39 protein-coding genes, 1 tRNA gene and 1 pseudogene are annotated in these 45,827 nt (G+C 71.0%); 28 read left to right on the top strand and 13 right to left on the bottom strand.

What is annotated here, in order from left to right; all coding sequences use genetic code 11:
* The 4 genes from CR470_RS08245 to CR470_RS08230 form a co-directional block, all read left to right on the top strand.
* Nucleotides 1–224, top strand: a 224-nt coding sequence (locus CR470_RS08245) for a CGNR zinc finger domain-containing protein (protein WP_143663790.1), incomplete at its 5' end; no start/stop codon positions are given.
* A gap of 158 nt (nucleotides 225–382) precedes the next feature.
* Nucleotides 383–2,764, top strand: coding sequence for a HelD family protein (locus tag CR470_RS08240; RefSeq protein ID WP_097866901.1), 2,382 nt, complete (start codon nucleotides 383–385; stop codon nucleotides 2,762–2,764).
* A gap of 456 nt (nucleotides 2,765–3,220) precedes the next feature.
* Nucleotides 3,221–4,657 (top strand): NAD-dependent malic enzyme, encoded by a 1,437-nt coding sequence (locus CR470_RS08235; protein ID WP_097866900.1) that lies wholly within the window; start codon nucleotides 3,221–3,223, stop codon nucleotides 4,655–4,657.
* A gap of 376 nt (nucleotides 4,658–5,033) precedes the next feature.
* Nucleotides 5,034–5,315 carry an HU family DNA-binding protein gene (locus CR470_RS08230; protein ID WP_003968811.1) on the top strand — a complete coding sequence of 94 codons (282 nt, stop codon included), beginning with the start codon at nucleotides 5,034–5,036 and terminating at the stop codon, nucleotides 5,313–5,315.
* A 137-nt stretch (nucleotides 5,316–5,452) separates the two neighbouring features.
* Here CR470_RS08230 and CR470_RS08225 read toward each other — a convergent pair whose 3' ends face one another.
* On the bottom strand, nucleotides 5,453–5,926 hold the full coding sequence (locus CR470_RS08225; RefSeq protein ID WP_097866899.1) for a DUF2000 domain-containing protein: 474 nt from the start codon (nucleotides 5,924–5,926) through the stop codon (nucleotides 5,453–5,455).
* A 49-nt stretch (nucleotides 5,927–5,975) separates the two neighbouring features.
* Here CR470_RS08225 and CR470_RS08220 point away from each other — a divergent pair.
* Nucleotides 5,976–6,806 (top strand): annotated as a pseudogene (locus CR470_RS08220) (AraC family transcriptional regulator).
* A 129-nt stretch (nucleotides 6,807–6,935) separates the two neighbouring features.
* On the opposite strand, the gene murA reads toward CR470_RS08220, so the two are convergent.
* Nucleotides 6,936–8,276: a UDP-N-acetylglucosamine 1-carboxyvinyltransferase gene (gene murA / locus CR470_RS08215; RefSeq protein WP_097866898.1), complete on the bottom strand. Its 1,341-nt coding sequence runs from the start codon at nucleotides 8,274–8,276 to the stop codon at nucleotides 6,936–6,938.
* A 287-nt stretch (nucleotides 8,277–8,563) separates the two neighbouring features.
* On the opposite strand from murA, the gene CR470_RS08210 reads away from it, so the two are divergent.
* From CR470_RS08210 to CR470_RS08130, 16 genes are all read left to right on the top strand, one after another.
* A complete protein-coding gene (locus CR470_RS08210; protein WP_097866897.1) occupies nucleotides 8,564–9,124 on the top strand; it encodes a YqgE/AlgH family protein in 561 nt (186 codons plus the stop codon).
* 121 nt (nucleotides 9,125–9,245) lie between these two features.
* The gene (locus CR470_RS08205) at nucleotides 9,246–9,542 is read left to right on the top strand and encodes a DUF3039 domain-containing protein (RefSeq protein WP_006124925.1); all 297 of its coding nucleotides are present in this window, start codon (nucleotides 9,246–9,248) and stop codon (nucleotides 9,540–9,542) included.
* Between the two features lie 239 nt (nucleotides 9,543–9,781).
* The gene (locus CR470_RS08200; RefSeq protein ID WP_097866896.1) at nucleotides 9,782–11,086 is read left to right on the top strand and encodes an extracellular solute-binding protein; all 1,305 of its coding nucleotides are present in this window, start codon (nucleotides 9,782–9,784) and stop codon (nucleotides 11,084–11,086) included.
* 2 nt (nucleotides 11,087–11,088) lie between these two features.
* Nucleotides 11,089–12,069 carry a carbohydrate ABC transporter permease gene (locus CR470_RS08195; RefSeq protein WP_097866895.1) on the top strand — a complete coding sequence of 327 codons (981 nt, stop codon included), beginning with the start codon at nucleotides 11,089–11,091 and terminating at the stop codon, nucleotides 12,067–12,069.
* A 131-nt stretch (nucleotides 12,070–12,200) separates the two neighbouring features.
* Nucleotides 12,201–13,034, top strand: coding sequence for a carbohydrate ABC transporter permease (locus CR470_RS08190; protein ID WP_097866907.1), 834 nt, complete (start codon nucleotides 12,201–12,203; stop codon nucleotides 13,032–13,034).
* A 4-nt stretch (nucleotides 13,035–13,038) separates the two neighbouring features.
* Nucleotides 13,039–14,700: a beta-N-acetylhexosaminidase gene (locus CR470_RS08185; RefSeq protein WP_097866894.1), complete on the top strand. Its 1,662-nt coding sequence runs from the start codon at nucleotides 13,039–13,041 to the stop codon at nucleotides 14,698–14,700.
* Nucleotides 14,701–15,034: 334 nt separating this feature from the next.
* Nucleotides 15,035–15,931 carry an FAD binding domain-containing protein gene (locus tag CR470_RS08180; protein WP_179892183.1) on the top strand — a complete coding sequence of 299 codons (897 nt, stop codon included), beginning with the start codon at nucleotides 15,035–15,037 and terminating at the stop codon, nucleotides 15,929–15,931.
* The gene (locus CR470_RS08175; RefSeq protein WP_097866893.1) at nucleotides 15,928–17,643 is read left to right on the top strand and encodes a 2Fe-2S iron-sulfur cluster-binding protein; all 1,716 of its coding nucleotides are present in this window, start codon (nucleotides 15,928–15,930) and stop codon (nucleotides 17,641–17,643) included. The genes CR470_RS08180 and CR470_RS08175 overlap by 4 nt, the downstream gene beginning before the upstream one ends.
* 58 nt (nucleotides 17,644–17,701) lie before the next feature.
* Complete coding sequence (locus tag CR470_RS08170; RefSeq protein WP_179892182.1) at nucleotides 17,702–20,053, top strand: xanthine dehydrogenase family protein molybdopterin-binding subunit; 2,352 nt, start codon at nucleotides 17,702–17,704, stop codon at nucleotides 20,051–20,053.
* Between the two features lie 363 nt (nucleotides 20,054–20,416).
* Entirely contained in the window at nucleotides 20,417–20,839 is a 423-nt protein-coding gene (locus CR470_RS08160) for a hypothetical protein (RefSeq protein ID WP_097866892.1), read from the top strand.
* 19 nt (nucleotides 20,840–20,858) lie between these two features.
* A complete protein-coding gene (locus CR470_RS08155; protein ID WP_097866891.1) occupies nucleotides 20,859–23,210 on the top strand; it encodes a DUF6571 family protein in 2,352 nt (783 codons plus the stop codon).
* 32 nt (nucleotides 23,211–23,242) lie between these two features.
* A complete protein-coding gene (locus CR470_RS08150; RefSeq protein ID WP_143663789.1) occupies nucleotides 23,243–23,926 on the top strand; it encodes a hypothetical protein in 684 nt (227 codons plus the stop codon).
* 85 nt (nucleotides 23,927–24,011) lie between these two features.
* Nucleotides 24,012–24,305, top strand: coding sequence for a hypothetical protein (locus tag CR470_RS08145; protein ID WP_143663788.1), 294 nt, complete (start codon nucleotides 24,012–24,014; stop codon nucleotides 24,303–24,305).
* Nucleotides 24,302–24,970, top strand: a complete 669-nt coding sequence (locus tag CR470_RS08140) for a hypothetical protein (protein WP_179892181.1) — start codon at nucleotides 24,302–24,304, stop codon at nucleotides 24,968–24,970. Before CR470_RS08145 ends, CR470_RS08140 begins: the two co-directional genes overlap by 4 nt.
* 250 nt (nucleotides 24,971–25,220) lie before the next feature.
* Entirely contained in the window at nucleotides 25,221–26,501 is a 1,281-nt protein-coding gene (locus CR470_RS08135; RefSeq protein WP_257138506.1) for a hypothetical protein, read from the top strand.
* 220 nt (nucleotides 26,502–26,721) lie between these two features.
* Nucleotides 26,722–27,492 carry a hypothetical protein gene (locus CR470_RS08130; RefSeq protein ID WP_097866887.1) on the top strand — a complete coding sequence of 257 codons (771 nt, stop codon included), beginning with the start codon at nucleotides 26,722–26,724 and terminating at the stop codon, nucleotides 27,490–27,492.
* Nucleotides 27,493–27,579: 87 nt separating this feature from the next.
* Here the strand turns inward: CR470_RS08130 and CR470_RS08125 are convergent.
* Nucleotides 27,580–27,654, bottom strand: a tRNA-Cys gene (locus tag CR470_RS08125).
* Nucleotides 27,655–27,914: 260 nt separating this feature from the next.
* Between CR470_RS08125 and CR470_RS08120 the strand changes: the two genes are divergently transcribed.
* From CR470_RS08120 to CR470_RS38675, 4 genes are all read left to right on the top strand, one after another.
* The gene (locus CR470_RS08120) at nucleotides 27,915–29,429 is read left to right on the top strand and encodes an MFS transporter (protein ID WP_097866886.1); all 1,515 of its coding nucleotides are present in this window, start codon (nucleotides 27,915–27,917) and stop codon (nucleotides 29,427–29,429) included.
* A gap of 225 nt (nucleotides 29,430–29,654) precedes the next feature.
* Complete coding sequence (locus CR470_RS08115) at nucleotides 29,655–31,439, top strand: DEAD/DEAH box helicase (protein WP_097866885.1); 1,785 nt, start codon at nucleotides 29,655–29,657, stop codon at nucleotides 31,437–31,439.
* A gap of 496 nt (nucleotides 31,440–31,935) precedes the next feature.
* On the top strand, nucleotides 31,936–32,580 hold the full coding sequence (locus CR470_RS08110; protein WP_018958460.1) for an IclR family transcriptional regulator: 645 nt from the start codon (nucleotides 31,936–31,938) through the stop codon (nucleotides 32,578–32,580).
* 160 nt (nucleotides 32,581–32,740) lie between these two features.
* The gene (locus CR470_RS38675) at nucleotides 32,741–33,529 is read left to right on the top strand and encodes a S16 family serine protease (RefSeq protein WP_107489453.1); all 789 of its coding nucleotides are present in this window, start codon (nucleotides 32,741–32,743) and stop codon (nucleotides 33,527–33,529) included.
* Here CR470_RS38675 and CR470_RS08105 read toward each other — a convergent pair.
* The 8 genes from CR470_RS08105 to CR470_RS08070 form a co-directional block, all read right to left on the bottom strand.
* Nucleotides 33,489–34,811 carry an MFS transporter gene (locus CR470_RS08105; RefSeq protein WP_107489452.1) on the bottom strand — a complete coding sequence of 441 codons (1,323 nt, stop codon included), beginning with the start codon at nucleotides 34,809–34,811 and terminating at the stop codon, nucleotides 33,489–33,491. The genes CR470_RS38675 and CR470_RS08105 overlap by 41 nt on opposite strands.
* A 25-nt stretch (nucleotides 34,812–34,836) precedes the next feature.
* Nucleotides 34,837–35,031 (bottom strand): hypothetical protein, encoded by a 195-nt coding sequence (locus CR470_RS08100; protein WP_097866884.1) that lies wholly within the window; start codon nucleotides 35,029–35,031, stop codon nucleotides 34,837–34,839.
* A 46-nt stretch (nucleotides 35,032–35,077) separates the two neighbouring features.
* Entirely contained in the window at nucleotides 35,078–35,704 is a 627-nt protein-coding gene (locus CR470_RS08095; protein WP_097866883.1) for a winged helix-turn-helix domain-containing protein, read from the bottom strand.
* A 77-nt stretch (nucleotides 35,705–35,781) separates the two neighbouring features.
* Nucleotides 35,782–36,774 carry a glycine betaine ABC transporter substrate-binding protein gene (locus tag CR470_RS08090; RefSeq protein WP_373561393.1) on the bottom strand — a complete coding sequence of 331 codons (993 nt, stop codon included), beginning with the start codon at nucleotides 36,772–36,774 and terminating at the stop codon, nucleotides 35,782–35,784.
* The gene (locus CR470_RS08085) at nucleotides 36,771–37,637 is read right to left on the bottom strand and encodes an ABC transporter permease (protein ID WP_097866882.1); all 867 of its coding nucleotides are present in this window, start codon (nucleotides 37,635–37,637) and stop codon (nucleotides 36,771–36,773) included. Before CR470_RS08085 ends, CR470_RS08090 begins: the two co-directional genes overlap by 4 nt.
* A complete protein-coding gene (locus CR470_RS08080) occupies nucleotides 37,634–38,905 on the bottom strand; it encodes an ABC transporter ATP-binding protein (protein ID WP_097866881.1) in 1,272 nt (423 codons plus the stop codon). The genes CR470_RS08085 and CR470_RS08080 overlap by 4 nt, the downstream gene beginning before the upstream one ends.
* Nucleotides 38,898–39,545 (bottom strand): ABC transporter permease, encoded by a 648-nt coding sequence (locus CR470_RS08075; protein ID WP_097866880.1) that lies wholly within the window; start codon nucleotides 39,543–39,545, stop codon nucleotides 38,898–38,900. Before CR470_RS08075 ends, CR470_RS08080 begins: the two co-directional genes overlap by 8 nt.
* 16 nt (nucleotides 39,546–39,561) lie before the next feature.
* The gene (locus CR470_RS08070) at nucleotides 39,562–40,059 is read right to left on the bottom strand and encodes an Lrp/AsnC family transcriptional regulator (RefSeq protein ID WP_097866902.1); all 498 of its coding nucleotides are present in this window, start codon (nucleotides 40,057–40,059) and stop codon (nucleotides 39,562–39,564) included.
* Between the two features lie 122 nt (nucleotides 40,060–40,181).
* On the opposite strand from CR470_RS08070, the gene hppD reads away from it, so the two are divergent.
* Nucleotides 40,182–41,327 (top strand): 4-hydroxyphenylpyruvate dioxygenase, encoded by a 1,146-nt coding sequence (gene hppD, locus CR470_RS08065; protein WP_097866879.1) that lies wholly within the window; start codon nucleotides 40,182–40,184, stop codon nucleotides 41,325–41,327.
* Between the two features lie 143 nt (nucleotides 41,328–41,470).
* Here the strand turns inward: hppD and CR470_RS08060 are convergent, their stop codons facing one another.
* The gene (locus CR470_RS08060) at nucleotides 41,471–43,135 is read right to left on the bottom strand and encodes a tetratricopeptide repeat protein (RefSeq protein WP_097866878.1); all 1,665 of its coding nucleotides are present in this window, start codon (nucleotides 43,133–43,135) and stop codon (nucleotides 41,471–41,473) included.
* Nucleotides 43,136–43,232: 97 nt separating this feature from the next.
* Between CR470_RS08060 and CR470_RS08055 the strand changes: the two genes are divergently transcribed.
* Entirely contained in the window at nucleotides 43,233–44,600 is a 1,368-nt protein-coding gene (locus tag CR470_RS08055; RefSeq protein ID WP_097866877.1) for an FAD-binding oxidoreductase, read from the top strand.
* Nucleotides 44,601–44,625: 25 nt separating this feature from the next.
* Here the strand turns inward: CR470_RS08055 and CR470_RS08050 are convergent, their stop codons facing one another.
* A complete protein-coding gene (locus tag CR470_RS08050; RefSeq protein ID WP_097866876.1) occupies nucleotides 44,626–45,108 on the bottom strand; it encodes an SsgA family sporulation/cell division regulator in 483 nt (160 codons plus the stop codon).
* A 247-nt stretch (nucleotides 45,109–45,355) separates the two neighbouring features.
* Between CR470_RS08050 and CR470_RS08045 the strand changes: the two genes are divergently transcribed.
* On the top strand, nucleotides 45,356–45,827 hold a 472-nt coding region (locus CR470_RS08045), incomplete at its 3' end, for a DUF2510 domain-containing protein (protein ID WP_143663787.1).

Below are 45,827 nucleotides of genomic sequence, written 5' to 3'. Positions count from 1 at the left end.
CGGTGGACCTGCTCACCGACCCGGTCGCGCGGGCGGCCCTGCGCCGCTGCCAGGGCGAGGCCTGCCACCGGCTCTACCTGGACACCTCGCGCGGCGGGCGGCGGCGCTGGTGCTCCGGCGAGGTCTGCGGCAACCGCGAACGGGTCGCCCGGCACCGGCGCCGGACCATGGGGGCGGCCGACGGACGGGGTCCGGCGAAGGAGACTCCGCCCGGCGGGGAGTGAACCGGGCCCCGCACCCGCCCCGCCCCGGCACGCCCCGTCACGTCCCGTCACACCCCGTTCGGCACGACGCGCGATCGCCCCCCGGTCGGCAGGTGCGCTCGGGCCCCCCTTCGCTATAGGGTTGACGGCTGCCCAGTGCACGTCAGAAGGGGGCCTCGGTGGCCGCGCAGGATGCCGCTGTCGAATCGCTGCGGGACCGGGAAATCGGTGTCGAGCAGGAGCATCTCGACCGTGTTTATCACCGCCTCGAAGAGAAGATCCACGAGGCGGAATTTCTTATGGACGACGCCGTCAAGCGCGGCCAGGTCGGTACCCCCGGCGCGCTCGCGGAGCGGGACGCCCAGGTGTTCCGGGCGGGGATCCACCTCAACCGGCTGAACAGCGAGTTCGAGGACTTCCTCTTCGGACGGATCGACCTGCTGCTCGGCAAGGACGGGGAGCGCGGCCCGGACGGCGCGTACACCTCCGTCGAGCCGGCCGACGACACCGTACGGGAGGACGCCACCGCCGATATCGCGGAGACGCTCCACATCGGCCGGATCGGGGTCCTGGACTCCGACTACGCGCCGCTGGTGATCGACTGGCGGGCCCCGGCCGCCGCCCCGTTCTACCGCTCCACCCCGAAGGAGCCGGGCCGCGTCGTACGCCGCCGGGTCATCCGCTCCAAGGGCCGCAAGGTCCTCGGGGTCGAGGACGACCTGATGCGTCCGGAGCTGACCGCGTACCTGGACGGCGAGAAGCTGCCGGTGATCGGGGACGGCGCGCTGATGGCGGCGCTCGGCCAGGCCCGCAGCCACACCATGCGGGACATCGTCGCCTCCATCCAGGCCGAACAGGACCTGGTCATCCGGGCCCCCGCCGCCTCCGTCACCGAGGTCACCGGCGGCCCCGGCACCGGCAAGACCGCGGTCGCCCTGCACCGGGCGGCGTACCTGCTCTACCAGGACCGACGGCGGTACGCGGGCGGCATCCTGGTCGTCTCGCCCACCCCGCTCCTGGTCGCGTACACCGAAGGGGTGCTGCCCTCGCTCGGCGAGGAGGGCCAGGTCGCGATCCGCGCGGTCGGCTCGCTCTCCGACGACGCGGCGGGCCTCCAGGGCGCGACGACCTACGACGAGCCGGCGGTGGCCCGGATCAAGGGCTCCTCCCGGATGCTCCACGTGCTGCGCAAGGCCGCCCGGGGCGCGCTGGAGCAGGGCCGGCCCGCGGCGCCACGTGAGGAGGCGGGCCAGCTCTCCTTCGGCGAGGAGCCCGAGCAGGGCGCGGCTGCGGCGACCCCGAACCGGCTGCGCGTCGTCGCCTTCGGGGCCCGGGTCGAGCTGGAGGCCGACGAGCTCCAGCGCATCCGCCACAACGCGCTGGGCGGCACGGCCCCGGTCAACCTGCTGCGCCCGCGCGCCCGCAAGCTGCTGCTGGACGCCCTGTGGAGCAAGTCCTCCGGACGCGGCCGGTACACCGACCCCCAGCTGGTGGCGGAACTGCGCTCGTCGTTCGACGAGGACGTCTCCACCGAGACCCCGTTCCTGGAGTTCCTCGACGCCTGGTGGCCCGAACTGACGCCGCGCCGGGTGCTGGCCGCGATGGCCGACGAACGGCGCCTGGGGCGCTGGTCCCGGCGCATCCTCAACCAGGGCGAGGTGCGTCGCCTGGCCCGGTCGCTGAAGCGGCTCGACGCGGACGGCAACGGGCCGCTCTCGGTCCACGACGTGGCGCTCCTGGACGAGCTCCAGGCGCTGCTGGGCACCCCGAACAAGCCCCGGCGCAAGCGCGAGGCGGACCCGCTGGACCAGCTCACCGGTCTGGAGGAGCTGATGCCGCAGCGCGAGGAGACCCAGTGGGAGCGGGCCGAGCGGCTCGCGGCGGAGCGCACCGAGTACGCCCACGTCATCGTCGACGAGGCGCAGGACCTCACACCGATGCAGTGGCGCATGGTCGGCCGCCGGGGCCGGCACGCCACCTGGACGATCGTCGGCGACCCGGCCCAGTCCTCCTGGTCCGACCCGGACGAGGCGGGCGCGGCCCGGGACGAGGCGCTCGGCTCCCGGCCCCGCCGCCGCTTCACCCTCACCGTCAACTACCGCAACCCCGCGGAGATCGCGGAGCTGGCCGCGAAGGTGCTGGCGCTGGCGATGCCCGGGATGGAGTCCCCGGCCGCGGTCCGCTCGACCGGGGTGGTGCCCCGCTTCGAGCCGGTGCGCGAAGGGGACCTGGCCGCCACGGTCCGCGAGGAGGCCGCCCGGCTGCTCGCGGAGGTGGACGGCACGGTCGGCGTGGTCGTCGCGATGAACCGGCGCGCCCAGGCCCGCGAGTGGCTCGCGGAACTGGGGGAGCGGGTGGTGGCGCTGGGCAGCCTGGAGGCCAAGGGGCTGGAGTACGACGCCACGGTGGTCGTCTCGCCCGCGGAGATCGCGGACGAGTCCCCGGCCGGCCTGCGGGTGCTGTACGTGGCGCTGACCCGGGCGACGCAGCAGCTCACGGTGGTCTCGGGAGAGCGGGACATGCCGGACGAGGACGGGGTGCCGGACCTGCTGAGGGACTGACGCCGAAAGGGCTCGGCGAGTCAACCCGGCGCGCGGGAATCACTTCTCGGGGGTCTTTGTTACCTTGGTACTGGCACCGGCTCGATCCAAGCCCCCGGGCCCAACCTTCGTCGCTTCGAGCGACCACTTGCCGCGAGGCGAGCATGGCGGGTCGGTGCCACCTGGACGAAGAAGACAGACCCGCGTCACCTGCTGGTGGCGCGGGTCTGTTCTTGTTTTCACGGGCTCTGCTCCCGTTTCACGGGCTCTGTTCCGTGCTTCATGGGCCGCCCGGCCGGTTCGCGCCACGTTGGGGGTTCCGCCGAACGGGTAGTTTCTCGTATGGTGGAAACTACTTTCCGAAAGGCGGCAGTCATTACCGGCTACCAGCCAGTAGGTGCGACGATCGGGAAGCGTCTCCGGGGCGAGGGTTCCGGACATGCGGCAATGAAGCTAAGGAAAGCGAAGGACTCGGCCATGGCAACGGCGCCCAGCGTCTCGTACTCGATGACGGTCCGGCTGGAGGTGCCCGCGAGCGGCACCGCGGTCTCTCAGCTCACCACGGCCGTGGAGTCCTCCGGTGGCTCGGTCACCGGCCTCGACGTCACCGCCTCGGGCCACGAGATGCTGCGGATCGACGTCACCATCGCCGCCACCTCCACCTCGCACGCGGACGAGATCGTCGAAGGTCTGCGCGGCATCGAGGGTGTCACGCTGGGCAAGGTCTCCGACCGTACGTTCCTCATGCACCTCGGCGGCAAGATCGAGATGGCGTCCAAGCACCCCATCCGCAACCGTGACGACCTGTCGATGATCTACACCCCCGGCGTCGCCCGGGTCTGCATGGCGATCGCCGAGAACCCCGAGGACGCGCGCCGCCTCACCATCAAGCGCAACTCCGTCGCAGTTGTGACGGACGGCTCCGCGGTGCTCGGCCTCGGCAACATCGGCCCGATGGCCTCACTGCCCGTCATGGAGGGCAAGGCGGCCCTCTTCAAGCGCTTCGCGGGCATCGACGCCTGGCCGATCTGCCTGGACACCCAGGACACCGACGAGATCGTCGCGATCGTCAAGGCCATCGCCCCCGGCTTCGCGGGCATCAACCTGGAGGACATCTCCGCGCCGCGCTGCTTCGAGATCGAGGCCCGGCTGCGCGAGGCCCTCGACATCCCCGTCTTCCACGACGACCAGCACGGCACCGCGATCGTCGTGCTGGCCGCCCTCACCAACGCCCTGCGCGTGGTGGGCAAGAACATCGGGGACGTACGGGTCGTCATGTCCGGTGCCGGAGCGGCCGGTACGGCCATCCTGAAGCTGCTCATCGCCGCCGGCGTCAAGCACGCCGTCGTCGCCGACATCCATGGTGTGGTGCACGCCGGACGCGAGGACCTGGTCGCGGCCGACCCCGACTCCCCGCTGCGCTGGATCGCCGACAACACCAACCCGGAGGGCGTCACCGGCACCCTCAAGGAGGCCGTCGTCGGCGCCGACGTCTTCATCGGCGTCTCCGCCCCGAACGTGCTGAACGGCGAGGACGTCGCCGCGATGGCGGACGGTGCGATCGTGTTCGCGCTCGCGAACCCGGACCCCGAGGTCGATCCCGCGATCGCCCGTCGGACGGCGGCGGTCGTCGCCACCGGCCGCTCGGACTTCCCCAACCAGATCAACAACGTGCTGGTCTTCCCGGGTGTTTTCCGCGGCCTGCTGGACGCTCAGTCCCGCACCGTCAACACGGAGATGATGCTCGCCGCGGCCGGCGCGCTCGCCGACGTGGTCGCCGAGGACGAGGTCAACGCGAACTACATCATCCCCTCGGTCTTCAACGACAAGGTGGCGGGCGCGGTCGCCGGAGCCGTCCGGGCCGCCGCGAAGGCCGCCGCGGGCACCGGAGCAGCCCCCTCCACATCGGTCTGACCCCACCGTTTCGGGGGTCCCTCACGGGGCAGCCGCAGGACACCCCGGGCCGCACCCGCCCGTGCCGTACGGCGCGTCGCGGGTCGCGGCGCCCCAAACGCCCCTTTAGGGTGGGCGGGCAGTGGGCCCTGCGGGGCCCGGCATCCGCTGCGGACCGCTCGGCCAAGTCGACGGAGCGTCACCACGAGCAAACCGTGGCGCTTCTCATTGACCCCGAAGGGTTCCGGATTGGCTTTCCCGCCGCTGGTGGGGGCAGGATGCGTAATCGGGCGAGAGGGTCTGACATCAGACCCGGGTCCGGGGACTGTCAGAGGGCCCTGGCAGCATCGGCTTCGATCTCACGCCTCACAGGCAAGAAGAACACGGGAGTAACAACATGAACCGCAGTGAGCTGGTGGCCGCCCTGGCCGACCGCGCCGAGGTGACTCGCAAGGACGCCGACGCCGTGCTGGCCGCGCTCGCCGAGACCGTCGGTGAGATTGTCGCCAAGGGCGACGAGAAGGTCACCATCCCCGGCTTCCTGACCTTCGAGCGCACCCACCGTGCCGCTCGCACCGCTCGCAACCCGCAGACCGGCGACCCGATCAACATCCCCGCCGGCTACAGCGTGAAGGTCTCCGCGGGCTCGAAGCTCAAGGAAGCCGCCAAGGGCAAGTAACCCTCAACGGCGTAACAGAGGGCGGCCGCTCCCGACCGGGAGCGGCCGCCCTCGCGCATGCCGGAGGCACATGCGCCCCGCAGGAGCCCCCGTACCGTGCCCGGGGCATCGCGGGGGCTCCCGGGGGCGCGGAGGGCTCAGGGATGCATCCGCGCGCCCTTGAGGACCTTGACCACGGCGTTGCGCGGCCCGTACACGGCGAGACCCACCAGATCGAGCGCGTCACGCCCCACCGCCCGTACGGCCCCCCGGTTGTCCCGGTCGTTCCCCGTGCCGAACAGGTCAGCGGTGAACACGGCCGTCGCCAGCGACCGGGACAGCGCCCTGGCGTGCGCGGCGGTCAGGGTCTCCTTCGCCCCCTCGAAGACCAGTACGGGCTGCCGGAGCATCGGCAGGTACGCGGTGGAGTCGGCGTCCTCGTAGGGCTCGCCGATCACTTCGGGCACCGCCGTCCCCAGGCCGCTGACCAGAAAGGCGGTCACGTTCAGGCGCTGCCAGGACTCCAGGTCGTCACGGAGCAGTACCGCGACCTTCGTGTCGAAGCGGACAGGGGCCCCGCCGGCCGCCGGGGCCGCCGCGGTCGTGAGGGATGGCGTCGTCGTGGTTCTCATGGATCGAGACTGACCGGTGGGCCCGGGCGGGGTCTTGTACGTTCTTAGCGTGGTGCCACGGCAGGGGATTCATGACGTCGCGGCCTGGCGTCCGGCCGTCGCCGGTGTCGTGGAGGTCTTCCACGCCCGCTTCACCGGGCACGCCTACCCCATGCACGTCCACGACGCCTGGACGCTCCTGATCGTCGACGACGGCGCCGTCCGTTACGACCTGGACCGCCACGAGCGCGGCACTCCGGACGGCACGGTGAGTCTGCTGCCGCCGGGGGTCCCGCACAACGGCTCTCCCGCGACCGCCGACGGCTTCCGCAAGCGGGTGCTCTATCTGGACATGACACAGCTCGACGCGGGCCTCGTCGGGCCCGCCGTGGACACACCGGCCCTGGCCGACCCGCTGCTGCGCACCCGGGTCGGCCGGCTGCACACCGCCCTCGCCGACCCGGGCGACGCGTTCGAGGCGGAGAGCCGCCTGGCGTTCATCGGCGAGCGGCTGCGGGGGCACCTGCGCCCCGGGGACCTCCCGGCGGGCCGGGCGCCCGGCCGGGGCGTGGCACGGGATCTGCGCGAGCTCCTCGACGAACGGCTGTGCGAGGGCGTCACCCTGGCCGAGGCCGCCCGGCTGGTCCACGCGCACCCCGCCCATCTCGTACGGGCCTTCAGCGCGGCCTACGCCAACGCGCCGCACCAGTACGTGACGTCCCGCCGCGTCGACCGGGCCCGGCGGCTGCTGCTCGACGGGATGCCGCCCGGCGAGGCGTGAGCCGCCGTCGGCTTCCACGACCAGTCCCACCTCACCCGGCACTTCAGGCGGATCGTCGGCACCACCCCGGGTCGCTATGCCCGTCATGCCCGCCCACAAGGCCTTCAGGTGCCTTTCTGACGCCCGACAGCACGCCGCCCCGGCTCCGAGTCCGGAACCGGGGCGGCGGGCCGCTCACGCGGGAACCGCGCGGTGTGCGCAGTGCTGTGTGCGGCAGCACTGTGCGGCCTTCACGGCGCACGGGGACGGTCAGACGAGCGAACCGCCCGGCAGTTCGACCTTCGCGCCGAGCTTCTCCAGCTTCTCCATGAAGTTCTCATAACCGCGGTTGATCAGGTCGATGCCGTGCACCCGGGAGGTGCCCTGCGCCGCCAGCGCCGCGATCAGGTACGAGAAGCCGCCCCGGAGGTCCGGGATGACCAGGTCGGCGCCCTGGAGCTTCGTCGGTCCGGAGACGACCGCCGAGTGCAGGAAGTTGCGCTGTCCGAAGCGGCAGTCCGAACCGCCGAGGCACTCGCGGTACAGCTGGATGTGCGCGCCCATCTGGTTGAGCGCGGAGGTGAAGCCGAGCCGCGACTCGTACACCGTCTCGTGGACGATCGACAGACCCGCGGCCTGCGTCAGCGCGACGACCAGGGGCTGCTGCCAGTCCGTCTGGAAGCCGGGGTGCACGTCCGTCTCCAGCGCGATGGCGTTCAGCGCGCCGCCCGGGTGCCAGAACCGGATGCCCTCGTCGTCGATCTCGAAGGCCCCGCCGACCCGGCGGAAGGTGTTCAGGAAGGTCATCATCGAGCGCTGCTGGGCGCCGCGCACATAGATGTTGCCTTCGGTCGCCAGCGCCGCCGACGCCCAGGAAGCCGCCTCCAGGCGGTCCGGGATCGCCCGGTGGGTGTATCCGTCGAGCTTGTCGACACCGGTGATCCGGATGGTCCGGTCGGTGTCCACGGAGATGATCGCGCCCATCTTCTGCAGTACGCAGATGAGGTCCTCGATCTCCGGCTCGACGGCCGCGTTGGACAGCTCGGTGACGCCCTCGGCGAGGACGGCGGTGAGCAGCACCTGCTCGGTGGAGCCCACCGACGGGTACGGCAGCCGGATCTTGGTGCCGCGCAGCCGCTGCGGGGCCTCCAGGTACTGGCCGTCAGCCCGCTTCTCGATGGTCGCGCCGAACTGGCGCAGCACCTCGAAGTGGAAGTCGATCGGCCGGCCGCCGATGTCGCAGCCGCCCAGGCCCGGGATGAAGGCGTGGCCGAGGCGGTGCAGCAACGGGCCGCAGAACAGGATCGGGATGCGCGACGAGCCCGCGTGGGCATCGATGTCGGCGACGTTCGCCGACTCGACGTGCGAGGGGTCGAGGATCAGTTCGCCCGGCTCGTCGCCGGGCCGGACGGTCACGCCGTGGAGCTGGAGGAGCCCCCGGACCACCCGTACGTCACGGATGTCGGGAACATTGCGGAGGCGGCTGGGCCCGCTGCCGAGCAGCGCGGCGACCATGGCCTTCGGCACCAGGTTCTTGGCGCCTCGGACGCGGATCTCGCCCTCCAGCGGGGTTCCGCCGTGGACAAGCAGGACATCGTCTGTGCCGGTCATGTATCTCGCGTTCCGGAGTGGTCGGGCAGGGGGCCAACGAAAAGGGTAATGGCCTCCTACCCCCCTTCCGTAAGGCGAAGGGGGGTGTACGAACGTCATGAATCCGCCACAGCACCCTCCGCGCATCCGATCTTGCGGAGGGTTACCGTCCGGATGGCCCACCGCGCGCCCGCCCGACGGTGCGCTCCCCATGCCTCCGTGCGCCCTGAGCTGCGCTCGCTCTCCTGAGGGCGGCATCACGGCCACTCGGCCCCCGTGAAGGGTGAAGATGCGGGATCATTCCTGCCATGACGGAGGTGTCCTCGCTCACAGGGCGGCTGCTCGTGGCCGCACCCGCCCTCACGGACCCGAATTTCGACCGGGCGGTGGTGCTGCTCCTCGACCACGACGAGGAGGGCTCCCTCGGCGTGGTCCTCAACCGCCCGACCCCGGTCGGCGTCGGCGACATCCTCGCGTCCTGGGCCGGTCTGACCGGCGAGCCGGACGTCGTCTTCCAGGGCGGCCCGGTCTCGCTCGACTCCGCGCTCGGCGTGGCGGTGATCCCCGGCGACGAGGGACCGCTCGGCTGGCGGCGGGTGCACGGGGCGATCGGCCTGGTCGACCTGGAGACCCCGCCCGAGCTGCTGGGCCCCGCCCTCGGTTCGCTGCGGATCTTCGCCGGATACGCGGGCTGGGGCCCCGGTCAGCTGGAGGGCGAGCTGAACGAGGGCAGGTGGTACGTGGTCGAGTCGGAGCCCGGCGACGTCTCCTCCCCGCGCCCGGAACGGCTCTGGCGCGCGGTGCTCCGCCGCCAGCGCAGCGAGCTGGCGATGATCGCCACGTATCCGGACGACCCTTCGCTCAACTGAGCGACGAACCGTCGCTCGGCCGAGGGGCGCCCCGTCGTTCACCTGGGGGACGAACCTTCGCCCGACCGAGGGTGGCCCTTCCCTCAACCGGAGGCCGTCTCTTTCAGTACCCTTGGCGGTTATGAGCACTCTTGAGCCCGATCGCGGGGCAGGTACGGGGACCCTCGTCGAGCCGACGCCGCAGGTGTCGAGGGGCGACGGCGACCACGAGCGCTACGCCCATTACGTCCAGAAGGACAAGATCATGGCGAGTGCCCTGGAGGGCACTCCCGTGGTCGCGCTGTGCGGGAAGGTCTGGGTGCCGGGGCGCGACCCCAAGAAGTACCCGGTCTGCCCCATGTGCAAGGAGATCTACGAGTCCATGGGCGCCGGCGGCGACAAGGACAAGGGCAAGGGCGGCGGCAAGGACAAGAAGTAGGTCCGGACCTCGCTTGCTGTCAGGCCCCCGGGGCGTGCGACACCGCGCGCCCCGGGGGCCTTCCGCATGCCCGGTCACCCCGGGTGACCGGGTGGTCGCGTTGCACGGGCTGCATCCGCTGGTCACAGAGTGGTCGAGACCACTTGTCGTCGCCGGAACGCGGATCTACTCTCCTGCCAGTTGTGCAGAACGAAACGCACGTTGCACATGATGCAACGCATGACCGGTAGGGGTTCCGGATGAAGCTTTCTGCCCGAATTGCCGCCCCGGCTGCGGCGCTTGTGCTGGCCGGCCTCACCGCCACCGCCTGCGCGCCGCAGACCTCCGACACCAGTGCGAAGGGTGACGAGAAGAGCGGCACGCTCCGTGTCTGGCTCTTCCAGGAGGTCGGCAACAAGCCCAAGGAGAAGGTCGTCGACACGGCCGTCGCCGAGTTCGAGAAGGCCCACGAGGGCGCGAAGGTCGAGGTCGAGTACATACCGGTCGACACCCGCGCGCAGCGGATCAAGGCCGCTTTCAACGACCCCAAGAGCGCCCCGGACCTCATCGAGTACGGCAACTCCGACACCGCCGGATACGTCAAGGACGGCGGACTCGCGGACATCACCGAGGAGTTCGGCGCCTGGGACGAGGCCAAGGACACCGACCCGATCGCCAAGCAGTCCGTCACCGTCGGCGGCAAGGTCTACGGCGCGCCCTTCTTCGTCGGCGTCCGGGCCCTCTACTACCGCACCGACGTCTTCGAGGACCTCGGCATCGAGGCTCCCAAGTCGCAGGCCGAACTGATCTCCACCGCGAAGAAGATCCGCAAGGCGAAGCCCGACCTCTACGGTCTCGCGGTCGGCGGCGCGTACACCTACGGCGCGATGCCCTTCATCTGGGCCAACGGCGGCGAACTCGCGGGCGAGAGCGGCGGGACGTACAAGTCGGGCATCAACAGCGAGAAGTCCCGCAAGGGCATCGAGGCCTACACCTCCCTCTTCGGCGACGACAACTGCCCGGCCGCCAAGTGCGCCTCCATGGGCGGCAATGCCACCGTGACCGCCTTCGCCTCCGGCAAGGCCGCCATGGCCATCGGCGGCGACTTCAGCCACGCGGCCGTCGAGGCCGGTGCGGTCAAGGGCAAGTACGCCGTCGTCCCGCTGCCCGGCGTCGCCGAGAACTCCATCGCCCCCGCCTTCGCGGGAGGCAACAACCTCGGCATCCTCAAGAGCAGTTCGCACCGCACCCTCGCCGTCGACCTGATGAAGTCGCTCAGCGGCAAGAAGACCCAGGCCGCGATGTTCGACGCGATGGGCTTCCTGCCCACCTACTCCGACGTCCTGGACAACGCCGCGAAGAAGGAGCCCTTCGTCGCCCCGTTCGTCCAGACCCTGGGCGCGGGGGCCAAGTTCGTCCCCGCCTCGCCCGCCTGGGGCCAGATCGACGCCTCGCTGATCCTGCCGACGATGTTCCAGGAGATCGTCTCCGGCCGTAAGGACGTGGCCCGGGCCTCGGACGACGCGGCGAAGAAGATGGACGCCGCCTTCACCGACGCGGGCTGACGATGACCACGCACACCACCTCGCTCAAGGCGCCGCCCGCGGCCGGGAAGGGCGGCGGCTCCCCGGCCGCCCGCCCGCCCCGGCGCGGCCGGTCCGTCTCGCCCGCGAACCGCTCCGGCTGGACCCCGTGGCTCTACCTCCTGCCGGCGCTCGTCCTGCTCGCCGGGCTGCTGGTCTACCCGATCTACCAGCTCGGCCTGATCTCGTTCCTGGAGTACACCCAGGCCCAGGTCAGCGGCGGCGAACCCACCACCTTCCAGGGCTTCGGCAACTACGCCACCCTCTTCAACGACAGCCAGTTCTGGCAGGTCCTCCTCGCCACCGTGGTCTTCGCCGCGGCCTGCGTGGTGTCCACCCTGTTCGTCGGCTGCGCCCTGGCCGTCATGCTCACCCGCATCCGCGCCCTGCCCCGGCTCGCGCTGATGATGGCCGCGCTCGGCGCCTGGGCCACCCCCGCGATCACCGGCTCCACCGTCTGGGTCTTCCTCTTCGACCCCGACTTCGGACCGGTCAACAAGGTGCTGGGCCTCGGCGACTTCTCCTGGACGTACGGGCGCTACAGCGCCTTCGCCCTGGTGCTCCTCGAAGTCCTGTGGTGCTCGTTCCCGTTCGTGATGGTCACCGTGTACGCGGGCATCCGGGCCATCCCGACCGAGGTGTTGGAGGCCGCCTCGCTGGACGGTGCGTCCCAGTGGCGGATCTGGCGCACCATCATGGCGCCGATGCTCAAGCCCATCCTGATCGTCGTCACCATCCAGTCGATCATCTGGGACTTCAAGGTCTTCACGCAGATCTACGTCATGACCAACGGCGGTGGCATCGCCGGCCAGAACCTGGTGCTCAACGTGTACGCGTACCAGAAGGCGTTCGCGTCCTCGCAGTACAGCCTCGGATCCGCGATCGGCGTCGTGATGCTGGTGATCCTGCTGGCCGTCACGCTGGTCTATCTGCGCCTGGTGAGGCGCCAGGGAGAAGAACTGTGAGCGCGACCACCGACCGTGCCGTCCCCGAACCTGCCGTCCCCGGACCTGCCGTACCCGGACCTGCCGTACCCGACCGCCCCGTACCCGACCGTCCCGTGCGCGGCGGCACGCGCGGCGGCGGCATCGCCCAGATGCTGCGCGTCAAACGGCCCGGCAGGCTGGCCGCGGAGGCCGCCGCCCTGCTGATCGCCGTCGCGGTCGCCTTCCCCCTCTACTGGATGGTGCTCTCCGCCTTCAAACCGGCCGGGGAGATCCAGTCCACCGACGCTCGCCCCTGGACGCTCGCCCCTTCGCTCGACTCGTTCCGCCGGGTCTTCGAACAGCAGGACTTCGGGCGCTACTTCCTGAACAGCCTGCTGGTGGCGGGCACGGTCGTCATCCTCTCCGCGCTGATCGCCTTCCTCGCCGCCACCGCGGTGACCCGCTTCCGCTTCAAGTTCCGCACCACGCTGCTGATCATGTTCCTGGTCGCGCAGATGGTGCCGGTCGAGGCGCTGACCATCCCGCTGTTCTTCCTGATGCGGGACTTCGGCCAGCTGAACACGCTCGGCTCGCTGATCCTGCCGCACCTCGCCTTCTCGCTGCCGTTCGCCATCTGGATGCTGCGCGGCTTCGTCAAGGCCGTCCCCGAAGCCCTGGAGGAGGCCGCCTACATCGACGGGGCCAGCCGCACCCGCTTCCTGTGGCAGATCCTCTTCCCGCTGGTCTTCCCGGGCCTCGTGGCGACCAGTGTCTTCTCCTCCATCACCACCTGGAACGACTTCCTGTTCGCGAAGTCGTTCATCATCAGCGACACCTCCCAGTCGACGCTGCCCATGGCGCTGCTGGTCTTCTTCAAACCGGACGAGAACGACTGGGGAGGGATCATGGCAGCCTCGACGGTGATGACCATTCCCGTACTGGTCTTCTTCGTACTCGTACAGCGACGCCTCGTCTCCGGACTGGGCGGAGCGGTAAAGGACTGATGTCATGACACCCGAGAACACGGACACCGTGGACACCGCGGCTCTCGGTCTGATCCCGGCTCCGCGCACCCTGACGACGGCCCCTTCCGGGCGGCCGTACCCGCTGGGCCCGGAGACCCCGCTGACCGCCGCACCGGGCACGGAGGACGTCGCCCGCTGGCTGCGCACCACGCTCGGCGCGGCCACCGGACTGTCGCTCGCGGAGGGCACGGGCGACCGCGGCATCGTGCTCGCCCTCGACGGGGAACTGGCCCCCGAGGCCTATCGCCTCGCCGTCGAGACCGATGCCGTACGCCTCACGGGCGGCAGTGCGGCGGGCGTCTTCCGAGGCGCGCAGACCCTCCGTCAGCTCCTCGGCCCGGACGCCTTCCGGAGGGCGCCCCTCGCCGCGGACCGCGCCTGGGAGGTCCCGGCGGTCGTCGTCGAGGACGAACCCCGCTTCGGCTGGCGCGGCATGATGCTCGACGTCTCGCGGCACTTCCTGCCCAAGGACGACGTCCTGCGCTACCTGGACCTGCTGGCCGCCCACAAGCTGAACGTCTTCCACTTCCACCTCACCGACGACCAGGGCTGGCGCATCGAGATCAAGCGCTACCCGCGCCTGACCGAGGTCGGCTCCTGGCGCTCGCGCACCAAATACGGCCACCGGGCCTCCGAACTGTGGGACGAGACCCCCTACGGCGGCTTCTACACCCAGGACGACATCCGCGAGATCGTCGCCTACGCCGCCGAGCGGCATATCCGGGTCGTCCCCGAGATCGACATCCCGGGCCACTCGCAGGCGGCCATCAGCGCCTACCCCGAGCTGGGCAACACCGACGTCATCGACACCACCGCCCTCTCCGTCTGGGACACCTGGGGCGTCAATCCGAACGTACTCGCCCCCACCGACGACACCCTGCGCTTCTTCGAGGGCGTCCTGGAGGAGGTCCTGGAACTCTTCCCCGCCGCGACCTCGCCCTTCGTCCACATGGGCGGCGACGAGTGCCCCAAGGACCAGTGGAAGCAGTCGCCGCTCGCCCAGGCCCGGATCGCCGAACTCGGCGTGCAGGACGAGGACGGGCTCCAGTCCTGGTTCATCCGGCACTTCGACGCCTGGCTCGCCGAGCGGGGCCGCCGCCTCATCGGCTGGGACGAGATCCTCGAAGGAGGCCTCGCCGAAGGGGCCGCGGTCTCCTCCTGGCGCGGTTACGGCGGCGGCATCGCGGCCGCCGAGGCCGGGCACGACGTCGTCATGTGCCCCGAGCAGCAGGTGTATCTGGACCACCGTCAGGACGGCGGCCCCGACGAGCCGATGCCCATCGGATACGTCCGGAGCCTGGAGGACGTCTACCGCTTCGATCCCGTCCCGCCGGGCCTGAGCGAGGAGGCGGCCCGTCACATCCTGGGCACCCAGGCCAACGTCTGGACCGAGGTCATGCAGAACCGGGCCCGCGTCGACTACCAGGTCTTCCCGCGCCTCGCCGCCTTCGCCGAGGTCGCCTGGTCCGCCCTGCCCGCCCCGGCCGACCGGGACTTCGCCGCCTTCGACGCCCGGATGACGGCCCACTACGCCCGGCTCGACGCCCTCGGCGTGGACTACCGCCCGCCGGGCGGCCCGTACCCCCGGCAGCAGCGCCCCGGCATCCTCGGCCGCCCGCTCGACGGAGTACCGCCCGTGGTGTGACCCCCGCACCGCACCGCCCCGCCCGGCCGCGGCCGTCCTCCGGGACCGCCGCGGCCGGCGCGCGTCCGGGGCCAACAGCACTGCCGGCACGCGCCGGAGCGAGGCCGCGAACCGCATAAGTCGTACAAGCCTCGCTGAAGAGTGGCAATTCACCCTCCCTGCCGAAGAAGGGCGAAACCGGAACATCCAGCAGGTCAGGGACGGATCCACCCTTCGTGGACCCTCGCGACGGTCCGATCGGAAGATGTGCCAGAGTTGCCACGTCCGGGCTGTGAACACGTACCGTACGGCGGAACAGGCGGGACAGCCGGGAGACCGGGAAGGGGCAGCTGGGTTGACCACGCACGCACCGCAGACGATGCAGTCGGTGACGCTGCCGGCCTCGTTGGACGAGGCCGTGGCGGCACTCGGCGCCATGCCCGCGGCCGTTCCGGTCGCGGGCGGCACGGACCTGATGGCCGCCGTCAACAAGGGGCTTCTGCGCCCCTCGGGCCTGGTCGGCCTCGGCCGGATCAGCGAGCTGCGCGGCTGGCACTACCAGGACGGCCACGCCCTCCTCGGCGCCGGACTCACCCACGCCCGCATGGGGCGCCCCGACTTCGCCGCCCTGATCCCGGCCCTCGCCGCCTCCGCCCGCGCCGCGGGACCGCCGCAGATCCGCAACGCCGGCACGCTCGGCGGCAACATCGTCACCTCCGCGCCCACCGGCGACGCCCTGCCGGTGCTGGCCGCGCTGGAGGCCGAGCTGGTCATCGCGGGCCCCGGTGGCGCCCGCCGCGAGATCCCCGTCTCCCACCTGCTGGCCGGCCGTGAACTGCTGGAGCCCGCGGAGCTGATCGGCTTCGTCCGCGTACCGCTGCTGCACGCTCCGCAGGTGTTCCTGAAGGCCACCGGCCGCACCGGCCCGGGCCGCGCCACCGCCTCGGTCGCCATCGTCCTGGACCCGGCCCGCCGCGGTGTGCGCTGCGCGGTCGGCGCCATCGCCCCGATGCCGCTGCGCCCGCTGGAGGCGGAACGCTGGATCGCCTCGCTGATCGACTGGGACGGCGAGCGGGGCCTGGCCCCCGACGCTCTGGCCGCCTTCGGCGAGTACGTCGCCGCGGCCTGCATCCCGGACCACGCACCACCGGACGACGGAACAGAGGCCCCGCCGCTGTCCCCGGCCGTACTGCACCTGCGGCGCACCGTCGCCGCGCTCGCCCGACGCGCGCTGGGGAGGGCACTGTCGTGAGCAATGAGGAATTCCCCGACCAGCAGGGGCGGCAGGGCCACTCCGAGGGCCCGGACCCCCGCTACGGCGGCTGGGAGCCGACGCCGCAGGGCGACGGGTACGACGCCGACGCCACCGCGTTCGTCCACCTCCCGCCGGAGGACCTGGCGAACATCCCGCTGGCCGCGCCCGGCCAGGGGTACGTCCCGCCGATGATCCTGCCGTTGACCCCGGCCGCGGGTCTGGACCCGGCGGCGACGGGCAGCTGGGTGCTCCAGACGCAGACCCAGCAGGCACAGGCCGAGCAGCGCGCCCAGGAGGCCGCCGCCCAGCAGCCCGGCGCGGTCCACTGGCCGGACCCGAACCAGCAGGGCGGGCAGGGCGGATACCAGGGCCCCTACCAGGACACGTCGCACTCCACGGCCCAGTGGAACTTCACCGAGGCCTTCGGGACGGCGGCGGTTCCGGAGGCGTCGACGGCTCCGGAGGCGACCGCGGGCCCGGGGGCGGGGACGCTTCCGGAGGCCGGGCACTTCGACCACCCGGACCGGGCAGGCCACGACGTTCCTGCCGACCACACCGGTCATACCGACCACACCAACCACGCCGACCACACCAACCACGCCGACCACACCAACCACGCCGGCCATACCGGCCAGTGGACGATCCCGGTGGCAGACGGGGATCTCCCGGACGAATCGGGCGAGTTCCTGGCCTCGGCGCACACGCCGCAGTGGTACGCGGACAGCACGCGCCCGGCGACGCTGCCCGGCGGTGCGCCCGCTCCCTGGGCCACCCCGGAACCGGAACCGGAACCGGAACCGGCGGCCGACCCCGTACCCGTGGCGGAGCAGACCCCGGAAACGGAACCGGAGACGGACGAACCGGCGACGGACGAACCGGCGACGGGCGAACCGGCAGAACAGACAGCTCAGCCGGCGGGCGGGGAGACCTCCGCCACCCCCGCCACCACCGCCGACATCGACGACCCCGCCGCCGAGGAAGCCGGGACGGCACCCGACGCGGCACCCGCTCCCGAGGCCGACGTGAACGTGGCACCGGGCGCGGCCCCGGAAACGGACCCGACTCCGGAAGCGGAAGCGGAAGGCGCCCCCGCCCCCGTCCTCCTCGACGCACCGAGTCAGCACCCGTCCGCGTCCTACCTGCTCCATGTGAACGGCGTGGACCGCCCGGTCGCCGACGCCTGGATCGGCGAGTCCCTGCTCTACGTGCTCCGCGAGCGCCTCGGTCTGGCCGGGGCCAAGGACGGCTGCTCGCAGGGTGAGTGCGGCGCCTGCAACGTCCAGGTCGACGGCCGGCTGGTCGCCTCCTGCCTGGTCCCCGCGGCCACGGCGGCGGGCAGCGAGGTGCGTACGGTCGAGGGCCTCGCCGTCGACGGCGAACCGTCCGACGTCCAGCGGGCCCTGTCCGCCTGCGGAGCCGTCCAGTGCGGCTTCTGCATCCCCGGCATGGCGATGACCGTCCACGACCTGCTGGAGGGCAACCACGCCCCCAGCGAGCTGGAGACCCGCCAGGCACTCTGTGGCAACCTCTGCCGCTGTTCCGGCTACCGGGGCGTGCTCGACGCGGTAGCTGACGTCGTCGCGGCCCGCGAGGCGAGCGCCGAGGCGGCCACGGTGGCCCAGGACGAGGCCCGCATCCCGCACCAGGCCGAGCCCGGCGCCGGCGGCGTGCAGCAGGGGCCCCACCCGCACGAGGGAGAGGCGCTGTGAGGCACGCCCGCGGCCCCGCCGTACGACAGCAGCACCACGCGAACGACAAGGAGGCGGCGTGAGCGGCGACGCGGCCAACGCGACCAGCACCAGCCTGCCCAGGATCGACGCCATGGGCGGCGGACCGGGCGCGGGTTCCGGCCCCGACGAGGCGCAGCCCCTGCTGGGCCTCGGCGCCTCGCTGCCGGCCGCCGACGCCCGTGCGAAGACCGAGGGCACCTTCCCGTACGCCGCGGACCTCTGGGCCGAGGGCCTGCTGTGGGCGGCGGTGCTGCGCTCCCCGCACCCGCACGCGCGGATCCTGTCCATCGACACCTCGGGGGCCGAGGAGATGCCCGGGGTGCGGGCGGTCGTCACGCACGAGGACGTGCCGGGGGACAGCAACTACGGCCGCCACGTCGTGGACCGCCCCGTCTTCGCCTCCGACCTGGTCCGCCACCACGGCGAGGCGATCGCCGCGGTCGCCGCCGACCACCCGGACACCGCGCGGCTGGCCGCCGCCGCCATCGCCGTACGGTACGAGGTGCTGGAGCCGGTCACGGACCCGGAGAAGGCGTTCGCGGCCGAGCCCCTGCACCCCGACGGCAACCTGATCCGGCACATCCCGCTGCGCTACGGCGACGCGGAGGCGACGGGCGACGTCGTCGTCGAGGGCCTGTACCGCATCGGCCGCCAGGACCCGGCCCCGATCGGAGCGGAGGCCGGCCTCGCCGTGCCCCGCCCGGACGGCGGCGTGGAGATCTACACCGCCTCCACCGACCCGCACACCGACCGCGACCTGATCGCCGCCTGCTTCGGCCTGGAACCGGACCGGGTCAAGGTCGTCGTGACCGGGGTGCCGGGCGCGACCGGCGACCGCGAGGACCCGGGGTTCCAGATCCCGCTGGGGCTGCTCGCGCTGCGCACCGGCTGCCCGGTGAAGCTGGCCGCGAGCCGCGAGGAGTCCTTCCTCGGCCACACCCACCGCCACCCCACGCTCCTGCGCTACCGCCACCACGCGGACGCGGAGGGCCGGCTGGTCAAGGTGGAGGCACAGATCCTCCTGGACGCGGGCGCGTATGCCGACGCCTCCTCGGAGTCGCTGGCCGCCGCCGTGGCCTTCGCCTGCGGCCCGTACGTCGTCCCGCACGCCTTCATCGAGGGCTGGGCGGTCCGGACGAACAACCCGCCCTCGGGCCATGTGCGCGGCGAGGGCGCGATGCAGGTCTGCGCGGCGTACGAGGGTCAGATGGACAAGCTGGCCGCCAAGCTGGGCATCGACCCGGCCGAGCTGCGCCTGCGCAACACCCTCTCCACGGGCGACATCCTGCCCACGGGCCAGACGGTGACCTGCCCGGCCCCCGTGGCCGAACTGCTCCAGGCCGTCCGCGACTACCCCCTCCCCGCTCTCCCCAAGGACGCCCCGGAGGACGACTGGCTGCTGCCGGGCGGTCCCGAGGGCGCGGGGGAGCCCGGGGCGGTGCGCCGGGGCGTGGGCTACGGCCTGGGCATGGTCCACATGCTCGGCGCCGAGGGCACGGACGAGGTCTCCACGGCCACGGTCCGGGTCCACGACGGTGTGGCCACGGTGATCTGCGCGGCGGTGGAGACGGGCCAGGGCTTCACCACGCTGGCCCGCCAGATCGTCCAGGAGACCCTGGGTATCGAAGAGGTCCATGTGGCCGCCGTCGACACCGACCAGCCCCCGGCGGGCCCGGCGACGCACGGCCGCCACACCTGGGTGTCGGGCGGGGCGGTGGAGCGCGCGGCGAAGATGGTCCGCACCCAGCTCCTCCAGCCGCTGGCCCACAAGTTCGGCATGTCCACGGAGCTGCTCCAGATCGCCGACGGCAAGATCACCTCGTACGACGGAGTGCTGTCCACGACGGTCACCGAGGAGCTGGACGGCAAGGAACTCTGGGCCACCGCCCAGTGCCGCCCCCACCCCACGGAACCGCTGGACGAGTCCGGCCAGGGCGACGCGTTCGTCGGCCTCGCGTTCTGCGCGGTACGGGCGGTGGTCGACGTCGACATCGAGCTCGGCTCCGTCCGCGTGGTGGAGATGGCGGTCGCCCAGGACGTCGGCCGCGTCCTGAACCCGGCCCAGCTGGCGATCCGCATCGAGGCGGGCATCACCCAGGGCATCGGCGCCGCCCTCACGGAGAACCTCCGCACCGCCCGCGGCCTGATCCGCCACCCCGACCTGACCGGCTACGCGCTCCCGACCTCGCTGGACGCCCCGGACATCCGCATCGTGAAACTGATCGAGGAACGTGACGTGGTGGCCCCCTTCGGCGCGAAGCCGGCCTCGGCCGTCCCGGTCGTCACCGCCCCGGCGGCGGTCGCCTCGGCGGTCCGCTCGGCGACGGGCCGCCCGGTGAACCGCCTGCCCATCCGGCCGCAGGCGGCGGTGGCGACGCCCAAGGGCTGACCCGCAGTCGGCAGCGGCGGCGGTCCCGGCTCAGCAGGGCCGTCGTCGACGGTGGCGGAGAGGTCGTACGCCCCCGAAGGGAAAGCCCCGGGCGGCCCTGAACGCGGCGAACCGCCCCACCGCGAGAGCGGCATCGGACGGCTGCGGCCGGGCCCGCCGGTACAAGCGGTAGGGGCCGATCAGGGCGACGACGAGAAACGCCGCGGCTATGACGAAGAAGAAGACGACGACGGACCTACGCGCACCCCACGGCTTTCGCTGAATTTGTGCCCGGGAAAGGCTCAGATCCCTCTCGTCCGCCCTGTGCCCGCGACCGTACGGTTGCAGCGAAGGCTGTCCGCACAGCAAGTCCCGGGGGAATACATGACGTTCGAGAAGGAATGGGCCGAACTGCGCGCGGCAGCGGCAGAGCGAAGCACCATGCAGCTCAACGGCGCTCCGGCCGAGAGTGGCGGCGGTGCACCCGACCTGGTGGTGAGCCGGGATGACCTCGGCGCTATAGGCAAGGACGCCTACGAGCTGAGGACGAAGCTGTCGAAGGACGGTGACCACGCCCGTCCGGCCACCTTCGACGCGGCGGTCGCGCTCACCAACGGCAACTTCGCGAGCGGTTCGGCGGTGCTCAAGGTGCACGACCGCTGGCAGACCCATCTCAAGACGCTGCTGGATTCCTGCGCGCACATCTCGAATCACCTCGATTACACCAAGGCGCAGCACGCGAAGGACGACGTGAAGATCGGCGGGGATCTGACGGCGGTTTCCAAGCTGTCGGAATACTTGAAGTAGGGCTCGGGGGAGAACGCACATGCTGAGTTACGAGGACATCATCGAAGCCCCGCTGGGGAAACTGAAGGCCGCGGCCGACGACTGGTCGGAGATGGCGGCAAATCTGGAAAAGCTCGCCGATCAGGCCTCCGACGGAATGAAGGCGAAGGCATACAAGGCGAACTGGGAGGGCCTCAACGCGGGGGTCACCAAGGCGTTCGTCGGCAAAACCGCCAAGGAGTTCACGGACGCCGCAACCGAAGCCAAGGGCGTGAAGGCACTGCTCGAAGAGGGGTATACGGCCTTCAAGAAGGCCAGGGACGACCTCATCCACATCCGGGAACACGAAGGGCCGGCGGCCGGAATCCGGGTGGACGGCAGGGGCAGGGTCGCGGCGCGTTCTCCGTTGTCCGAGAACAACGCGGCGCGGCACGAGCCCGACTTCACCCAGCTCCTCCAGCAGGAGAAGAAGAACGTCGAGTCATGGCAGAACAGGATCGACCTCATTGTCGACAACTGCAACGACACCGATGTGACCTTCAAGAACTCCCTTGAGGCCAACGTCACCGACCGCAAGGACTTCAGTGCCCCGAAGTACGCGAAGTTCGACCAGGAAGAGGCGGCCCGCGCGGTCGCCCTGGCAGCCAAGGGCCGGGACCTCACGCCCGCCGAACTCCGGGCGCTGAACGAACTGCTGCGCGAAAACGGCAGGTCGGCGGAGTTCGCGAAGGCCTTCTACGAAAGCCTCGGCCCTGAGAAGTCGCTGGCCTTCTTCGGTCAGCTCTCCACGGACACGCACGAGTACGGAAAGGTCGACAAGGAGCGACTGGCGGACGTCCAAGCGCTTCAGCGTAACCTCGGTCTGAATCTCGCCACAGCCTCGAACGACAAGGCGTTCTCGGCGGAGTGGGGGCCGGACTTGCGCAAGCTCGGAACCGAACGCATCCCGCTGGCCAGGAACGACTACGGCGGGGTGTACGGCTACCAGCTACTGGGTGGCATCATGCGGTACGGGAACTATGATGCCAAGTTCCTCAATCCTATTGCGGAGCATGTCGCTCAGCTGCATCAGAAGAACCCCAACACTTTCGCGGGTACCAACCAGACGAATGCTTACGCGGGGAACCCGTTCAATCCTTCGGGGAAGAGTGGGTCCGGATTCGATCCAGTCACGTCCATGCTTGAGGCTCTGGGGAACAGCCCGGATGCCGCGAAGAAGTTCTTTACCGACAGCCCGACCGCGTACAACGACGATGGCACGGTCGATAAGAAGGACTCGGAACCTCTTGGCAAGGGCGATGACGGGGAGGAGAATTCGTACCTTGACTTCTTCGGGGACGAGAAGTGGAAGTCGTTCCCGGACACCGGCGCTGACAGTCCGGGTGCGACGGACGCGACTCGCCAGCACATGCCGGACGCGTTGGGGCGTGCGCTGGAAGCGGCAACTCTGGGATACCCGGCGGGTGAACCGGACGCGAGCGTGAAGCGGGACGACGACAACGCGGCGGTCATGCAGAAGGTCATGGAGAAGTACGGGTCGGACGCAGGCTTGCTCAAACACCAGGAGGGCTTGGCGGACAGCTTGGGCATCATGGGTGCGGGATACATCGACGACATCAACTGGGCTTTGGATAAGGGGAATCAGGACAGCTCCTTCGCCCCGCCCGAGAATGAAAAGGGGGAGGTAGAGCCGGGGCACATCCCCTTCGGTGATATCAGGGAGGACGGTCGGTACATCGCTCGCGACTTCCTCAGCGCTCTCGGCCAGCATCCGGACGCCTACGCGACTGTCGCCACGGCGGAGCAGGCGTACATCAGAAGCGTTCTGGAGACGCACGTGGGTGCCGATGGAATCGACTCGGGTGCCGCACGTGCGACCGTTCGGGCCGGTGCCGAGGTGCAGGGCATGCTCGATCAGTCCAGGGCTGACCAGGTCCAGGCGGATCGAATGAAGACGCATGAGGACTACGAGAAGGCTGTGGCCAAGCGTGCGGGCTGGGTCGAGTTCGGTGCGACGGCGGGAGTCGCCGCCGGTGTCGCGTTTCTGCCGGTGACAGCTGCGGTGGGTGCTGCCGCCGTACTGATTCCCTTGGCGACCGATACGGCCAGCGGTGCTGCTGAGCAGGTCATCGGTCAGGTCGTCGGGGATTTCTCGGACGGCTCGGTCGAAAGGAGCAAGGAGAAGGCGGAGGAGGGGACCAGAGAGGAATGGGACAGGATCTATCGGTACGGTGAAGCCATGGCGGAGGCTCCGATGGAGGATTTCCTCGCACTCCATGCGACCGAAAGTGATTCCTCTCTTCGAGAGGACCTGAAGCAAGCGATGCTCCTGGGCTACGGGGTCGGAAACGACCGAGAGAATCAGCAGGGTGCAGATCCGGAGACGGGCTGAGGCTGCCCTGGGCAGCAGCGAAAGGTATGAGTGTGAACCGGAACGGAAAGACGCTGGTCGCTGGTCTCGTCGCGGCTCTCTGCGCTACCGCATGCGCATCGGATCCGGAGCCTCAGTCGCCGTACGTGAAAGCAGCGGAGGTGTGCGAGGGAGTTTTCGCGGGTGGCCTGGAGAAGACGGTGGAGGCCGTGGCGGGCGCGCCATCCTTCGAACGGCGAGCGGGCGGTGGCATGGACCGGCTGATCGAGAATATCGAGAAGGGGTACGCCTCCGGTCGTAATTGGGCGCCAGGGGGAGAGCTCTGCGAGTTGGACGCGAAGGGAAGCGGCAGTCGGGAAGACACAGCCTTGGCCTTCCACATATACGCTCCGCATGACGTTAATTACCCAGGGAGCACTGAAGGGGAGCGACGGTTCTCGTTGGGTAAGGAGGCGCTGGCCAACACCCGCTCGGCGGGCATCTATTTCGAATGTGTCAGTCCGCGGCTCGACGGCTCGAAGAACCGTCCGGCGCGAATCTACGGAGGGCTTAGCAACGCCCACGACCGAGGTGACGCCCTGGAGAACTTGATGAACAACCTCGCCGTTCTGCACTCCGCAGCGTTGGCGGTGGCCGAGAAGTTGGAATGTGAGAATGACGCGGGTCTCCCCGAAGAGCTGGACCAGGGTTTGCAAGAGCTCCCACCGCTCGGCCGCCGGGCAGAGTCCGACTCCTGATGACGATGCTGCGTAAGGCGCGCCGGTCGACGGGCATCGCGAGTCGTTGCTCGGTGCCAAGAACGTGGAGGCGGCCGTTCTCACCATGGAGATGCTGGACAGCCCGGAGAACAGCCGCACCTGGCGTAGGGCGAACGAATCGGTGTACGTGCAACCGGAACCCGGCCCGGCCCAAATGCGGTTGCTCGCGGCATGCGCCGTACCAGGCACCATCGCCTCCCAGCCGTCCGATCTGCCGCTTCAGTTCGATGTGATGGGGCAGAGTCTGGGAACGGAGCTCCGGTGGGATCTGCTCAGTGCATTCGCCCGGTCGGTCGTGGAGGAGATGGATTGCGTGAGGCCCCCTGTCATTCCCGCCGCACTGCCTGCGGCGGCGTGAACGGGCGGGGGAGGCCCAGCCGCGGCCTCGTCGGCGTGGTCATCGCGGTGTCCCTGGCGGCAGGCGCGATCAGTTGCTCGGGCGACTGGAAGGCCGGCGCGACGCAGGATCAGTCCACCGGGGCGATCGAACTGTGCGGCGGCGAAGCGGTCTCGGCCGAGGCGGGCAAGGCGCTGAAGGTGATCACGGGGTCCTCGCGGTTCGCGGCGCCGGCCGAGGGATCCACCGTCGCACGCGCCGCCAGGTCGTTGAGTGAGGCGTTCGCCTCCCCTGCCGCCGATGCCGGGGACATCTGCCAGGTGTTCGCGATCAACGCCGTCCAGAGCGATCGGCTGGAGGTCACCTGGGAGCTGGCCGGCGGCCCGCCGGAGGGTGAACCTGCTCCGAAGTTCACGGTGCTCCCGATGGGAGAGCGAACCCTGACGGCTTCGGACTCCGCTGTTGTCCAGTTCGCCTGCCGGTCCGCGATACTGCCCGGCTCCACGCCGGCTCAGGTCAGGATCGGCGTGGAGCGCTGGTCGCCCAAGGAACCCGAAGGCGACCCGGAGAAGCTGAAGGACGCCTACGCGACGGTCGCCCACTCCATCTCGCTGGCCATGGCGAAGGAGCTGGGCTGCGAGAACAACGGCGGGCTGGAGGCCCGGCCGTCACTGGACCCCGTGTGACCCGGTGACGCGCAGCTGCGTGCGGCCGCGTTCGGTCGGCGGTCGCCGCAGCTCTGTCCGCCCCTCGGTAACGGTCTGCGACCGGGGAGGAATAAGCCCTTCCCCGGCAATTCATGGCTAGTTCGGGCCTCACTCCGGCACCCCCTGTGGCCGCTACATTCACCTCTGTCCGGTCCGGACAGACACGACCAGGGGGAAACAGACAGTTATGCGTCCCATAGGAACCAGAAGCCATACCGGCAGATCATTCATGGCGGTGACCGCCCCCGCGGTCGCCGTAGCGCTCGCCGCCATGGGCCTCGCCGCCTCACCGGCCGCTGCCTCACCCGCCGCCGCGGTACCGACCGCCACGACGGCACCCCAGCTCGGCGGCGCCTGCACCGCGGCCGACCTCGGCACCCGCCACCCGTACGTCAAGAACACCGAAGTGTCCCCGACGATCACCCACTTCAAGGGCTGGTACGTCACCGAGGGCACCACCGGCAACCACACCGTCGTCACCAGCACCGAGACGGTCATCACGGTCTCCGTCGGTCTCACCGGCGGCGTCGAGGGCAGTTTCGCCGTCGCGACCCTCGAAGCGGCCAAAGCGAGCCTCGGTCTGGAGGTGAAGGTTGACTACGCCTCCACCAGCAGCGAGTCGAACACGGTTGCATGGAGCTTCAACCAGCCCGGCTACTACGGCGTCTACAAGGGCACGAAGAAGGTCACCGGTACCTACGGAAGCCTCAACTGCAACCGCTCCCAGCAGAGCGACGGAAGCTGGTTGCTGAAGTGGGCCGAGGGTCCCGGCGGTGGCAGCTTCACCACCTACACCACCCTTGAGGAAGGCGCGGTGAGCTGCCAGGACGCGGTGCCCGCGGGCAGCATCATGGCCAAGGCGCAGGGGCTCCTCGACTGCGGCTCGCCCGCCGCGAAGGCCGAGCACCCGGCGGGTGCGGTGGCACCGACGGAGAAGCAGAAGCAGAGGCAGAAGCAGGACCAGGGACAGGACCAGGACCGCCTCGCGCAGCCCCCGGCCCGCACCAGCGGCATGTCCGCCGAACAGCCCGGGGCCACCGGACGCAGTGCGCGGGCCGCTCTCGACTGCCAGACGCAGGTCTACAAGATCGCTGTGCCCGGAAAGCCCCTGTCCTGGGGCGCGCCGCTCCTGGCGGACGACGGTGTCCGCCTGCGGCCCTCGACGATCTTCAGTGCCCATCTGGACCACTGGCGGCTGTGCAACGTGACGGAGGCCAACGGAGTCATCGAGGCGACCCTGTGGAACTGGGGCAACGGCCGGTGCGCGACCATCGCCGCGCCGAACGCGGCCACCGACCGGGCGGTCCTGATGACGGCCTCCTGCGCGGAGGACGACCTCCAGCGGTTCTTCATCTACCGTGACGTACCCGGCAGCTCGAAGATCGGTGTGCAGAACAAGTACACCGGGTCGATGATGGGCCACGACCGGTACGTGGACGGGGAGTTCATCCGCCAGTACTCCAGCGGCAGGCAGGACGGTACGGGTACGTACACCCTGGTCGGCGTCTGACGGCCCACGCCCTGTGAGCGGCCCCCGCACGTGAACCCTCGGCTTCCCGGTTCCGTGCGGGGCCCTTCGCGTCCCCGCCGGAGCGGGAAGCTCCCCGGGGCGGCGGGGGACGCGGGACACCTGGACACTTTCGGACCGGCCCGGTCAGCCGGAGAATGCCGCGAAGGACCGGACCCGTCCGAAGGTTCGTGCCGTTGTCCGACCAGGGGAGAGCCAGCACGTGATCACTGAACCGGAGCTGGTGGGCGAGCCCGGGCCGGGGCGGCCCCCGGACGTGGTGAGCGGGTTCGATCCGGGGCGGGGGCCCGCCGGCGGCGGGCGGCGGTGGCGGGGAGTGCTGTGGGCCGTCGCCGGGGCGCTGACGGCGTCGGCGGTGTGGGCGACGGCGGTCTTCGGCTACGGGATCGGCGGCGACCGGAAGCCTGACCCGCGCGGCTACCGCGTGGAGTCCGGCTCCTGCGCGGCGGTGCGGCTGAAGGCGCTCGCCGAGGCGCTGGGGGAGCCGGCGTCCGAGCCGTCGACCGGGCTGGACGGCATCGAGCACCCCGCCCTCCACCGCATTCGCTGCACCGTCGACTTCACGGCGCCGGTGATTCCGGCGCCGGACGGCGAGGAGGCCTCGGGCTGGTCCACCGGTTATCAGGCGGCCCTCACGGCCGAGCTGCACAAGGAGACCGACCCGCGCCCCGGGTTCGAGGCGAGCGGCACGCTGACGGAAATCGACGGCTCGGGCGTGGAGCGGGTGGAGCGCGTACCGGACCTCGGCGACCTGGCGTATCTGCTGATCATGGAGGACGACTCCATGCGCGTGCAGGTGGTGGACGGCGGTGCCGTCGTGACACTCACCCTGTCCTCCTGGATGTCTCCTCCGGACATCGACCAGGGACGGGACCGTCTGCCCGATGTGGCGGACCAACCGGAGATGCTCGCGTATCGGGCTGAGCTGATCAGCGACACGCGCGATGCGATGAAGGCCCTGAAGACCGGCTGACCGACCGGCCGGTTGTCCTGGCGTCGGCCGCCCTGCGTGCGGACACGGAAGTGGCCGCCCCCTGTCGTGGGGACGGCCACTTCGCGATGGAGACCGTGACCGGATTCGAACCGGTGTAACTCGAGTTGCAGTCGAGCCCCTGAGCCTCTCGGGCACACGGTCGGGTGGGGTGCTGTGTGGCGTTGTTCTCCTGCTGTTCTCCTGCTGCGTTTCTCTGCTGTCCTCTGCTGTGTTTCTTTGCCGTCCACGACGCTACGGGCCGTCGTCCGCCGCCTCAAGGCATCGGGCGGGCCCGCAACGCGACTGCCATACGCCGTTCACACCCGGTCCGCTGCCGGGGCTCGGGACCTACGACCAAGGGCCGAGTGCGGTGCCGCACATGGACAGGGTTCAAACCGCTCCACGCCTCTTACGCTGGGCCCATGACCGCCCTCGAACCGCGTGACGGCGCCGACGCCGCACACCTCGCGCCGCCCGCGACCGACGATCACTCCCCGGACCCGCTGTCCGACATCCCCCTCGCAGCCGTCGAAGGGGTCCTCGGGCGCACCTACCGGGCGCTCAGCATCGGCATCGTCTCCGTGGTGTTCCTCATCGCGTTCGAGGCCACGGCGGTCGGCACGGCCATGCCGGTCGCCGCGCGTGAACTGAACGGGATCCCCCTCTACGCGTTCGCCTTCTCCGCCTACTTCACCACCAGCCTGTTCGCCATGGTCCTCTCCGGGCAGTGGGCCGACCGGCGCGGGCCGCTCCAGCCGCTCGCCACCGGGATCACCGCGTTCGGCGTCGGCCTGCTGCTCTCCGGGGCGGCCACCAGCATGTGGATCTTCATCGCCGGCCGGGCGGTCCAGGGACTCGGCGGCGGGCTGGTGATCGTCGCCCTGTACGTGGTCATCGGGCGGGCCTACCCCGAGCGCATCAGGCCCGCGATCCTGGCCGCCTTCGCCGCGAGCTGGGTGATCCCCTCCGTCGTCGGGCCGCTGGCCTCCGGGACGGTGACCGAGCACCTCGGCTGGCGCTGGGTCTTCGTCGGTATCCCGGCGCTCATCGTGATCCCGCTCGTCCTGGCCCTCCCGGCGATCCGGCGGACGGCCTCCGGGCCCGCGGACCCGGCCGCCGCCAACGAACCGTACGACCGCCGCCGGATCCGGCTCGCCCTCGGGATATCGGCCGGGGCGGGGCTGCTCCAGTACGCGGGGCAGGAGCTCACCTGGCTCGCCCTCCTGCCGGCCGCCCTCGGCGTCGCCCTGCTGGTGCCCGCCGTACGCGGACTGCTGCCCACCGGGACCGTACGGGCGGGGCGCGGGCTGCCCTCGGTGGTCCTGCTGCGCGGGGTCGCCGCCGGGTCGTTCGTCGCCGCCGAGTCCTTCGTACCGCTGATGCTGGTCACCCAGCGCGGGCTGTCCCCGACGATGGCCGGGCTCTCGCTGGCCGTGGGCGGGGCGACCTGGGCGCTCGGTTCGTTCGTACAGTCCCGGCCCCGCATGGAGCCCCACCGGGAGCGGCTGATGGTCAGCGGCATGGTCCTGGTCGCCGCCTCGATCGCGGTGGCGCCCTCCGTGCTGATCGAGGGGGTCCCGGTCTGGACCGTCGCCGTCGCCTGGGCCTTCGGCTGCTTCGGGATGGGCATGGTGATCGCCTCCACCAGTGTGCTGCTGCTGAAGCTGTCGGCCCCGGAGGAGGCGGGCTCCAACTCCGCCGCCCTCCAGATCTCCGACGGGCTCTCCAACGTGCTGCTCCTGGCCGGAGGCGGCGCGGCCTTCGCCGCGCTCGGCGGCGGGGCGGTGGGCGCGGCCGCGCACGGGGCGGTGGAGGCCGGAGCCGCCGGCTCGCACCCGGGTGCGTTCGCCGCCGTGTTCCTGCCGATGGCGGGGGTGGCACTCGCGGGGGCCTGGGTGGCGACCCGGGTCGTCGTGCGGGAGAAGCACGCCGGGTGAGCGGCGTGCGGGCGGGCTTCGGAGCCCGCCCGCGGGTCGGATACCGGCCCCGCGGGCATCGCTGTGAAGAGCGTCTCAACGGAACCGCACCACGGCTCGTTCGTACGAGATCTTCACCGGGCCCCCGGTAAGGTGGCCCGGTTGTCGTATCGCGGGCCGGGCCGATCAGGGCCGGGTCCGGTGCGGACAGCGCCCCACGTACCCGAGAGCCCCGAACCGGAGACCGTGACTACTACCACCGCCTCCCACCACCTCTCACCCGCCTTTCCCGGCCGCGCCCCCTGGGGCACCGCCGGGAAGCTGCGAGCCTGGCAGCAGGGCGCCATGGAGAGGTACGTCCAGGAGCAGCCGCGCGACTTCCTCGCCGTCGCGACGCCCGGCGCGGGCAAGACCACGTTCGCGCTGACCCTCGCGTCGTGGCTGCTGCACCACCATGTCGTACAACAGATCACCGTCGTCGCCCCGACCGAGCACCTCAAGAAGCAGTGGGCGGAGGCGGCCGCGCGGATAGGGATCAAGCTCGACCCCGACTACAGCGCCGGCCCGCTGAGCAAGGACTACCACGGGGTCGCCGTGACGTACGCCGGTGTCGGCGTCCGTCCGATGCTGCACCGCAACCGCTGCGAGCAGCGCAAGACGCTCGTGATCCTCGACGAGATCCACCACGCCGGTGACTCGAAGTCCTGGGGCGAGGCCTGCCAGGAGGCGTTCGACCCGGCGACCCGGCGGCTCGCGCTGACCGGTACGCCGTTCCGGTCGGACACCAACCCGATCCCGTTCGTCGCGTACGAGGAGGGCAACGACGGCATCCGCCGCTCCTCCGCCGACTACACCTACGGCTACGGCAACGCGCTCGCCGACGGCGTCGTCCGCCCGGTCATCTTCCTCAGCTACAGCGGCAACATGCGCTGGCGCACCAAGGCCGGCGACGAGATCGCCGCCCGGCTCGGCGAGCCGATGACCAAGGACGCCATCGGGCAGGCCTGGCGCACCGCGCTGGCGCCCACCGGCGAGTGGATCCCCAACGTGCTCTCCGCCGCCGACAAGCGGCTCACCGAGGTCCGCAAGGGCATCCCCGACGCGGGCGGCCTCGTCATCGCGACCGACCAGGAGTCGGCACGCGCCTACGCCAAGATCCTCAAGAAGGTCACCGGCGAGACGCCGACCGTGGTCCTCTCCGACGAGAAGGCCGCCTCCAAGAAGATCGACAAGTTCAGCGCGGACGAGTCGCGCTGGATGGTCGCGGTGCGGATGGTGTCCGAAGGCGTCGACGTGCCGCGCCTCGCCGTCGGCGTGTACGCGACCACCATCTCCACCCCCCTCTTCTTCGCCCAGGCCGTCGGCCGCTTCGTGCGCTCCCGCAGGCGCGGCGAGACCGCGTCCGTCTTCGTGCCGACGATCCCGATGCTCCTCGACTTCGCCAACGAGATGGAGGTCGAGCGCGACCACGTGCTCGACAAGCCGAAGAAGGGCAGCGACGAGGAGAACCCGTTCTCCGAGGAGGACAAGCTCCTCGCCGACGCGGAGAAGCTGGAGGACGAGGAGACCGAGGAGCAGCTGCCCTTCGAGGCGCTGGAGTCCGACGCCGTCTTCGACCGCGTGCTGTACGACGGCGCCGAGTTCGGCATGCAGGCCCACCCCGGCTCCGAAGAGGAGCAGGACTACCTCGGCATCCCCGGGCTCCTCGAACCCGACCAGGTCCAGCTCCTCCTCCAGAAGCGGCAGAGCCGGCAGATCGCGCACAGCCGCCAGAAGCCGGCCGAGGAGGCCGACCTCCTGGAGAAGCCCGCCGACGCCCGGCCCGTGGTCACCCACAAGCAGCTGCTGAGCCTGCGCAAGCAGCTCAACACGATGGTCTCCGCCTACACCCACCAGAGCGGCAAGCCCCACGGTGTCATCCACACCGAGCTGCGCCGGGTCTGCGGCGGCCCGCCGAGCGCCGAGGCCACGGCCCACCAGATCCAGCAGCGCATCGTGAAGGTCCAGGAGTGGGCGACCCGGATGACGTGACCCCCGGTGCCGTCCGATTTCGTCGGCCCGTACGGAGGATCAACCTCCGTACGGGCCGACGGCGTTCCCGGGCAGGGCGGCGACGCTCCCGGCTTCCGTGGAGACGGTTCCGGCCGTTGGGGGCGGGAAATTTTCACGATGGCCGTTCACACACTGTTAACGTTGGTTCACATCTGTGCACTGCGGTCCTGTCGGTGTCGTGACACGTGAACGCGCGTAGATGTTCGCTTTCCGGACGCCGTCCCGCTGACCGGCCCTTATGCGTGCGCCGTTCCGGGGCTCCGTGTCCGGAGACCGGATTCTGGACGAGGACTTCCGCTGAGCGGACTGGCTCGCTACTGTCCCCGCCATATGAACGCCCCGTGGCAACGCCGCCGCGGAGCGCAGCCGGTGCCTTGCCAGGCCGGCGGCCTCTCCGTGCGTCGCCGCTGGGACCGGCGTCGCAACCCCGCCGGAGCAGGACCGTCGTCGCTCACCCCGAAGAGGAGAGGGCGTCGTGACAGCGGAAACCTCCCAGACGCTCGACCGAGGACTGCGCGTCCTCAAACTGCTCGCCGACACCGATCACGGCCTGACCGTCACGGAGTTGTCCAACAAGCTCGGTGTCAACCGGACCGTCGTCTACCGTTTGCTCGCCACGCTGGAGCAGCACGCACTGGTCCGCCGTGATCTGGGCGGCCGCGCCCGCGTCGGCCTCGGTGTGCTGCGGCTCGGCCGACAGGTGCACCCGCTCGTCCGGGAGGCCGCGCTGCCCGCGCTGCGTTCCCTGGCCGAGGACATAGGGGCCACCGCCCACCTCACGCTCGTCGACGGCAGCGACGCCCTCGCGGTCGCCGTCGTCGAGCCCACCTGGACCGACTACCACGTCGCCTACCGGGCCGGCTTCCGGCACCCGCTGGACCGGGGCGCGGCCGGCCGGGCCATCCTGTCCGCCCGGCAGACGACGGAGGCCGGACACCCCGGATACACCCTCACCCACGGCGAACTCGAGGCCGGGGCCAGCGGGGCGGCCGCGCCCCTGGTCGGGGTCTCGGGCGTGGAGGGCAGCGTCGGCGTCGTCATGCTCGCCGACGCCGTACCGGAACGGGTCGGGCCCCGCGTGCTCGACGCCGCCCGGGAAGTGGCCGACGCGCTGCGGTAGGCCCGTACCGGCCGGGAGCGCCCGCGCCCGCCCAGGCGCTCCCCGGCCGGTACGCGTCAAAGGCGTCGCCGGCGTGCGGGCGAAACGTCGTGGAGGGCGGCGCCGAGGGCGGCGCACGCCTGGCGCGTTCCGGCCGGAGGGCGGCGGTTAGATTGGGTGCGTGCTCACTCGTCTCACGCGCCCCCGCGTCCTCGCCCTCTGCGCGCTGCCGGTCCTCGCCCTCTTCGGTACGGCGGCCTTCGCACCGCTGCCGTTCACCCTGGCCCGGCCCGGACTGACCGCGGACGTGCTCGGCGAGGACGACGGGCGGCCGGTGATCACCATCACCGGCGCCGAGACCCGGCCCACCGACGGGCAGCTGAGGATGACGACGATTCTCGCCACCGGGCCGAAGGCGGACGTCCGTGTCGGCGAGGTGATCGACGGCTGGTTCCGGACCGACCGGGCGGTCATGCCGCGCGACTCCGTCTACCCCACCGGCGGCTCCGAGAAGGAGATCGAGAAGCACAACCTCGACGACATGAAGCAGTCGCAGAACGTCGCCGTCGACGCCGCCCTGAACTACCTGGACCGCGAGCCCGGGTCGATGCGCGTCGAGGTGGACCTCGGCGACGTCGGCGGCCCGAGCGCCGGCCTCTTCCTCTCCCTCGGCATCATCGACAAGCTCGACGGCAACGGCTCCGGCGGCGACCTCACCGGCGGCCGCACCATCGCCGGTACGGGGACGATCGACGCGGACGGCAAGGTCGGCGCGGTCGGCGGGGTGTCGATGAAGGCCCAGGGCGCCCACCGCGACGGGGCGAGCGTCTTCCTCGTGCCGAAGGCCGAGTGCGCTCAGGCGGAGGCCGAGGCGCCCGACGGGCTGCGGATCGTGCCCGTCTCCACGCTGAAGGACGCGGTCGGCTCGCTCAAGGCCCTGGAGACGGGCGGGCCGGTGCCGAGCTGCTGACCTGCACCGACGGCACCGACTGTGCCACGGGTGGCGCCGGCAGTACGGGCTCCGTCACCGGCCCGTCGTCCAGCGTCCGCCAGGACGGGAAAACCAGCGGGCTCAGCGTGGCCAGGAAGTAGACCCCGCCCATCAGCAGCAGCGCCCCCGTCGCCCCGGCGCCCTCCACCAGCAGCCCGGCCGCGAGCCCGCCCAGCGGCATCGCGAACTCGCACCCCGCCGTCAGCGCCCCCGACACCCGGCTGCGCAGCCGGTCCGGCACGCGCTCGTAGATCACCGTCGTCAGGATCGGGTTCAGCACGCCGCCCGCGATCCCGCCGAGCAGCATCGTCACCGCGAGCGGGAGCGTCGTCCCGGTCACCGCGGCGACCAGGAACCTCGGCGCGCCGCACAGGATCACGCACACTGTGAACACCGCCCGGCGGGGGAACCGGTGCCCCACCGCCCCGTACAGCAGCGCCCCCACCAGCCCGCCCGCCCCGAACAGCGCGGTGAGCAGTCCGATGGAGGTCGCACCGCCCAGCTCGCTCTCGGCGTGCACCGGAAGCAGCACGGCATACCAGCCCTGGTCGGTGCCGTTCATGAACATCACCATGACCACGATCGCCAACAACAGCCGGTTTCCCAGCGCGTGGGCGTATCCCTCGCGGAGTTCGGAGCCGTAGGTGCGCAGCGATACCGGGGCCTCGGCCTTCCGCGGCTCGGCCGCGCGGATCCCCCGTACGCCTGCGGCGATCAGCAGGGCGGACAGGGCGAACGTCGCCGCGTCCAGCAGCAGGACCGTCTCCGCGCCGGCGAAGGCGATGAGGACTCCGGCGAGCGCCGCGCCGACCATCCGGGCCCCGCGCGAGACCGCGTCGAAGAGGCTGGCGGCCCGGGGGAGCGTGGTGCCGGCGTGCTCGGCCAGATCCGGGATCAGGACGTAGCGCGCGGTGTTGCCCGGGGTGTGCGCGAACCCGTTGACCGCCATCAGCGCGCACAGCATCCAGAAGTCGAGGACGTCGGCGAAGTGCAGCAGCGGGATCGAGGCGATGGCCGACGCGCACACGGCGTCGGAGGCGATGGCGACCCGGCGGCGGCCGATCCGGTCGATGACCGGTCCGCCGATCAGCGCGGCGACGACGATCGGCAGGGTGGCGCAGAAGGCGACCACTCCGGCCCGGCCCGCGCTGCCGGTGGTCTCCAGGACGAACCAGGGGACGCCGATCAGCGTCAGTGACGTGCCCGCCGTCGAGATGGAGTTGGCCGCGAGCGTGGCGGCGAGCGGGGTGCGGTTCCCCATGGTGCTGTCTCCCCCGAGTCGGTGGTCAGACCGGATGGAAGGCGGCGGTGCGAGCCGCGGTCGCCTCCCGGCTCCGGGTCGTCAGGCGCAGACCCACCTCGACCAGGGCCCAGCCGACCCGGGTGCGCAGGCTGGTGCGGGGGAGGCGGAACGGCGTTGCCGTGTGGTGGAGTTCGGCGGCTCGGGTGACGTGCAGGAGGTGGTGGACGTCGGCGTGCATAACGGGGTTCCCTTCGGGTGGCGGGGCGTTGTGGTGTGCGGTGGGGTCATTCGGAGGGGCGCGGGAAGGTGTGCAGGTGGGTCTGGACGAGGGCCGATCCCTCGGTGCCTTCGGGGACGACGCCGCGGTAGCTCTCCACGAGTTCGTGGACCTTTTCGGCCAGCTCCAGAGCGAGTTCCGGAGTGAGGCGGATCTTGAAGTCGCTCATGTCCCAGCCGCGCTGCCACTCCTCCGGCCAGTCGCCCAGCGTGCCCAGCCAGGTGGTCAGATCCTGGGCGTGGGCGGTGGCTGTCTCGTGCAGGACGAAGTCGATGGCCCCGCGCACCTCGGGGTCGGCGTGCGTCCGGAAGTCCGCAGCCTGGAACATCGTGCCGTCGTGCACCGACCGCCACCAGCGCTCGCGGCCCTTGCCCAGCTCCGGGGCGTCCTCGACCAGTCCGCTCTCCGCCAGCTGGCGCAGGTGGTAGCTGGTCGCTCCGCTGGACTCGCCCAGCCGCTCACCGAGCTTGGAGGCGGTGGCCGGGCCGAACTCGCGCAGCGTGTTCAGCAGTCGGAGCCGTAGGGGGTGGGCGACCGCGCGCAGCGTGCGGGCGTCGATGGTGTGGACCCTGCGGTCGGTTCCGTCGTGGCGATAGGGGCGCGGGTCGTTCTGGTCGTTCTCGTTCTCCGGCATACTTCGACAGTAGAGATGCAAAGAATGCTTTGCAAGGCTTTTTTGCAACGGGACTTTTGCAGCGATCCCTTGGCAACTCACCCCTCCCCGATGAACCCCTCCGCCACCAGCCAGTCCTTCGCCACCTCGTGCGGGTCCTCGCCGTCCACGTCCACCTTGGCGTTCAGCGTCTGCGCGACCTCGGTCGTCAGCTTCTTCGCGAGCGGGTCCAGCAGCTCCGCGATCACCGGGTACTTCTCGAAGGTCGCCTCGTGGATGACCGGGGACGCGTTGTAGTTGGGGAAGAAGTTCTCGTCGTCCTCCAGGACGTCCAGGTTCATGGCCTTGATGCGCCCGTCGGTGGTGAACACCTCGCCCAGCAGGCAGGAGTCGGACTCGGACACCTGGGTGTAGATGATCCCGGCGTCCATCTTCCGGATGTTGCCGGCCGGGATCCTCATCCCGTACTTCTTCTCCATGCCGGGCAGCCCGTCGTCGCGGGAGGCGAACTCGTTCTCCACGCAGATCGTCACCGCGCCCGGGTCCTTCTTCGCCAGGGCCGCCACGTCCGAAAGGGTCTTCAGCCGGTACCTGGCGTTGTTCTTCTTGCTGATGGCGAGCGCGTACGTGTTGTCGAGCGGGGCGGGCGGCAGCCACACCACCCCGTTGCCCCGGTCCTCGTCCCGTACCGCCTCGTACTGCTTCTTCGGGTCGACCACGGGGTCGGCGTGGCCGAGGAAGGTGATCCAGCCGGTGCCGGTGTAGTCCCACTGGGCGTCGGCGTCGCCGTTGATGATGGCCTCGCGCGCGCTGATCGAACCCGGCAGGTTCGTCCGGTCCAGGACCTCCGCCCCGGCCGCCCTGAACACCAGGCCGGTCATCTGGCCCAGGATGATGTTCTCGCTGAAGTTCTTCGACGTCACGGTCAGCGTCGCGCCCTTGAGCGGCTCGCCCTGCCCGACCGACCCGGGCGACACGTCGTCCACCATCGGCGAACCGCTCTTGAGCCCGCAGCCGCTCAGCGTCACCGCCAGGGCCAGGCCGCCGATCACCAGGGCCCGGCGCCGGGAAACGTACGCCGTCCTCCTCATCGCTCCTCCAGCCCGCGTGGCGTCAGCGCCAGTTCGGCCAGCGAGGCCAGCCAGTCCACCAGCAGGGCCAGCACCACCGTCAGCACCGAGCCGATGATCAGGACCGGCATCCGCTGCGTCTGGATCCCCGAGGTGATCAGGTCGCCCAGTCCGCCGCCCCCGCCGAACGTCGCCAGCGTCGCCGTGCCGACGTTCAGGACGAGTGCGGTACGCACTCCGGCCAGGATCAGCGGCACCGCGAGCGGCAGCTCCACCTTCATCAGGACGCCCCGGCCGGACATCCCCATCCCGCGCGCCGCCTCGATCATGTTCGGCTCGATCGCCCGCAGGCCCGCCACCGTGTTGGAGAGCACCGGGAGCACCGCGTAGATCACGATGCCGATGATCGCGGTCCGCGGGCCGATGCCCAGCCAGATCACCAGCAGCGCCAGCAGGCCGATCGCGGGCGTCGCCTGCCCGATGTTGGCCAGCGCGGTGAACGCCGGGGCCGCCTTCCGCAGCCGCCGCCGGGTCAGGGCGATGCCCAGCGGGATCGCGATGATCAGCACCCAGAACGTGGAGATCGCCGTCAGCCGCACGTGCTGCCACCAGCGCAGCTGCACATTGCCGCCGGTCAGTGAGTTCTCCGCGATCGAGTCCAGGTGGGTGTTGGTGATCCATACGTAGGTGACGACCAGGAGCACCGCCAGCACCACCGGCAGGACCACCAGCTTTCGCCAGGTGAACCGGCGCGCGGGCACCGCCGGGGCGGGGGAGGGGTCGCTCTCCTCGTCGTGGAACGCGTGGCCCTTGACGTCGTGTTCGCCCGGCGGCCGGGTCGGGGCGGGGCCCTTGCCGGAGCCTGACGGATGGCTGGGACTCATCGGCCGCCGCCACCCCCCTCCAGCTCCTGCTCCGTCTGGTGGACCCGCAGCTCCTCCAGCTCGTGCTGGTGCTCCATCGCCGTCAGCCGGTCGGCCTCCAGCAGCTCCTGCACGTTGTCCATCAGCGTCTTCATGTCGACGACCCCGATGAACTCGCCGCGCCGCCCGGTCACCGCGACCCGGCCGCCGCTGTCGGTGAGGACCGCCTCCAGCGCGTCGTGCAGGGTGGCGTCCCGGGTCACCGTGTCGTGCACCAGCTGCCCGGCCCGCGCCAGCGAACCGCGCGCCCGCATCAGGTCGCCGCGCCGCAGCCACTTGTACGGGCGGTTGCGGCGGTCCAGCATCAGCAGCTCGTTGTGCGGGCCGCTGCGCAGCTTGTTGAAGATCGACTGGAGCGGGTCCTCGACCGTCACCGTCGGGAAGTCCGCGATGCCCACATCCCGTACGCGGGTCAGGTTCAGCCGCTTCAGGGCCGCGCCCGCGCCGACGAAGCCGGAGACGAAGTCGTCCGTCGGGTTGGTGAGGATCGCCTCGGGGGTGTCGAACTGCGCGATGTGCGAGCGCTCCCGCAGCACCGCGATCCGGTCGCCGAGCTTGATCGCCTCGTCGAAGTCGTGGGTGACGAACACGATCGTCTTGTGCAGCTCGTGCTGGAGCCGGATCAGCTCGTCCTGGAGGTGGTCGCGGGTGATCGGGTCGACCGCCCCGAACGGCTCGTCCATCAGCAGTACGGGAGGGTCGGCGGCCAGCGCCCGCGCCACGCCCACCCGCTGCTGCTGCCCGCCGGAGAGCTGGCGCGGATAGCGGCCGTGGAACTCGCGCGGGTCCAGGCCCACCAGGTCGAGCATCTCCTCCACCCGGCCCTTCACCCGGGACTTGGACCAGCCGACCATCTTCGGGACCAGGGCGATGTTGTCCGCGACCGTCATGTGCGGGAAGAGACCGGAGGACTGGATGGCATAGCCGATCTTGCGGCGCAGCTTCACCGGGTCGATGTCGGTGACGTCCTCGTCGTCGATACGGATCCGGCCCGACGTCGGCTCGATCAGCCGGTTGATCATCTTCAGGGTGGTGGACTTCCCGCAGCCGGACGGCCCGACGAAGACCACGGTCTCGCCCGCCCTGATCTCCATCGACACGTTCTCGACGGCCGGGTTCGGGTTGCCCGGGTAGCTCTTGGTGAGGTTCTCCAGCTGGATGGTGGCCCCGGAGGTGGCGGCGGCCCCGCCCGTGGCGGCGGCCCCGGTGTCGGTCTCGGTCTCAGGCACGGATCCCCCTCGGGATGGTCAGCCGTCCCAGCAGGACGTACGCGGCGTCGAAGAGCAGGGCGAGGACGACGATGCCGAGCGTGCCCGCGAGGACCTGGTTGATCGCGTTGGCGCTGCCCAGCGAGGCGATGCCCCGGAAGATCTCGTTGCCGAGGCCGGGCCCGGAGGCGTACGCGGCGATGGCGGCGATGCCCATCAGCATCTGGGTGGAGACCCGGATCCCGGTCAGGATCGGCGGCCAGGCGAGCGGCAGCTCCACCCGGCACAGCCGCGCCAGCCGCGACATCCCGATGCCCGTCGCCGCGTCGACCAGCGACGGATCGACGCCCCGCAGCCCGACGACGGAGTTCCGGACGATCGGCAGCAGCCCGTACAGCGTCAGGGTGATCACCGTCGGTGCGACGCCGAGGCCCACCAGCGGGATCAGCAGACCGATCGCGGCCAGGGACGGAATGGTGAGGATCGTCGCCGTGGAGGTGATGGCCAGCGAGCCGCCCCAGCCGCTGCGGTAGCTCACCACCCCGATGACCACCCCCAGCACGGTGGCGATGACCATGCACTGGAAGACCGCGCTGACGTGCTGGAACGCGTCCGTGAGGAGCTGCTGGTGGCGGGTGCTCAGGTACTCCCAGAAGCTCACACGGCACTCCTTCGGATCAATGACGCCCCGGGGCCTCGGATCGGTCGGTGTCCTCGGCCGCCTGTTCCACCAGAGGGATGACCCGCAGGGGAACCGGGTTCTCCATGACGATCGCCGTGGAGGCCCGGACAATGCCATCAAATCCGACAACCCGGTCGATCACCCGCTGAAGGTCGGCGTTGGAACGGGCGACCAGCCGGCAGAACATGTCGCCGTGCCCGGTGGTGGTGTGCAGCTCCAGCACTTCCGGTACGCCGCCCAAATGGGCTCGTACGTCGGCCCCTTGGCCCTGCTTGATCTCCAGCGTGGCGAACGCGGTGACCGGGTAGCCGAGCGCCGCCGGATCCACGTCCGGGCCGAATCCCCGGATGACGCCGTTCGACTGAAGACGGTCCAGCCGCGCCTGCACGGTCCCGCGCGCCACCCCGAGCCGCCGGGATGCTTCGAGGACGCCGATCCGCGGTTCGCGCGCCAGGAGCACGATGAGCCGCCCGTCCAGATGATCGATCGCCATGAGCCCGCCTTCGATGGTCATCCTGTACAGATAGTCCGGCCATCATGGCGATCCGCTGTCCACATTGACCAGTGGATGTGCGAACTGTTGCGCACCTTGCGATGGGGGGAGAGCCTTCGAACATGACTGAGACTCTGCACACCAGCCCCGAAACCGCCCGGCAGGCCGACCCCTTCCCGGTCAAGGGAATGGACGCGGTCGTCTTCGCCGTGGGCAACGCCAAGCAGGCCGCGCACTACTACTCGACCGCCTTCGGCATGAAGCTGGTCGCCTACTCCGGACCGGAGAACGGCACCCGCGAGACCGCGAGTTACGTCCTGACCAACGGCGCCGCCCGCTTCGTGTTCACCTCCGTGATCAAGCCGTCCACCGAGTGGGGCACCTTCCTCACCGACCATGTCGCCGAGCACGGCGACGGCGTCGTCGACCTCGCGATCGAGGTCCCGGACGCCCGGGCCGCGTACGCGTACGCCGTGGAGCACGGCGCCCGCGGCCTCACCGAGCCGCACGAGGTCAAGGACGAGCACGGGACCGTCGTCCTCGCCGCCATCGCCACGTACGGCAAGACCCGCCACACCCTGGTGGAGCGCACCGGTTACGAGGGCCCCTACCTCCCCGGTTTCGCGGCGGCCTCGCCGATCGTCGAGCCGCCCGCCAAGCGCACCTTCCAGGCGATCGACCACTGCGTCGGCAACGTCGAGCTCGGCCGGATGAACGAGTGGGTCGGCTTCTACAACCAGGTCATGGGCTTCACCAACATGAAGGAGTTCGTGGGCGACGACATCGCCACCGAGTACTCCGCCCTGATGTCGAAGGTCGTCGCCGACGGCACGCTCAAGGTCAAGTTCCCGATCAACGAGCCGGCCATCGCGAAGAAGAAGTCGCAGATCGACGAGTACCTGGAGTTCTACGGCGGCGCGGGGGTCCAGCACATCGCGCTCGCCACGAACGACATCGTCGCCACGGTCCGCTCGATGCGCGCCGCCGGCGTCCAGTTCCTGGACACCCCCGACTCGTACTACGACACGCTCGGCGAGTGGGCCGGCGAGACCCGGGTGCCGGTCGAGACCCTGCGCGAGCTGAAGATCCTCGTCGACCGCGACGAGGACGGCTACCTGCTGCAGATCTTCACCAAGCCGGTCCAGGACCGGCCGACCGTCTTCTTCGAGATGATCGAGCGCCACGGCTCCATGGGCTTCGGCAAGGGCAACTTCAAGGCCCTGTTCGAGGCGATCGAGCGCGAGCAGGAGAAGCGCGGCAACCTCTGAGCCGCATGTCCGCGAGCCGCTCGGCCCCGGGCCGCGGCTCCGCCTGATCCGCGTCCCGCACGCAGAACGCCGCCGCGGCCCGGGGCAGTACCCCGGACCGCGGCGGCCCACGTCCTTCACGGCACCCCGTCACCCGCCGCCCGTCACGGACTCTTCGAGGCCTCGGCCGCCGGGCTGCTCTCCGCGGTCCTCGACGGGGCCGGGGACGGGGACGGGGAAGGGGCCGCCTTCGAGGGGGCCGGAGCCTCGGGCCTCGTCTCCCGCTTCGGTTCCGGCTTCGGTTCCGGCTTCGGCTCCGGGGCAGGCGGCGGTGGGGGCGGCTGCGTGTCGCCCGGCCCGCCCGGTGGCGGCTCGCCCAGCGCCTCCAGCGCCTGACGGGCCAGCGGCGCGGCGAGCGGCGAGAAGGCCGGGTTGGTGCGCACGGCCTGCTCAAGATTCCGGCGCGCCGGACCGTAGTCCTCCAGCTCCCGCTGGATCACGCCCAGGTGGTACGCGTACGAGGCGTTCCGCACGCCCGTGCCGACGGCCCGCTCCGCGTACCCGAGCCCCTCCTGCGACCTGCCCGCCCGGTGCAGCGCCCAGCCCAGCGCGTCCGCCACCGCCGCACTGCGGTGCTGCTTCGCCCACTGGCCGCGCAACAGCTCCACCGCCTCCTCCGGGTCCCCGTGATCGGCCTCGTAGCGGGCCAGCAGCAGGGACTCGTCGACCCCGGCCTTCTTCGCCCCGGCCACCATCTTGCGCAGCCCGGCGTACTGGGTGCGGGCGTCCCCGTCCAGCCCCAGCGACTCGTACAGCTCGCCCAGCTCCAGGGCGTACTCCGGCCGCGGGAGCTTCTCCAGCGCGCTCGTGTACGCGGCCAGCGCCTCGTCGGTGCGCTCCAGCGCCACCAGGGCCCGCGCCCGGCCCGCCAGCGAGGCGTGGTGACCGGCGTCCGTGCGGAGCGCCGCGTCGAACTGCGCCACCGCCTCCTCCGGTTCGCCGCGCTCCCAGGCCAGCTCGCCGAGACGGTGCAGCGCCTCGGCCTTCTCGGCGGGCCGCGTGGCCCGGTCCGCCGCCTCCCGGGCGGTGGCCAGCGCGTCCTCGCGCCAGCCCTGGCCCCGGTACAGCTCGGCGGTGCGGGCCAGCGCCGGAACGCCCTTGCGCAGCTCGCCGAACCTCTCCGTCGCCGCGGTCGCCGCTTTCTGGTCGCCGAGCCCGGTGTACGCGTCGATGAGGACCGGGTACACGCTCCAGGCCTTCGGCTGCTGCTTCTTCACGGTCTCGCCCCACCGCTTCGCCGCGACGAAGTCGTGCCGGGCGTTGGCCAGGGCCGCCAGGCCCACCCACGCCTCCTCGTTCCCGCGCTCGCCCGCCCGCGCCTCCAGCGAGCGCTTCAGGGCCTCCTCGGCGCGCGCATAGTACGCCGGGTCCGCCGAACGCCGCGCCCACTCCACGTACGCCGTGCCGAGCGTCGCCAGGGCCGGGGCGTCGGACGGGTGGGACTCCACCCACTTCTTCCGGTCCCCGATCAGCGCGGTGAGGTCCGAGAGCGAGGCGGGGGAGCCCGCGGTCGTCGCCGCCTCGGCCCGCTCGACCGGCCCCGGCTCCTTCGGCCCGTCGCCCTCCCCGTCCTCCACCGCCACCAGCGCCCCGGCCAGCAGCACCCCGGCGGCGACCGCGCCGACCGCGGCCCTGCGCAGCGTCGTCCGCAGGGTGGGCGGCGGCGGAGGTACGGCGGTGGCGCCTTCGGCGGGCATCACGTAGGGGTCCTGCGGGGACGGCTCGGGCGGCCGGCGCGACTCCGGATCCTGCTGCGGCATGACATCCATGGCCCTCACTGTGCGTCAGTCATACGAGCACACCGCGCCTTGGGATCGTCGCCGCCCACGGGTTCACACCATTGGCCCCGGGTGTCACGCTCGGACCATGAGCGATCTCCTCGAACGGCTGCGCGCGGGACTGCCCCCGGAAGCGCTGATCACCGATCCGGACGTGACCGCGTCCTACGCCCACGACATGGCGAGCTTCTGCGAGGCCGGCACCCCGGCCGTCGTCGTGCTCCCGCGCACGGTCGAGCAGGTCCAGCACGTCATGCGCACCGCCACCGCGCTGCGCGTCCCGGTCGTCCCGCAGGGCGCCCGTACCGGCCTGTCCGGCGCGGCCAACGCCTCGGACGGCTGCGTCGTGCTGTCCCTGGTGAAGATGGACCGGATCCTGGAGATCAGCCCGGTCGACCGGATCGCCGTCGTCGAGCCGGGCGTCGTCAACGCCGTCCTGTCACGCGCGGTGAACGAACACGGTCTGTACTACCCGCCGGACCCCTCCAGCTGGGAGACGTGCACCATCGGCGGCAACATCGGCACCGCGTCCGGCGGTCTGTGCTGCGTGAAGTACGGGGTCACCGCCGAGTACGTCCTGGGCCTGGACGTCGTCCTCGCCGACGGACGGCTCCTGACCACCGGCCGCCGCACCGCCAAGGGCGTCGCCGGGTACGACCTGACCCGGCTCTTCGTCGGCTCCGAGGGCAGCCTCGGGATCGTCGTCAAGGCCGTCCTCGCGCTCAGGCCGCAGCCGCCCCAGCAGCTCGTCGTCGCCGCCGAGTTCTCCTCGGCCGCCGCCGCGTGTGACGCTGTGTGCCGGATCATGGAGCGTGGTCACACCCCGTCACTCCTCGAACTGATGGACCGTACGACCGTGCGTGCCGTCAACGCGCTGGCCTCCATGGGCCTGCCCGAGACCACCGAGGCCCTGCTGCTCTGCGCCTTCGACACCCCCGACCCGTCGGCCGACCTCGCCGCCGTCGGAGCGCTGTGCACCGCCGCCGGGGCCACCGAGGTGGTCCCCGCCGATAACCACGCCGAATCCGAACTCCTCCTCCAGGCCCGCCGGATGTCGCTCACCGCCCTGGAGGCCGTCAAGTCCGCCACGATGATCGACGACGTCTGCGTACCGCGCTCGCAGCTCGGCGCGATGCTCGCGGGCACGGCCGCCATCGCCGAGGAGTACGACCTCACCATCGGCGTCTGCGCCCACGCGGGCGACGGCAACACCCATCCCACCGTCTGCTTCGACCACACCGACCCCGACGAGTCCCGCCGGGCCCGAGCGTCCTTCGACGCGATCATGGCGCTCGGCCTGGAACTGGGCGGAACCATCACCGGCGAACACGGCGTCGGCGTCCTCAAGAAGGAGTGGCTCGCCCGCGAACTGGGCGAGACCGGCATCGAACTGCAGCGCTCCATCAAGGCGGCCTTCGACCCGCTCGGCCTCCTCAACCCCGGCAAGCTCTTCTGACAGCGGCCCTCCTGTCCGGCCGCCCTCACGCCTCGCCGTCCTGGGACGACGCGTCGTCCGCCGACCACGGGTCGCCGAGCCAGAGGTCGTCGGCCGGCAGGGGGGCCAGCAGCTCCGCCAGCGCCTCGTCGATGCCGAGCCGGTCGCTCTCCGCGCCCGGTGGCACGACCCGCAGGGTCCGCTCCACCCAGGCGGCCACGGCGGGCGAGGACACCTCGAGCAGGGCGTTGCCGTCGGGCGAGGTGAGGGCCACGCAGATGACGCTGCGGCCCGCGACCTTCGTCGGCCAGATCCGTACGTCCCCGTGCCCGCACGGCCGGAACACGCCCTCCACCAGCAGCTCCCGGGCGAACGTCCAGTGCACCGGCGACTCGGAGCCGATGTGGAAGGCGATGTGCACGGCGTACGGGTCGTCCGTGCGATACGTCAGCCGGGCGGGTACCGGGATGGACCGCTCGGGGGACAGGACCAGCTTCAGCTCCAGCTCACGTTCCACGATGCTCAGCATGAGAATGCACAACCTTCCGGTGCTCGTGGGCCGGTCCCGTGACCGTCCCGCACAAGGAGAGAGCGCCCTCCCCGCCACCTATTACGCGACTTCCCGAAAAAACTTCATGCGGTCCCGAAAGTGGTCCCAAACAGGTGGACCGGCCCGGGGGCGGCCGGCTGTCTGATAGATGTGGACCCTTGTATTGAGGCCGTCCGCCCGCCCGGCGGGGACGGCCTGAGGCCTCGAAGAGATACGGGACCCGCTGATGAGCGCGCCAACTCCGGCACCCGGTGACGAAAGCCCCCGTGAGGGCTACTACCCCGACCCCTCCATCCCCGGCTACGTCCGGTACTGGAACGGCGCGTCCTGGGTTCCCGGCACGAGCCGCCCCGCGCCCCGGCAGACCGGTCCGACCGCCGCCCCCGCCGCCCCCGCGGCCGGTGCGCAGGACGCGCCGGTGGAGGAGACCGGGCCGATCTTCTTCGACGAGGAGGACGGCCCCCGGGGTGGCCTCCAGGACGGCCCGGTGGCCCCGGCGGGGCCCGGTGAACCCGCCCCGGACCACGCGGACTCCGCGTCCGTCTGGCAGGCGGACACCGCACGCCAGAACGGTTTCGGCGGCGAACGGGACCGCCGGGTCGACTGGGGCGGTCCGGCGCAGGAGCCCGCCGGCCGCCCGTCGCCGCAGGCCGACCCGAGGGCGCCGCTGGCCCAGGACCTGTCTCTTATACACATCT

It is taken from the genome of Streptomyces sp. rh34, from assembly GCF_002551245.1.
In the GTDB taxonomy this organism is placed as follows: Bacteria; Actinomycetota; Actinomycetes; order Streptomycetales; family Streptomycetaceae; genus Streptomyces.
This window is presented reverse-complemented; position numbering and strand designations above follow the sequence as displayed.

What these genes read in the sequence shown, in the direction of transcription:
- CR470_RS08055 (WP_097866877.1), top strand. Translation starts at nt 43,233, where the DNA reads ATGAGCGATCTCCTCGAACGGCTGCGCGCGGGACTGCCCCCGGAAGCG.
- CR470_RS08090 (WP_373561393.1), bottom strand. Translation starts at nt 36,774, where the DNA reads ATGAGGAGGACGGCGTACGTTTCCCGGCGCCGGGCCCTGGTGATCGGC.
- CR470_RS08135 (WP_257138506.1), top strand. Translation starts at nt 25,221, where the DNA reads ATGGCGGTGACCGCCCCCGCGGTCGCCGTAGCGCTCGCCGCCATGGGC.
- CR470_RS08190 (WP_097866907.1), top strand. Translation starts at nt 12,201, where the DNA reads ATGCTGCGCGTCAAACGGCCCGGCAGGCTGGCCGCGGAGGCCGCCGCC.
- CR470_RS08205 (WP_006124925.1), top strand. Translation starts at nt 9,246, where the DNA reads ATGAGCACTCTTGAGCCCGATCGCGGGGCAGGTACGGGGACCCTCGTC.
- CR470_RS08060 (WP_097866878.1), bottom strand. Translation starts at nt 43,135, where the DNA reads ATGGATGTCATGCCGCAGCAGGATCCGGAGTCGCGCCGGCCGCCCGAG.
- CR470_RS08200 (WP_097866896.1), top strand. Translation starts at nt 9,782, where the DNA reads ATGAAGCTTTCTGCCCGAATTGCCGCCCCGGCTGCGGCGCTTGTGCTG.
- hppD (WP_097866879.1), top strand. Translation starts at nt 40,182, where the DNA reads ATGACTGAGACTCTGCACACCAGCCCCGAAACCGCCCGGCAGGCCGAC.
- CR470_RS08085 (WP_097866882.1), bottom strand. Translation starts at nt 37,637, where the DNA reads ATGAGTCCCAGCCATCCGTCAGGCTCCGGCAAGGGCCCCGCCCCGACC.
- CR470_RS08210 (WP_097866897.1), top strand. Translation starts at nt 8,564, where the DNA reads ATGACGGAGGTGTCCTCGCTCACAGGGCGGCTGCTCGTGGCCGCACCC.
- CR470_RS08195 (WP_097866895.1), top strand. Translation starts at nt 11,089, where the DNA reads ATGACCACGCACACCACCTCGCTCAAGGCGCCGCCCGCGGCCGGGAAG.
- CR470_RS08120 (WP_097866886.1), top strand. Translation starts at nt 27,915, where the DNA reads ATGACCGCCCTCGAACCGCGTGACGGCGCCGACGCCGCACACCTCGCG.
- CR470_RS08230 (WP_003968811.1), top strand. Translation starts at nt 5,034, where the DNA reads ATGAACCGCAGTGAGCTGGTGGCCGCCCTGGCCGACCGCGCCGAGGTG.
- CR470_RS08145 (WP_143663788.1), top strand. Translation starts at nt 24,012, where the DNA reads ATGGAGATGCTGGACAGCCCGGAGAACAGCCGCACCTGGCGTAGGGCG.
- CR470_RS08155 (WP_097866891.1), top strand. Translation starts at nt 20,859, where the DNA reads ATGCTGAGTTACGAGGACATCATCGAAGCCCCGCTGGGGAAACTGAAG.
- CR470_RS08235 (WP_097866900.1), top strand. Translation starts at nt 3,221, where the DNA reads ATGGCAACGGCGCCCAGCGTCTCGTACTCGATGACGGTCCGGCTGGAG.
- CR470_RS08105 (WP_107489452.1), bottom strand. Translation starts at nt 34,811, where the DNA reads ATGGGGAACCGCACCCCGCTCGCCGCCACGCTCGCGGCCAACTCCATC.
- CR470_RS08225 (WP_097866899.1), bottom strand. Translation starts at nt 5,926, where the DNA reads ATGAGAACCACGACGACGCCATCCCTCACGACCGCGGCGGCCCCGGCG.
- CR470_RS08050 (WP_097866876.1), bottom strand. Translation starts at nt 45,108, where the DNA reads ATGCTGAGCATCGTGGAACGTGAGCTGGAGCTGAAGCTGGTCCTGTCC.
- CR470_RS08095 (WP_097866883.1), bottom strand. Translation starts at nt 35,704, where the DNA reads ATGCCGGAGAACGAGAACGACCAGAACGACCCGCGCCCCTATCGCCAC.
- CR470_RS08185 (WP_097866894.1), top strand. Translation starts at nt 13,039, where the DNA reads ATGACACCCGAGAACACGGACACCGTGGACACCGCGGCTCTCGGTCTG.
- murA (WP_097866898.1), bottom strand. Translation starts at nt 8,276, where the DNA reads ATGACCGGCACAGACGATGTCCTGCTTGTCCACGGCGGAACCCCGCTG.
- CR470_RS08070 (WP_097866902.1), bottom strand. Translation starts at nt 40,059, where the DNA reads ATGGCGATCGATCATCTGGACGGGCGGCTCATCGTGCTCCTGGCGCGC.
- CR470_RS08100 (WP_097866884.1), bottom strand. Translation starts at nt 35,031, where the DNA reads ATGCACGCCGACGTCCACCACCTCCTGCACGTCACCCGAGCCGCCGAA.
- CR470_RS08160 (WP_097866892.1), top strand. Translation starts at nt 20,417, where the DNA reads ATGACGTTCGAGAAGGAATGGGCCGAACTGCGCGCGGCAGCGGCAGAG.